Origin of the sequence: Fundidesulfovibrio agrisoli (genome assembly GCF_022808715.1) — a bacterium.
GTDB classification, from domain to species: domain Bacteria; phylum Desulfobacterota; class Desulfovibrionia; order Desulfovibrionales; family Desulfovibrionaceae; genus Fundidesulfovibrio; species Fundidesulfovibrio agrisoli.
In genome coordinates this window covers 57672-114711 of the sequence record NZ_JAKZKX010000009.1, presented here as the reverse complement: position 1 = coordinate 114711, position 57040 = coordinate 57672, and the positions used below count along the sequence as shown (strand labels likewise).

Annotated in this window: 48 protein-coding genes and 2 tRNA genes (2 of these 50 only partly in view); 17 read left to right on the top strand and 33 right to left on the bottom strand. The window is 66.7% G+C overall.

Features of this window, described 5'->3' with window-relative positions; translation table 11 throughout:
• Positions 1-773: the 3' portion of a hypothetical protein gene (locus MLE27_RS08960; protein ID WP_243311723.1), read on the top strand. It extends 7 nt beyond the left edge of the window; only the last 773 of its 780 coding nucleotides appear in the window; its start codon lies off the left edge, out of view; its stop codon occupies positions 771-773.
• A gap of 142 nt (positions 774-915) precedes the next feature.
• Here MLE27_RS08960 and MLE27_RS08955 read toward each other — a convergent pair whose 3' ends face one another.
• Both MLE27_RS08955 and MLE27_RS08950 read right to left on the bottom strand, forming a co-directional pair.
• Positions 916-1290, bottom strand: coding sequence for a hypothetical protein (locus MLE27_RS08955; RefSeq protein WP_243311722.1), 375 nt, complete (start codon positions 1288-1290; stop codon positions 916-918).
• Between the two features lie 165 nt (positions 1291-1455).
• Positions 1456-2991 (bottom strand): S8 family peptidase, encoded by a 1536-nt coding sequence (locus MLE27_RS08950; protein ID WP_243311721.1) that lies wholly within the window; start codon positions 2989-2991, stop codon positions 1456-1458.
• A gap of 188 nt (positions 2992-3179) precedes the next feature.
• Here MLE27_RS08950 and MLE27_RS08945 point away from each other — a divergent pair, with 188 nt between their 5' ends.
• From MLE27_RS08945 to MLE27_RS08935, 3 genes are all read left to right on the top strand, one after another.
• Positions 3180-4988: an ABC-F family ATP-binding cassette domain-containing protein gene (locus MLE27_RS08945; protein ID WP_243311720.1), complete on the top strand. Its 1809-nt coding sequence runs from the start codon at positions 3180-3182 to the stop codon at positions 4986-4988.
• 144 nt (positions 4989-5132) lie between these two features.
• Positions 5133-7361, top strand: a complete 2229-nt coding sequence (locus MLE27_RS08940) for a PAS domain-containing sensor histidine kinase (RefSeq protein ID WP_243311719.1) — start codon at positions 5133-5135, stop codon at positions 7359-7361.
• Positions 7362-7579: 218 nt separating this feature from the next.
• Positions 7580-9694, top strand: coding sequence for a PAS domain-containing hybrid sensor histidine kinase/response regulator (locus tag MLE27_RS08935; protein ID WP_243311718.1), 2115 nt, complete (start codon positions 7580-7582; stop codon positions 9692-9694).
• On the opposite strand, the gene MLE27_RS08930 is transcribed toward MLE27_RS08935, so the two are convergent.
• Positions 9684-10586: a hypothetical protein gene (locus MLE27_RS08930; protein WP_243311717.1), complete on the bottom strand. Its 903-nt coding sequence runs from the start codon at positions 10584-10586 to the stop codon at positions 9684-9686. The two genes, MLE27_RS08935 and MLE27_RS08930, sit on opposite strands and share 11 nt — an antisense overlap.
• A 173-nt stretch (positions 10587-10759) precedes the next feature.
• On the opposite strand from MLE27_RS08930, the gene MLE27_RS08925 reads away from it, so the two are divergent.
• Genes MLE27_RS08925 through MLE27_RS08915 form a run of 3 tightly spaced genes read left to right on the top strand, consistent with a single transcriptional unit; the run spans position 10760 to position 15529 of the window.
• Positions 10760-11950, top strand: a complete 1191-nt coding sequence (locus MLE27_RS08925; RefSeq protein ID WP_243311716.1) for an efflux RND transporter periplasmic adaptor subunit — start codon at positions 10760-10762, stop codon at positions 11948-11950.
• Positions 11947-15078, top strand: a complete 3132-nt coding sequence (locus MLE27_RS08920) for an efflux RND transporter permease subunit (RefSeq protein WP_243311715.1) — start codon at positions 11947-11949, stop codon at positions 15076-15078. The genes MLE27_RS08925 and MLE27_RS08920 overlap by 4 nt, the downstream gene beginning before the upstream one ends.
• Positions 15068-15529, top strand: coding sequence for a MarR family winged helix-turn-helix transcriptional regulator (locus MLE27_RS08915; protein ID WP_243311714.1), 462 nt, complete (start codon positions 15068-15070; stop codon positions 15527-15529). The genes MLE27_RS08920 and MLE27_RS08915 overlap by 11 nt, the downstream gene beginning before the upstream one ends.
• A gap of 87 nt (positions 15530-15616) precedes the next feature.
• On the opposite strand, the gene MLE27_RS08910 is transcribed toward MLE27_RS08915, so the two are convergent.
• From MLE27_RS08910 to MLE27_RS08890, 5 genes are all read right to left on the bottom strand, one after another.
• Positions 15617-16654, bottom strand: a complete 1038-nt coding sequence (locus MLE27_RS08910) for an acyltransferase (protein ID WP_243311713.1) — start codon at positions 16652-16654, stop codon at positions 15617-15619.
• A gap of 248 nt (positions 16655-16902) precedes the next feature.
• Positions 16903-18060 (bottom strand): MFS transporter, encoded by a 1158-nt coding sequence (locus MLE27_RS08905; RefSeq protein WP_243311712.1) that lies wholly within the window; start codon positions 18058-18060, stop codon positions 16903-16905.
• Entirely contained in the window at positions 18057-19250 is a 1194-nt protein-coding gene (locus tag MLE27_RS08900; protein WP_243311711.1) for an MFS transporter, read from the bottom strand. Before MLE27_RS08900 ends, MLE27_RS08905 begins: the two co-directional genes overlap by 4 nt.
• Before the next feature lie 21 nt (positions 19251-19271).
• Positions 19272-19823 (bottom strand): ferredoxin domain-containing protein, encoded by a 552-nt coding sequence (locus MLE27_RS08895; protein WP_243311710.1) that lies wholly within the window; start codon positions 19821-19823, stop codon positions 19272-19274.
• Positions 19820-20815, bottom strand: a complete 996-nt coding sequence (locus tag MLE27_RS08890) for a chromate resistance protein ChrB domain-containing protein (protein ID WP_243311709.1) — start codon at positions 20813-20815, stop codon at positions 19820-19822. The genes MLE27_RS08895 and MLE27_RS08890 overlap by 4 nt, the downstream gene beginning before the upstream one ends.
• 398 nt (positions 20816-21213) lie before the next feature.
• Between MLE27_RS08890 and MLE27_RS08885 the strand changes: the two genes are divergently transcribed.
• Positions 21214-21522 carry an HdeA/HdeB family chaperone gene (locus tag MLE27_RS08885; protein WP_243311708.1) on the top strand — a complete coding sequence of 103 codons (309 nt, stop codon included), beginning with the start codon at positions 21214-21216 and terminating at the stop codon, positions 21520-21522.
• A gap of 85 nt (positions 21523-21607) precedes the next feature.
• On the opposite strand, the gene MLE27_RS08880 is transcribed toward MLE27_RS08885, so the two are convergent.
• The 5 genes from MLE27_RS08880 to MLE27_RS08860 all read right to left on the bottom strand — a co-directional run bounded on the left by MLE27_RS08880 (position 21608) and on the right by MLE27_RS08860 (position 26791).
• Entirely contained in the window at positions 21608-23059 is a 1452-nt protein-coding gene (locus MLE27_RS08880; protein ID WP_243311707.1) for an outer membrane homotrimeric porin, read from the bottom strand.
• Between the two features lie 77 nt (positions 23060-23136).
• Positions 23137-23964 carry a menaquinone biosynthetic enzyme MqnA/MqnD family protein gene (locus MLE27_RS08875; protein ID WP_341482517.1) on the bottom strand — a complete coding sequence of 276 codons (828 nt, stop codon included), beginning with the start codon at positions 23962-23964 and terminating at the stop codon, positions 23137-23139.
• Positions 23955-25055 (bottom strand): cyclic dehypoxanthinyl futalosine synthase, encoded by a 1101-nt coding sequence (mqnC, locus tag MLE27_RS08870; protein WP_243311706.1) that lies wholly within the window; start codon positions 25053-25055, stop codon positions 23955-23957. The genes MLE27_RS08875 and mqnC overlap by 10 nt, the downstream gene beginning before the upstream one ends.
• The gene (mqnE, locus tag MLE27_RS08865; protein ID WP_243311705.1) at positions 25048-26142 is read right to left on the bottom strand and encodes an aminofutalosine synthase MqnE; all 1095 of its coding nucleotides are present in this window, start codon (positions 26140-26142) and stop codon (positions 25048-25050) included. Before mqnE ends, mqnC begins: the two co-directional genes overlap by 8 nt.
• Positions 26135-26791 (bottom strand): TetR/AcrR family transcriptional regulator, encoded by a 657-nt coding sequence (locus tag MLE27_RS08860; RefSeq protein WP_243311704.1) that lies wholly within the window; start codon positions 26789-26791, stop codon positions 26135-26137. Before MLE27_RS08860 ends, mqnE begins: the two co-directional genes overlap by 8 nt.
• On the opposite strand from MLE27_RS08860, the gene MLE27_RS08855 reads away from it, so the two are divergent.
• On the top strand, positions 26790-27686 hold the full coding sequence (locus MLE27_RS08855) for a 1,4-dihydroxy-6-naphtoate synthase (protein ID WP_243311703.1): 897 nt from the start codon (positions 26790-26792) through the stop codon (positions 27684-27686). The two genes, MLE27_RS08860 and MLE27_RS08855, sit on opposite strands and share 2 nt — an antisense overlap.
• A 7-nt stretch (positions 27687-27693) precedes the next feature.
• On the opposite strand, the gene MLE27_RS08850 is transcribed toward MLE27_RS08855, so the two are convergent.
• Together MLE27_RS08850 and MLE27_RS08845 are read right to left on the bottom strand one after the other, a co-directional pair.
• Positions 27694-28062, bottom strand: a complete 369-nt coding sequence (locus MLE27_RS08850; RefSeq protein ID WP_243311702.1) for a hypothetical protein — start codon at positions 28060-28062, stop codon at positions 27694-27696.
• Complete coding sequence (locus tag MLE27_RS08845; protein WP_243311701.1) at positions 28059-28856, bottom strand: bestrophin-like domain; 798 nt, start codon at positions 28854-28856, stop codon at positions 28059-28061. Before MLE27_RS08845 ends, MLE27_RS08850 begins: the two co-directional genes overlap by 4 nt.
• Before the next feature lie 78 nt (positions 28857-28934).
• Between MLE27_RS08845 and MLE27_RS08840 the strand changes: the two genes are divergently transcribed.
• Positions 28935-29423 carry a peroxiredoxin gene (locus MLE27_RS08840; RefSeq protein WP_243311700.1) on the top strand — a complete coding sequence of 163 codons (489 nt, stop codon included), beginning with the start codon at positions 28935-28937 and terminating at the stop codon, positions 29421-29423.
• A 356-nt stretch (positions 29424-29779) separates the two neighbouring features.
• Here MLE27_RS08840 and MLE27_RS08835 read toward each other — a convergent pair whose 3' ends face one another.
• The 12 genes from MLE27_RS08835 to MLE27_RS08780 all read right to left on the bottom strand — a co-directional run bounded on the left by MLE27_RS08835 (position 29780) and on the right by MLE27_RS08780 (position 45160).
• Positions 29780-30526 (bottom strand): ATP-binding cassette domain-containing protein, encoded by a 747-nt coding sequence (locus MLE27_RS08835; RefSeq protein WP_243311699.1) that lies wholly within the window; start codon positions 30524-30526, stop codon positions 29780-29782.
• Positions 30523-31191, bottom strand: coding sequence for a molybdate ABC transporter permease subunit (gene modB / locus MLE27_RS08830; protein WP_243311698.1), 669 nt, complete (start codon positions 31189-31191; stop codon positions 30523-30525). Before modB ends, MLE27_RS08835 begins: the two co-directional genes overlap by 4 nt.
• Positions 31188-31343, bottom strand: a complete 156-nt coding sequence (locus MLE27_RS08825) for a hypothetical protein (protein WP_243311697.1) — start codon at positions 31341-31343, stop codon at positions 31188-31190. The genes modB and MLE27_RS08825 overlap by 4 nt, the downstream gene beginning before the upstream one ends.
• 186 nt (positions 31344-31529) lie before the next feature.
• Positions 31530-32846, bottom strand: coding sequence for a PP2C family protein-serine/threonine phosphatase (locus MLE27_RS08820; protein WP_243311696.1), 1317 nt, complete (start codon positions 32844-32846; stop codon positions 31530-31532).
• A gap of 86 nt (positions 32847-32932) precedes the next feature.
• Positions 32933-34147: an RCC1 domain-containing protein gene (locus MLE27_RS08815; RefSeq protein ID WP_243311695.1), complete on the bottom strand. Its 1215-nt coding sequence runs from the start codon at positions 34145-34147 to the stop codon at positions 32933-32935.
• 183 nt (positions 34148-34330) lie between these two features.
• On the bottom strand, positions 34331-36625 hold the full coding sequence (locus MLE27_RS08810) for an ATP-binding protein (protein ID WP_243311694.1): 2295 nt from the start codon (positions 36623-36625) through the stop codon (positions 34331-34333).
• Positions 36626-36856: 231 nt separating this feature from the next.
• Entirely contained in the window at positions 36857-37141 is a 285-nt protein-coding gene (locus MLE27_RS08805) for a hypothetical protein (RefSeq protein ID WP_243311693.1), read from the bottom strand.
• Positions 37138-39165 (bottom strand): portal protein, encoded by a 2028-nt coding sequence (locus MLE27_RS08800; RefSeq protein WP_243311739.1) that lies wholly within the window; start codon positions 39163-39165, stop codon positions 37138-37140. Before MLE27_RS08800 ends, MLE27_RS08805 begins: the two co-directional genes overlap by 4 nt.
• A gap of 8 nt (positions 39166-39173) precedes the next feature.
• Complete coding sequence (locus tag MLE27_RS08795) at positions 39174-40484, bottom strand: terminase large subunit domain-containing protein (RefSeq protein WP_243311692.1); 1311 nt, start codon at positions 40482-40484, stop codon at positions 39174-39176.
• A gap of 270 nt (positions 40485-40754) precedes the next feature.
• Positions 40755-41210: a hypothetical protein gene (locus tag MLE27_RS08790; RefSeq protein ID WP_243311691.1), complete on the bottom strand. Its 456-nt coding sequence runs from the start codon at positions 41208-41210 to the stop codon at positions 40755-40757.
• Between the two features lie 335 nt (positions 41211-41545).
• Complete coding sequence (locus MLE27_RS08785; RefSeq protein WP_243311690.1) at positions 41546-43873, bottom strand: lactate permease LctP family transporter; 2328 nt, start codon at positions 43871-43873, stop codon at positions 41546-41548.
• Positions 43874-44548: 675 nt separating this feature from the next.
• Positions 44549-45160: a phage adaptor protein gene (locus MLE27_RS08780; RefSeq protein WP_243311689.1), complete on the bottom strand. Its 612-nt coding sequence runs from the start codon at positions 45158-45160 to the stop codon at positions 44549-44551.
• A 173-nt stretch (positions 45161-45333) separates the two neighbouring features.
• On the opposite strand from MLE27_RS08780, the gene MLE27_RS08775 reads away from it, so the two are divergent.
• The 7 genes from MLE27_RS08775 (at position 45334) to MLE27_RS08745 (ending at position 51569) form a co-directional block, all read left to right on the top strand.
• Positions 45334-46119, top strand: coding sequence for an NYN domain-containing protein (locus tag MLE27_RS08775; protein WP_243311688.1), 786 nt, complete (start codon positions 45334-45336; stop codon positions 46117-46119).
• 104 nt (positions 46120-46223) lie between these two features.
• Positions 46224-47327 carry a radical SAM protein gene (locus MLE27_RS08770; protein WP_243311687.1) on the top strand — a complete coding sequence of 368 codons (1104 nt, stop codon included), beginning with the start codon at positions 46224-46226 and terminating at the stop codon, positions 47325-47327.
• Positions 47324-48727: a GNAT family N-acetyltransferase gene (locus MLE27_RS08765; RefSeq protein WP_243311686.1), complete on the top strand. Its 1404-nt coding sequence runs from the start codon at positions 47324-47326 to the stop codon at positions 48725-48727. Before MLE27_RS08770 ends, MLE27_RS08765 begins: the two co-directional genes overlap by 4 nt.
• Positions 48724-50307, top strand: coding sequence for an SIS domain-containing protein (locus tag MLE27_RS08760; protein WP_243311685.1), 1584 nt, complete (start codon positions 48724-48726; stop codon positions 50305-50307). The genes MLE27_RS08765 and MLE27_RS08760 overlap by 4 nt, the downstream gene beginning before the upstream one ends.
• Before the next feature lie 73 nt (positions 50308-50380).
• Positions 50381-51343, top strand: a complete 963-nt coding sequence (locus MLE27_RS08755; protein WP_243311684.1) for an Lcl C-terminal domain-containing protein — start codon at positions 50381-50383, stop codon at positions 51341-51343.
• A 68-nt stretch (positions 51344-51411) separates the two neighbouring features.
• Positions 51412-51487 (top strand) — tRNA-Lys (locus MLE27_RS08750).
• A 6-nt stretch (positions 51488-51493) separates the two neighbouring features.
• A tRNA-Glu gene (locus tag MLE27_RS08745) sits at positions 51494-51569 on the top strand.
• A 94-nt stretch (positions 51570-51663) separates the two neighbouring features.
• On the opposite strand, the gene MLE27_RS08740 is transcribed toward MLE27_RS08745, so the two are convergent.
• The 6 genes from MLE27_RS08740 to MLE27_RS08715 all read right to left on the bottom strand — a co-directional run.
• Positions 51664-52626: a tyrosine-type recombinase/integrase gene (locus MLE27_RS08740; protein WP_243311683.1), complete on the bottom strand. Its 963-nt coding sequence runs from the start codon at positions 52624-52626 to the stop codon at positions 51664-51666.
• Positions 52580-52954, bottom strand: a complete 375-nt coding sequence (locus MLE27_RS08735; RefSeq protein WP_243311682.1) for a helix-turn-helix domain-containing protein — start codon at positions 52952-52954, stop codon at positions 52580-52582. The genes MLE27_RS08740 and MLE27_RS08735 overlap by 47 nt, the downstream gene beginning before the upstream one ends.
• Before the next feature lie 174 nt (positions 52955-53128).
• On the bottom strand, positions 53129-53689 hold the full coding sequence (locus tag MLE27_RS08730) for a tyrosine-type recombinase/integrase (protein ID WP_243311681.1): 561 nt from the start codon (positions 53687-53689) through the stop codon (positions 53129-53131).
• Positions 53690-54560: 871 nt separating this feature from the next.
• Positions 54561-55661 carry a replication initiation protein gene (locus MLE27_RS08725; RefSeq protein ID WP_243311680.1) on the bottom strand — a complete coding sequence of 367 codons (1101 nt, stop codon included), beginning with the start codon at positions 55659-55661 and terminating at the stop codon, positions 54561-54563.
• 274 nt (positions 55662-55935) lie between these two features.
• Positions 55936-56343 carry a hypothetical protein gene (locus tag MLE27_RS08720; protein ID WP_243311679.1) on the bottom strand — a complete coding sequence of 136 codons (408 nt, stop codon included), beginning with the start codon at positions 56341-56343 and terminating at the stop codon, positions 55936-55938.
• A gap of 172 nt (positions 56344-56515) precedes the next feature.
• A protein-coding gene (locus MLE27_RS08715) for a hypothetical protein (protein WP_243311678.1) crosses the window boundary here: on the bottom strand, positions 56516-57040 show its 3' portion. 399 nt of this gene lie beyond the right edge of the window; only the last 525 of its 924 coding nucleotides appear in the window; its start codon lies beyond the right edge, outside the window; it ends in the stop codon at positions 56516-56518.

Sequence of the window (57040 nt, the reverse complement as noted above, 5' to 3'; positions counted from 1 at the left end):
AGGCCTTCGCCAGGAACGCGGACCATCTGGTGCGGCTGTGGCTGCGCGCCGGGAGCCTGGAGCGGGCGGGGCGGGCGGACGCGGCCGCCGAGGCCTGGAGGTGCCTGGCCCTGGCCGCCAGGGACCTGCTGGCGGGCGGCCCGCAGACGCCGCCGGTGCGCAGGGCGCGCGCCCTGGCCGAGGAGCTTCTGGAGGAGCCCGGGCGGGCCGTGGAGGCCTCGGCGCGGCTGATCGAGGCCGTGGCGGGCCTGGATTCCGCCGGGGACGAAGACTCGGGCCGGGACGAGGCCCGGGCGCGCGGCGCGGCCGTGCGCCTGCTGCTGGGGGTGTTGTGCGCGCTGGTGCTCGGGGGCTCCGTGCTCTTGTTCTCCCGGTTCTACGAACCGAGGCGCATCGCGTACACCCGCGCGGACATGGACGGCTTGGCGGCCTTCCTCGTCAAGGCGGGGCAGGGCATGGGCAGCCTGGAGCAGCTCACCGCCAACGGCTGCAGCGAGTGCCCCTGCCGCGACCGGGGCCCGGTCGGGGCCATGCCCCGGGGCGACGTCTGCCGCGCCAACTGGGACAAGGCCCTGCGCGCGGCCTATCGCGCAGTGCACGGCGGCGAGCCCGCCGGGCCGAACGGGCAGGACCTGATCCCGAGCGCCTGGAAACGCGACGCCTGGGGCGGCCCCTACCTGCTGGACGAGAACGCCTGGACCCTGCGCTCGGCCGGGCCTGACGGCATACCCGGCAACGCCGACGACATCGTGCTCCCGCTGCGGCCGCAATAACAGGCTGGCCGGGGCTTATCCCCTCGGGAAGTCACTCTCTCCCCGCACAACCCGGCGCGGCGTCCGCCCCGCAGGGCGCAAAAAAGGGCCGGACCCATCGGCCCGGCCCATTTGCGTGCCGTCATCGTGCTGTCCGCCCGGTTCAGCCCCGCTGCGGGTTGCGGATCTTCTGGTCCGCGCCGGAATCCTTCTTGAGCATGTGCAGGTAGTCGTTGTGGGCCTTCTGCGCGAAGCGCCCAAGGATGCTGGAGAGGTCCGAGCTGGAGTTGACGTCAATGAAGCCCGGGTCGCCCAGCAGCCTGGGGCTCAGTACGAAGTAGGGCTCCTCCTGGTGCGTCAGGAGGATGTCCTCGTCTTCCACCTCCACAAGGCCGCCCATGGCCTGGCGCATGAACTCCGCCACCACCCGTGAGAACCGCAACTCCAGATCGTAGGTGTCTTCGCATTTCTCCAGCTTGTCCCGCAGTTCGTGGCGGAAGGCGTGTTCGAGAGAAGTGAAGGACATCTGTTTGTTCATGGCCCCTCCTGGAGTTTGTTGCCGCCACGCCCGTTGGGGTGGCGGGGTTTATCACCAGTATCAGGCTTACGGCCGGGCCGGGGCCATGTCAACAGGGGCCGGAAAACGGCGGAAGCCCCCTCCGCTTTGGGGCAGGGGGGCTTCCCGGAAACAGCGCGGCCGGCGTCAGTTGCCTTGCAGGAGCAGCAGCTGGCTCGCCGCGTTGGACATGCGCAGGGGCCACGTCTGGGAGGTGAAAATGCTGATGCGCGGGCGGTAGCCCCCATCGGAACAGGCGGTCTGCACGGAGACGCCCCCATTGGTCAGCCGCGTCTGGATGGTGGATACGCTCTCGGAGGGGGCGCGCTGGCGCATGAGCGTCCAGGTGCCGGTCACGTGGGGGGTGGCCATGGAGGTGCCGTCCCAGGCCTCGTAGCTGGTGTCCGTGTCACCCGTCGAGGAGGTGATGGAGCTGCCGGGCGCCCAGAAATCCACCATGTTGGGGGCCCAGTTGTTGTAGTAGGCCTCCTCGTCGCTTTTGGTCACGGCGCCCACGGTGACGGCCGTGGAGACGCAGCCCGGCGCCCCCACGCTGTCGCAATAGCCATTGTTGCCCGAGGCGATGCAGGTGGCGATGTTCACGGAGGCCAGGTTGTCGATGGCGGCCTTGCGCGTGTCGGTGTCGCAGGCCGCGAAGTACTGCCCGCCGCCCAGGCTCATGTTCACCGCTCCGATCTTGTAGGTGTTGCGCAAGGAGTAGACGTATTCCAGGCCCAGGATCTGGTCGGAAGTGTAGGACCGGACGTCCGACGTGGCCGTGAAGATCGAGAACACGTTCACCGCGATGATGTTGGCGCCCTTGGCGATGCCGGAGAGCGTGCCGTCGGGCTTCTTGCCCGCCGCGATGCCCGCGACGTGGGTGCCGTGGTCCCAGCCGGCGTAGGCGTTGCTGTAGTGGGCGGCCGCCCCTGTGCCGAACATGGAGGTCTGGCCGTTGGGGCAGTTGGCCGAGGCGGAGTAGCAACCCTCCCGGATGGTCTTGCCGGTGAACATCTCGTGGGTGCGGCGGATGCCCGTATCCAGGATGGCCACGTACCAGCCCTGGCCCCGCCAGCCCTTGGCCCAGACCTTGTCCGCGCCGATCATGGGCGCGGACTGGGCCAGTTGCGTCGTGTCGGGCGGCAGGTCGGCGGCGGGGGCGTCCATGGCCCCGGCCTTGCTGCCGCCGCCCTTGGCGGGCTGGATCAGGGGGACTGCCTCGTCCACCTGGATGTTCAGCACGCGCGGGTCCGCCTTGAGGGCTTCCAGGCCGCTTTGGCTGACGGCCAGGGCCATGCCGGGCACGGTCTTGAACACGCGCGGGCCTCCGGCGGCGGCCCCCTTGGCCAGGGAGGACGGGTCGGCGCTCTGGGCCACGGCCTGGGCCACGGAGGCTATGCCCCGCTCCAGGGCGGCGTCCGCGGTGCGGGCGGCCTCGGCCAGGGCCGCGTCGGCCTTCGCGCCGGGGTCCTTGGAGGGGTCCAGGGTGGCTGCGCGGGAGGCCCCGGTTAGTTCGGAGATGCCCGGCACATCCAGCGTGACGATCACCCGGGCCTGGCCGGACGACGTGACGCTGGCTTGAGGGATGTCGACCCAACGCAGGCTCTTGTCGCCGGCCTGGGCCAGGGCAGGCACTGTAAGCAACAGAAAAGCAACGAAAATTTTTCGCAAGAAGTAAGTCATGGACGCCTCCGGTGGATGTGAGACGGTTATTTACAACACTCCAGTTCAATAAATTTATATCTGAATTACGAGCGAGTCCAGCGCCAGGTTCGGCTCATTGCATTGGCGGGAATGCCACGCCCGTCCCCATTGGCGGCTCCCCCTCCCGCTTTGACGCGGCCCCCGGGATGCACTATTGCCAGAGCTCCATGAGCACCCTGATCTCCATCCGCGACATCGCCAAGGCCTACGGGGCGCGCACCCTGTTCTCCAACATCACCCTGACCCTGCACCAGGGCGAGCGCGTGGGCCTCATCGGGGCCAACGGCTCGGGCAAGTCCACGCTGCTGCGCATCCTGGCCGGGCTGGAAAAGCCCGACTCCGGCGAGCGCATCCCGCGCAGGCAGGTGCGGCTGGCCCACCTGGCCCAGAAGGACGAATTCCCGGAGGACGCCACCGTCGCCGAGGTTGTGGCCGCGCCTCTGGCAGGGGAGGGCCTGGCCGAGGCCGAGCTGCACGCGAGGGTGGGGGCGGCGCTCTCGCGCACGGGGTTCACTGACCACGCCGTAAGCGCCGGGAGCCTCTCCGGCGGCTGGCGCAAGCGCCTGGCCCTGGCCCGGGCCTTGGCCCAGGAGCCGGACCTGCTCCTGCTGGACGAGCCCACCAACCACCTGGACCTGGAGTCCGTCATCTGGCTGGAGAAGATGCTGCGCGGGGCGCGCTTCGCCTACGTGGTCATCAGCCACGACCGCTGCTTCCTGGAGAACACCACCACCCGCACCATCGAGCTGGCCCGCTCCTACCCCGAAGGCTTTTTGAGCGTGGACGGCCCCTACAGCACCTTCCTGGAAAAGCGCGCCGATTTCCTGGCGGCCCAGGCCGGGCTGGAAGAAACCCTGGCCAACAAGGTGCGCCGCGAGGTGGAGTGGCTGCGGCGCGGCCCCAAGGCCCGCACCACCAAGGCCAAGGCCCGGATAGACGAGGCGGGCAGGCTCATGGGCGAGCTGGCCGAGACGCGCGAGCGCAACACCCAGGCCGGGCGGGCGGGCATAGAGTTCGGGGGCACCTCCCGCCAGACCAGGCGGCTCATGGTGGCCGAGGGCGTCTCCAAGACGCTGGGCGGGCGCGAGCTGTTCAGCGGGCTGGACATCGTGCTCTCCCCCGGCGTGCGCCTGGGCCTGGTGGGTGCCAACGGCAGCGGCAAGTCCACGCTGCTGCGCATCCTGGCCGGGGAGGACGTTCCGGACCAGGGCGAGGTGCGCCGCGCTCCGGCCCTGGAGGTGGCCTACTTCGACCAGAACCGCGCCCGGCTGGACCAGAGCTTGAGCCTCAAGGCCACCCTGGCCCCCCACGGGGACGCCGTGGTCTACCTGGGGCGCTCCGTGCATGTGGTCACCTGGGCCAAGCGCTTCCTGTTCCGGCCCGAACAATTGGACCTGCCCGTGAGCCTGCTCTCCGGCGGGGAGCAGGCCCGGCTGCTCATCGCGCAGCTCATGCTGCGCCCGGCGGACGTGCTCCTGCTGGACGAGCCCACCAACGACCTGGACATCCCCACCCTGGAGATACTGGAGGAGAGCCTCCAGGACTTCCCCGGCGCCGTGGTGCTGATTTCCCACGACCGCTACCTGCTGGACACCGTTTCCACGGGCATGTTGGGCCTGGACGGACGCGGCGGGGCCGTGCCCCTGGCCGACCTGGAGCAGTGGGAGCGCGTGCGGGATGAGGCGGAGCGGGCCGAAGCCCGAGGTCAGGCCCCGGCCCAGCCCAAGGCCCGCCAGGCCAAACAGCCCGCCAAGAAGCTCACCTACAAGGAGCAGAAGGAATTCGACGGCATGGAGCAGGCCATCGCCGAGGCCGAAGAGGCCCTGGCCACGCGCGAAGCCGAACTGGCCGACCCGGCGGTTGCCCACGACCCCACGGAGTTGCAGGCGCGCATGGCCCGGCAGGAGGCAGCCCAGGCCGAGGTGGACAGGCTCTACGCCCGCTGGGCCGAGCTGGAGGACAAGCTGGCGGATTGAAGCGTGCGCACCCGATTTCTTATTAATTTCTTGTCTTCATAGCGGGTTCGGGTATATGCATTTTTCGTTTGACCGCGACCGCCGCACACCGGGACGGGCGGCTGCGCCATTTCGGCAACAGTCCAGGCGTATTCATGGGCGAAAATGAACAACCCGCTTGTCTTCTCCCTGCTCGCAGGAATCATCTCCTTCTCCCTGTTCGTTCTGGTCAACGCGTTCCTCTATTTCAAGCACCGCGACAAGGCGCTGCTGTTTTGGGCTTTCGCCTGGAGCGCCCTCGTGCTGCGCAACATCACCGTCCTGTGCGGGGTGTACTGGGGCAAGAGCGGTGGACTGCTTCTGCTGGAGCAGATGCTGGTCCTCGGCACGTCGGCCATGTTGCTGCTGGGTGTCCACGAGCTCATGGGTAAGAGGGCCGGGCGCTGGTTTCACGGCCTCTTCGCGGCCGCGGCGGCCTGGGTGTGCGCGGGGGCGGTGGTCCACATCCCCGTTCCCTGGTTCTATGTGCCGACCTACGGCATATTCGGGGCCGCGAAGATCATCGTCGGGCGCATGATGCTCAAGAACGCGCCCCCCGGCGGCGTGGGGGGGCGGCTGTCCGGCTGGCTGCTCATCCTTTGGGGGCTGCACACCCTCGACTACCCCTTCCTGCGGCCCCTCGGCATCTTCGCCCCCTGGGGCTTCATCATCGGCGGGGTCCTGGGGCTGCTCACGGCCCTGGGGCTCATCCTGGCCTATTTCGAGCGGGTCACGCATGACCTGGACGTCGAAAAGGACCGCTTCCACAGCCTGTTCCGCTCTCAGGCGGCGCCCATCCTGCTGCTCGACGCCGGAACCCTGGAGATACTGGACGCCAACGATGGCGCGGCGCGAGTCTACGGTTTCCGCCCGGCCGAGTTGCGCGGGATGGACTTCGGCCTGATGAGCGCCCTGCCCCGGGGCGACTTCGTCACGGGCCTCAAGGTGGCGTTGGACGCGGGGGACGGCGGGTTCTTGGCCCCGCAAAGGCTCAGGAGCGGCGAACTGCGCTTCGTGGAGGTCTTCTGCTCGCCCGCGCGGGTGGACGGCCGCGCCGTGCTGTTCTCGCTGGTTCACGACGTCACCGAGCGCATCCTGGCCCAGGACGCCCTGCGCGAGAGCGAGGCCAGGTACCGCGCCGTGGTGGATCAGGCCGGGGTCGGCATCGTGCTCATGGACGCCTCGGGCGTGGTCCGCACCTGGAATCCCAAGGCGGAGGAGATCCTCGGCGTCACGGCGGACGCGGCGCTGGGTCACCCCATCCAGGAGAGGGACTGGAAGGTCACCTGGGAGGACGGCAAACCCATGGCGGTGGAGGACTTCCCCTCCATGCGCACCCTGCGCACGGGCAAGCCGGTGGTCGACGCCGTGCTGGGCGTCCGCTTCCTTTCGGGCGAGTTGCGCTGGATCACGGTGAACACCACGCCCATACTGATGGAGGGCGAGCGGACCCTGCGCGCCGTCTCCATCACCTTCAGCGACGACACCCTCCGCAGGCGGCAGGAGGCGGAGCTGCGGGCGGCCCGCCGCGCCGCCGAAGCCTCCAGCGAGGCCAAGTCGGTGTTCCTGGCCAACATGAGCCACGAGCTGCGCACGCCCCTCAACGGCATCATCGGCATGCTGGAGATTCTGGAATCCGGCACGCTCGACCCGGAACGGCGGCGGCACCTGACCGTGGTCCTCAAGTCGTCCCGGAGGCTGGCGAACCTGCTCGGCGACATCCTGGACCTCTCCAGCCTGGAGGAAGGGCGGCTGGGGCTGGCCCCTGCGCCCTTCGCCCCCGCGTCGCTGGCGGCCGCCCTGGAAGAACTGTTCGCCCCGGCCGCGCGCGAGGGAGGCATCACCCTGGAGTGCGCGGTGGCCCCGGATGTTCCCCCGATGCTGGCGGGCGACGAACCCCGCATGCGCCAGATCCTGTTCAACCTCGTGGGCAACGCGGTGAAGTTCACGGCGCGAGGGCGCGTGCGGGTGGAGATCAGCCGCCTGCCGGGGGCCGGGCCGGAGGCCCAACGCCTGCTGTTCCTGGTGGAGGACACGGGCCCGGGCATATCCGACGCCCAGCTCAAGCAGATCTTCGAGCCGTTCGTCCAGGGCGAGGGCAGCTACATCCGCCAGTACCAGGGGGCGGGGTTGGGCCTTTCCATCGTGCGCCGCCTGGTGGGCCTCATGGGCGGGTCGCTGGATGTGGAAAGCGAAGAGGGCCGGGGCACGCGCGTCTACCTTGTGCTGCCCTTCGGCTCCTGCGGGGGGCAAGGCGCTGCGCCGCACACGGCGGCCCTCCCTCCGCCGTCCCTCCCCCGCGCGCGTGACCGCGGCGGCCCATGGCCCGCCAGGCGGCATGGGGCTTCCCCATGAGGCGCAAATCGATGATCTTTCCTGCAAGCCTATGGACACGCAGCGGAAGTTGTGTCTTATTGGCGCAGAGCTTTCAACGCGGGGATGCCGTGATGCGGCATCCGAAGCGGCAGTCATTTATTCCGGCGGCGTATCCCCCGTAGACCGGCCAACGGACAGCACCCACAGCTGGCCCGTTGGCTGGAGGCGTCAACCAGTCGTGCCCAGCGAGGAAGACGATGCCACATGCCGACCCCGAACGAGAAGAACTGCTCGCTGAAATCGAGGCCTTGCGCGCGAGCAACGCCCGGCTGGAAAGCGAGCTGCGTTCAATCCGCTCCTGCGGGCCACCCCCCCTCGGCACCTCCGCGAACCACTCCCCCTCCGGTACGCCCGAAAGCAGGGAGGCCCTGTACCGGGCCATGCTGCGCAATCTCCCGGTCGATTTCTGGGCGCGCGACCTGAGCCAGCGCATCATCATGCAGAGCCAGGAGTCCCTGCGGCTCTGGGGCGACCTCAGCGAAGCCTCTCCCGCGGACCTGAGGGTCGATCCCGCCGTGAGGGAGGCCTGGCGGGATAACAACCGCAGGGTCTTCGCCGGGGAGACGGTCACGTCGAGGAAGGAATACGCGCTCCCCCTGGGAGGGCGGCGCACCTTCCACGAGGTGGCCACCCCCATCGTGGACCAGGGCAGGATGCTCGGCATCATGGGGCTCAACATCGACGTCACGGCGGCCCGCCTGGCCCAGGAGGCCCTGCGCGTCAGCGAGACCCGCTTCCGCAACATCGTGGAGAGCGTGCGCCGTATCGCCATCCAGGGTTACGACGAGCAGCGGCGCGTCATCCTCTGGAACGAGGCCAGCGAGGAGATCTACGGCTACACCAAGGATGAGGCCCTGGGCCGCCGCCTGGAGGACCTGATAATACCCGGGCCCATGCGGGAGGGCGTGGTCCAGGCCGTCACGGACTGGGTGGAGCGGGGCGTGCCCATACCGCCGGGCGAGCTGGTGCTCAGGCACAAGGACGGCCACGCCGTGCCCGTCTACTCCTCCCACGTTATGCAGCGGGGCCCGGAAGGCTCCAAGGAGATGTACTGCATCGACGTGGACCTCTCGGAGATCCATCGCATGAACCTGGAGCTCAAGGAGGCCAAGGAGCAGGCCGAAGCCGCCAGCAGGAGCAAGTCGGAGTTCCTGGCCAACATGAGCCACGAGGTGCGCACCCCGCTCAACGGCATCCTGGGCATGCTCCAGTTGCTCCAGACCACCGCGCTGGACGGCGAACAGGCCGATTACGTGCGCACGGGCATCGCGGCGTCCGAGAGGCTGGCCCGGCTGCTCACGGACATCCTGGACCTGTCGCGAATCGAATCCAACCGGTTGAACCTGGAGATGACCAACTTCCGCATGGGGGGCGTGACCGAGCCCATCCGCGACCTCTTCCGTCACGAGGCCCGGCGCAAGGGGCTGGAGCTGCGCATCGAGGTGTCCGAGAATCTGCCCGCGTGGCTCACGGGCGACGAGCACCGGCTGCGGCAGGTGCTCTTCAACCTGGTGGGCAACGCCCTGAAGTTTACGGAGAGCGGCCACGTGGTGGTGGAGGTCTACCCCGGGGCCTCCTGGCGCGACGGTTGCGGCCATGAAAGCTCGCGGGTGGTGTTCACCGTGCGCGATACGGGCATCGGCATGCCGGAGGAGAAGATTTCCTCCCTGTTCCAGCCTTTCACCCAGGTCAGCCAGTCCTACGTGCGCGCCCACCAGGGCGCGGGCCTGGGGTTGGCCATCGTCAAGCGGCTGGTTTCCATGATGAGCGGCAACGTCGCCATAGAAAGCGAGCAGGGCCGGGGCACGGCGGTGCACGTCAGCCTGCCGCTCAGGGCGGGAGTCCCCCAGGCCGGGGAGGCCCGGCTCACATCCATCCACGACGCCGCGCCCCGTCTGCCAGAGGGGCTGCGCGTGCTGCTGGTGGAGGACGAGCGGGTCAACCGCGTGGCCATGCGGCGGATGCTTGAGAAGGAAGGCTGCCTGGTGCTCGAGGCGCGGAACGGGGCCGAGGCGCTCTCGGCCCTCACAGCCGGGGGGTGCCAACTGGTGCTCATGGACATCCAGATGCCCGTTATGGACGGCCTGGAGGCCACGCGGGCCATCCGGGGGGGCGAAACCTTCAAGACCCAGGCCAGGGTGCCCATCGTGGCGCTCACGGCCTACGCCATGACCGGCGACAGGGAGAAGTTCCTGGACGCGGGCATGGACGCCTACCTGAGCAAGCCCGTGCGGATGGAGGAGCTGCGCCGGGTGGTTGCCAAAGTGCTGGAGGGTCGCGGGGCCGTGGAGGGGTTGGGCATCAGCGGGTGAATTTCTCGGTCAGGATGTCCACGGCGCGCTCCTCGCAGGCCACGTAACGCTCCTCGTCGAAGAGGGCCTTGTGCCCCACGCCCTCGTGCAGCACGCACTCCTTCAGCTCCACGTGCCTGAAGGCGTGGCCCATGTGCACCAGGTCGCCGAACCAGGCCACCCCGATATCCAGAATGCCGTTGCCCGTGTAGGGGTCGCCCACGTCCACGTAGGCCCCGAAGGGCCTGGCCGGTCCCTGGGGGCAGGTGGCCGGGCGGGCCTTCCCCATGTCTATCAGGCAGCAGAACTCGTTTACGCGGCACTCCGGCAGGGGCCAGGGGCGGCGCTTGAGCTCCTCCGTGGGGGCCTCGGTGTACTTGCGGCGGTACACGGCAGGGTCGATGGAGGCGTAGAGCGCCTCCAACTCCGGGTAATCCGGCCGGTACTCCAGATAGCGCCCGGGGCCGCACAGCCCGCGCATCGCCGCCGGGCACAGCCAGCACTGCCCTATCTCCCCCGCGCCGGTGGCCTCCCCGATGTTCTCAAGCAGGAGGCCCACGGCGTCGCCCACGAACTCACAGTCGTTGTGGATCAGGAGCAGGTAGGGCTTGTCCGTGGCTTCGAAGGCGTACTGGTAGCGCAGCATGTGGCGGTAGGCCGGGTCGGCGAGGCGCGCGGGGTCAACGGCGTAGCGCCAGTTGGTGGCCTCGGGCCGGAAGCGCCTGACGCGCCCGCCGAGCGCGGCCAGCAGCTCCGCCTGGCTGTAGTTGCTGTTGAGGGGGCCGGGCTCCTCGATGAAATAGATGGTCCCGATGTGGCCGCCGCTGTGGCGCAGCAGGGAAAACAGCGCCAGGGCGGTCTGGGCTGGCTTGCCCAGCACGTTGATGGCCACGTCCACGATTGCTTTCGGCATGCCCCCCAATAACCACGCGCAGCCCTCCCCACAACCCCCCGTTCGATCGCTCGTGCACCAAAATATTGACATGCGCGTGTTCTTCGGAGATTGACTCGGTGCGTGTAGTGCTAATAGTTAGCGTTCTAACAAAGCCGGCCGGGCCGAAGCCGCCCGGCATTCCCGGAGGGCATATGTTCCCGAATGTTTACAGGCAGCCCGCATCCGCCATGTGGGTGCTGCTGGCCCTGGTTTCCGTCCTGTCCCTGGCTGGCTGCGGCAAGGATTCCCCCGCCCAGGCCCCGGGCGGCATGCCTCCGCCGGAAGTCGTGGTGGCAACCGTGACCCGGGCGGACCTGCCCCTGCACATCGAGTACATGGCCCAGACCGCGGGCTCCCGCGAGGTGCAGGTGCGCGCCCGCGTGGGCGGCATCCTGCTCAAGCGCGCCTATGAGGAGGGCAAGCGCGTCAAGGAGGGCGACCTGATGTTCGTCATAGACCCCGCGCCCTTCCAGGCCGCGCTGACCCAGGCCAAGGGCGCGCTGGCCCAGGCCGAGGCCAAGCTGGCCAAGGCCCGGCGCGACCAGGAGCGCATGGCCAAGCTCTTCAAGGAGGGCGTGGTCAGCCAGAAGGACCGCGACGACGCCCAGACCGACCTGCAGACCTCCGCCGCCGAGGTGGACGCCGCCAAGGGCAAGCTGCGCGAGGCCGCGCTGAACCTCGAATACACCAAGGTCACCGCGCCCATCACCGGCATCACCAGCAAGGAGACCCGCTCCGAGGGCAGCCTGGTGGTGGCCAACTCCGAGACCAGCCTGCTCACCACCATGACGCGGCTCGACCCCCTCTACGTGAACTTCTCCATCCCGGGCTCCGAGTTCTCCCGCATGCGCAAGCTGCGCGCCGAGAACAGGATCGCCTTCGACAACGGCGACTTCCTGGTGACCATCGCCCTGCCCGACGGCGGGCAGTACTCCCGCTCCGGGCGCATCAACTTCACCGACACCAGCGTGGACACCAACACCGGCGTGGTCAAGCTGCGCGCCGAGTTCGCCAACCCCGAGGCCGAGGTGCTGCCCGGCCAGTTCGTGCGCGTGCGCTTAAACGGCGCCCGCCTCAAGGACGTGATCGCCATCCCGCAGGCCGCCGTGCTCCAGACGCAGCAGGGCGCGCTGGCGTGGGTCGTTGGCCAGGACAACGTGGTGCAGCCCAGGCCCGTGGCCCTGGGCGAGCTGATGGGCAATTCCTACCTGGTGGAGAGCGGGCTGGAGCCCGGCGAGCGCATCATCACCGAGGGCGTCATCAAGGTGCGCCCCGGCGCGCAGGTGGCCGTGCGCGGCGAGGCCGCCGCCGCTCAGGGGGCCGCGCCGCAGGGGGCCAAATGATCTCGCGTTTCTTCCTTTCGCGCCCGGTATTCTCTACGGTCATCTCCCTGGTCATCATATTGGCCGGCTTGGTGTCCCTGAGGGTGCTGCCCATCGCCCAATACCCGGACATCATCCCGCCCGAGGTCCTGGTGGCCACGGCCTATCCGGGCGCAAGCCCCGAGGTCATCGCGCAGACGGTGGCCGCGCCCCTGGAGCAGCAGATCAACGGCGTGGAGAACATGCTCTACATGCGCTCCACCAGCGCGGGCGACGGCTCCGTCTCCATCTCCGTGGTCTTCACCGTGGGCACCGATCCGAACCAGGCCACCATCAACGTCAACAACCGCGTGCAGGCGGCCCAGCCCTTCCTGCCCGACGACGTGCGCCGCCAGGGCGTCACGGTGACCAAGAAGTCCTCCAACATGCTCCTGGTGCTCTCCATGGACTCGCCGGAGGGCCGCTACGACACCATCTTCGTCAGCAACTACGCCCTGGTGAACGTCATCGACGAGCTCAAGCGCGTGCCCGGCGTGGGCGACGCCATGATCTTCGGCGCCAAGGACTACTCCATGCGCATCTGGCTGCGCCCGGACAAGCTGGCCCAGCTCAAGCTGACCCCGGCCGACGTGGCCGCCGCCGTGCGGGAGCAGAACTCCCAGTACGCGGCGGGGCGCATCGGCGAGGAGCCGCAGCCCACGCCCGTGGACGTCAACTACATGGTCATCACCCAGGGCCGCCTGGCCACGGCCGAGGAGTTCGAGAACATCATCCTGCGGGCCGACCCCGACGGCTCCACCCTGCGCCTCAAGGACGTGGCCCGCGTGGAGCTCGGCTCCAAGGACTACAGCTTCGTGGGCACGCGCATGGGCCACCCCACGGTGCCCATGGGCATCTTCCTGGCTTCGGGCGCCAACGCCCTGGACACGGCCGACCGGGTGAAGGCCAAGATGGATGAGCTCTCCAAGCGCTTCCCCGAGGGCGTGGGCTACGCCATCCCCTACGACACCACCACCTTCGTGCGCGTCTCCATCCAGGAGGTGGTCAAGACCCTGGGCGAGGCCATGGTCCTGGTGTTCCTGGTGGTCTACCTGTTCCTGCAGAGCTTCCGGGCCACGCTCATCCCCTGCCTGGCCGTGCCGGTGTCCATCATCGGCACGTTCGCGGGCATGTACGCCCTGGGCTTCACCATCAACACGCTCACGCTCTTCGGCATGGTGCTGGCCATCGGCATCGTGGTGGACGACGCCATCGTGGTGCTGGAGAACGTGGAGCGCATCATGCGAACGCAGGGCCTCGGGCCCAAGGAGGCCACGGCCAAGGCCATGGAGGAGGTGACCGGCCCGGTCATCGCCATCGTGCTGGTGCTCTGCGCCGTGTTCGTGCCCGTGGCCTTCCTGGGCGGGCTCACCGGCCAGATGTACAAGCAGTTCGCCATCACCATCGCGGTGTCGGTGGTCATCTCCGGCCTGGTGGCGCTCACGCTCACGCCGAGCCTCTGCGCCCTGCTGCTGCGGCCCGTGCACAAGGAGCCGGGGCGATTCTTCAGCGCCTTCAACGCCTGGTTCGACAGGATCACCGCCGGCTACTCCTCCGGGGTGGCCTTCCTGCTCAAGCGGGCCGGGGTCGCGGTGGTGCTGTTCGCGGTGCTGTGCGCCGGGGCCCTGGCCCTGTTCCGCATGACGCCCTCGGGCATGCTCCCCGACGAGGACCAGGGCTACGCCCTGGCCGTGAACATCCTGCCCGACGGCGCGGCCCTGCACCACACCCTGGAGCTGAGCTCCCAGCTGGACAAGATGAACCTGCAGGACCCCATCGTGCGCAGCAACATCACCTTCTCCGGCTACGACTTCCTCACCGGGGCTTCGCGTTCCAACTACTCCACCTCGTTCCTGGACCTCAAACCCTGGGACGAGCGCACCAAGCCGGGCGAGAGCTCCTTCGACCTGGTGGGCCGCATCTTCGGGCGCGGCATGGCCCTGCCGCGCGGCCTGACCCTGGCCTTCAACCCGCCGCCCATCCAGGGCATGAGCAACACCGGCGGCTTCGAGGTGTACATCCAGAGCCGCGGCGAGGGCGACAGCAAGGCCCTGGCCGCCATGCTGGACAAGGTCATGGCCGAGGGCGCCAAGCACCCCGAGCTGGGCAGGCTCTCCACCACCTTCGGGGCCAACGTGCCGCAGCTGCGCGTCAACCTGGACCGCAACAAGGCCAAGGCCCTGGGCGTGCCGGTGAACGCGGTGTTCGAGGCCATGCAGGCCACCTTCGGGGCCTACTACATCAACGACTTCAACAAGTACGGGCGCACCTTCCGGGTCATGCTCCAGTCCGAGGCCAACTTCCGCGACCGCCCCGAGGGCCTGCGCGACGTGTACGTGCGCTCCCAGCGCGGGGAGATGATCCCCCTGACCGCCCTGGTGGACGTGCAGCTCACCAGCGGCCCCGAGGTGGTGGAGCGCTTCAACGTGTTCCCGGCGGCCAAGATCATGGGCGGCCCGGCCCCGGGCTACAGCTCGGGCCAGGCCATCGCGGCCATGGAGAAGGCGGCAGCCGACGTGCTGCCCCCGGAATACACCCTGGCCTGGACCGGCTCCGCCTATCAGGAGAAGCTCACGGGCGGCACCTCCAGCCTGGTGTTCGTGCTGGCCATCGTCATGGTCTTCCTGATCCTGGCGGCCCAGTACGAGCGGTGGTCCCTGCCGGTGGCGGTGGTCCTGGCGGTGCCCTTCGCCATGTTCGGGGCCATCCTGGCCACCTGGGGGCGCGGCCTCATGAACGACCTCTACTTCCAGATCGCCCTGGTGACCCTGGTGGGCCTGGCGGCCAAGAACGCCATCCTCATCGTGGAGTTCGCCACGGCCCGCCAGAAGAAGGGCATGGACGCGGCCCAGGCCGCCCTGGAGGCCTCCAAGCTGCGCTTCCGCCCCATCATCATGACCTCCCTGGCCTTCGTGCTGGGCTGCCTGCCCCTGGCCATAAGCTCGGGCGCGGGCGCGGCCAGCCGCCACGCCATCGGCACCGGCGTGGTGGGCGGCATGCTCGGGGCCACCATCATCGCGCCGTTCTTCATCCCGGTGTTCTACAAGATCATCGTCAACCTGGGCGCGCGCCTGCGCTCCCGGGCCACGGAGGGAAGCAATGGTCACTAGCTGCCGCTGGCGTGACGAGCACCGCGACCCCAGGCACATCGGCCTGACCATCTACGAGGTGTCGCGGGCCTGGAAGGCGCGCCTGGACGAGCTGTTCAAGCCCCTGGGCCTCTCCAGCGCCACCTGGACCGTGATCTGGGCCCTGGCCCTCAACGAGGAGGCCATGACCCAGCGCGAGCTGGCCCAGGCCGTGTTCGTGGAGTGCTCCTCCCTGGTGCGGCTGCTGGACCGGCTGGAGAAGGACGGCTGGGTGCGCCGCGTGAGCGACGCGGCGGACAGGCGCGTGAAGCGCGTGGTGCTCACCGAGAAGGCGGAGCCCGTGCTGGAGGAGTTCGGCGAGGTGGCCCACGGCTTCAGCGACTACGTGCTGGACGGCATCGCCCAGGACAGGCTGGAGACCGCCCACGGCGTGCTCATGGAGCTCAAGCGCAAGCTGGACCGCAACGCCTGAGCGCATTGCGGCCGCATGAATGCGAAGCCCCCGCGCCGGTATACGGCGCGGGGGCTTTTTTGTGGCGTCGTCAGGGGTGAAGGCGGCTCAGGGAACGGCGCGGCGCAGCCAGGGCGTGCGCTGCAGGCCCCAGGTCAGCAGCGCGGAGAGGGTGAACACCACCAGGGCCGTGAGCGGCGGCCCAACCCAGGGGTTCATGCCGGAGACAATCAGCCCTTGGCCGGGCTGCACCAGCAGGGGCAGCTGGCCCGTAACCAGGAACAGGATCAGGGTATGGGCCAGGAAAATGCCGAAGGAGAGCCTGCTCACTGTCTGGATGGTCTTGCTGGCGAAGCCCAGCCCGGCGCAGCCGTCCTGCTTGAAGAGCAGGAAGGCCGCCACGGCCGCCAGCATGGAGAAGGGCTGATGGTAGTTGAAGAAGCTGTTGGGCAGCATGTCCGGGCTGTGGTCGCAGGCGTATTCGCCCAGGGCGTTCACCCCCGTGCAGAGCAGGAAGGCCAGGACCAGGGTGACGCGGCCGCCCGGCACCCGCACCGTGCGCTGGTGCAGCACGTGCCCGAGCACGAAATAGCCCAGGTAGTGGGGCAGCACGGCGCTGGTCAGGAAGGTGTTCAGTTCGTGCTGCCAGAGCAGGCGGGTGGCCAGGTTCAGTGTCATGATCGCGAAGGTGATGCCTATGAACAGCGGCCCCAGGGGTGTGCGCGGGTCCGAGAAGGCGGGCTTGATGAAGGGGACCATCAAGTACACTCCGGCGATCATGTACAGAAACCACAGCGGCCCGGCCCAGAGCCCGGTGAGCAGGCGCTTGCCGAAGGATATCAGGTTGGGCGCGCTGGGCTCGGCGAGGCAGTAGGCCAGATAGTAGACCGCGGACCAGAGCACCAGGGGCCAGGCGATCTTGGCGAAGCGCTTGCCGAAGAACTTTCCCAGGCGCAGCGGGCGCGGGTCGCCCAGGATCAACGCTCCGCTGATCATGATCAGGGTCGGCACGCAGAACATGCACAGGGCCGAATAGACCAGCCCAGGCAGGAGTTCGGTCATATCGGCGGACCCGAGCAAAGGCATGGCGCTGTGCAGCAGGACGACGCCCACGATGCTGACGCAGCGCAGCGTGTCGAGATACAATACACGTTGGGGTACTTGATTCGAACTACAGGAAGTCATTTCGGTCATGGGCAGGGGGTATGAAAAATGTTTGAGGAATGCAAGCTGTATACGCACCGATAGAGACGCCGGTGGATCTGCTTCGGTTTCACTGCGGCAGGAATGAATCGGAGATTGCCGGGGCAACGTTCAGGCGGGCGGCCCGGCCAGGAAGACACCCAGGCCGGGCCGCCCGCGCACAGGCAGGAAACTTTCGGCGTCATGAAGGCCTACGGTGCGGGCCGCGGATTGCGCGTGGCCCGGAAGACCCCGGCGGCGCAGGCCGCCAGCACGGCCCCGCCCAGGGCGAAGGCCCCGGCGCTCCCGGCCAGGGCGGCGGCCATGCCGCCCAGCAGGGGGCCGGTGCTGTGCCCGATGTCCATTATGGAGCCCAGAAGGCCCATGGCCGCGCCCCGGTGCTCGCGCTTGCTGGCGTCGGCCACGAAGGCCTGGCTGGCTGCGGTGGCCACCGAGAGGGCCAGGCCCAGGCCCACGGCCAGCACCGCCAGCCCGGTAAGTCCTTTGACCCAGGGCACGGCGGCGCAGCACGCGGCCAACAGCGCGGCCCCGGTGAGCATCTGCCCGGTGCGTCCCGCGCGGTCGGAGAGGCGGCCGAAGAAGGGCTTGGTCAGGGCCACGGCCAGCACCTGGGCCGAGAACAGCGCCCCCGTGACCCAGGCCGGGTTGCCCCGCTCCAGGCTGACCAGGGGCAGGAAGGTCTCGAAAATGCCGTAGGCGAAGAGGATGCCCGCCTCCAGCGCGCACCCGGCCAGGATGGAGCGGCTGGCCAGGGTCTCGCGCAGGCTCTGGAGCAGGGGCGGGCGCTCCTTGTGCGGGGTTTTCTCCTCCAGGGCGGGCAGCCGCCAGGAGATCAGGAACACGCCGACGCCGGCCAGCCCGCAGAGCACGTACACCGCGTCGAAGCCCAGGCCCAGGGCCAGGCCGCCCAGCAGCGGAGCGACGAAGCGCCCCGCCAGCGTGGCCGAGGAGAACGCGCCCATCTTCTCGCCCCGGTCCGACTGATGGGCGTCGGCCACGGCGGCCATGGCCACGGGCAGGAAGATGCCGGTGGCCAGCCCGTGGTAGAAGCGGGCCAGGGCCAGGCCCCACACGCCGTCCACCAGCAGGTAGGCGAAGGGCGCGCTTGCGAACACCAGGGCCGAGGCCGCCAGCATGCGCCGCCGCCCGAAGGCGTCGGAGAGCAGCCCGCCCGGGATGCTGATGAGCACCCCGGCCAGCGGGGACACGGCCCCCACCAGCCCTATGCCCTGCGGCCCGGCCCCCAGGTGAGCCGCGAAAAGGGGCAGCACCGGGTTCTTGGACATGGTGCTGGAGAGAATGGCCAGCAGCCCGGCGGCGCAGAGCATCCTGAAGGGCGAGAGTTTCATTGCGGGGCCTCCTCCGGCACCCTTGCCAGAAACAGGGGGATGGCGGCCAGCAGCACGCAGGCCATCAGCGGGAATGTGGCCTTGTAACCCAGCCAGGCCACCAGCAGGCCGGAGAGGATGGGGCCTGCGGCGTGGCCCACGTCGAAGATGGTGCCGAAGGCGCCCATGGCCGAGCCGAAATGGCGTTGGCGGCACATGTCCGCCACCAGGGCCGCCGAGGAGGAGGCCACCAGAGCCTCGCCCAGGCCGAAGGCCATGCAGGCGCAGGCCAGGCCCCAGAATCCGCCCTGGAAGGGGATCGCCGCGAAGGAGAGCGCGCACAGGCCGAGCCCGGTGGCGATGAGCGGCCTGCGGCCGCGCGAGTCCGAGAAGCGGCCCATGAGCGGCTTGGAGAGCATGGTGGTGACGATCTGCACGCCCCAGAGCAGGCCCGCCTGGAACTCGGAGAGCCCGGCCACGGTGACGGCGTACACCGGCAGGAAGGCCTCCAGCGCGCCCATGGCCATGTTCTGCGCGGCCTCCACGCAGGAGGTGGTGACGATGCGCCCGTCCGAGAGCACTTCCCGTATGCCTTCGGCGAAGCGGCCCAGGCGCTCGCGGAAGCCCAGGCCCTGCTCCACGTTTTCATGGATGCCCAGGGCGCGCAGGCCCAGGATCAGCGCGGCCATGCCCGTGAGCGCGCTCAGGGCGAACACGGCCCGGAACTGCCAGAGCACGGGGCCGCCGGAGTGGCCCACGTCCAGGAGCAGGCCGCCGATGGGTGCGCCCAGCAGCCCGCCCACGATGCCCACGGAGCTGAACCAGGAGAGCATCTCGCCCTTGCGGGCCCCGGCCGCGTCGGCCACCACGGCCATGGCCACGGGGCCGTAGACCGCCGTGGCCAGACCGTGCAGGAAGCGCACGATGAGAAGCGCGCCGTAGCTGTCGATGAACAGGTAGCTGAAGGGCATCACCCCGAACACGGCCAGCCCGGCCAGCATGGTGCGCCTGCGGCCCACAACGTCGGAGAGCGCGCCCGAGGGCAGCTTGAAGAAGATCCCCGTCACGGTGGAGACGCCCACGGCCAGGCCGATGGCCTCCGGCCCCGCGCCCAGGAACAGGGCGAAGAGCGGCAGCACGGGGTTGCGCGCCAGCGCGTAGGAGAAGCGCGCCAGGAAGCCCACGGCGCAGAGGTTGCGGAAGGTATTCATGGGTGTGCCTTGTGGCCGCTCCTAGTGTTTGGGCGCGGAGCGGTCGAAGTAGATGGACTTGCCGTGGAAGCCAACGGGGATGCCCATGACGACGCTGGCCTCGATGAAGCCCAGGGCCCGGGCCGCCGCGCCCACGCGCTGCTGCACGCGGTTGTCCAGGTTGAGCAGGGAGGCGGTCTTGGCGGCGGAGGCCAGGGCGCAGCCGATGTCCATCATGCGCATGACGCAGTGCGGGCCGGAGTAGCCCATGGGCGTCTCCGAGGTGGCGCGGGTCTGGGCGAAATCCTTGCAGGTGGCGTGGCCGCAGGCCCCGCAGTCGTATCCGGCGGTGGGGGAGCCCGCCAGCCCCACCAGCACCAGGGCCTGGCAGTTGGCGATGTTCCCGGCGTCGCGCAGCCAGTAGGCCTCGTTGCTGCTCTTGGGGGCGTAGTCGCGCATGGCCTGGGCGATGCGCTGCAGGTCCTCCTCGCGGCTTATCACGGCGATCTCCAGGAAGTCCTTGCCGCCCGCCTTGGGGGCGGTGCGGGCCGAGGCGGCCATCAGGTTGGCGACTTGGATGGCGGTATCTTTCATGATGTTTCTCCATTTGGGGTTTTGCAGGCCGCCAGCAGGGCGTCGAAGAACAGCATGGCCTGTTCCGTGCGTCGCAGGCTGTCCGGGTGGAGGCTCACGATGCCGTCCAGGGCGAGCTTCACTCCGGGGGCCTCGGGCGGTCCCGCGTCTGTTTCGTCCATGTCGATGGCGTGGATGATGTCGCGCAGCCGCAAGGGCAGCGCGCGCTCCAGCCGGAAGGAGGCGCAGAGCACTTCGAAAGTCGTCATGCGGCCCACGTGGGTGAACTCGGCCTCGGCCATGTCGAAGCGGACCACGCCGGGCTTGGCCTCGGGGGCCGAATCGGCAGGCGCGAACTCGATGGCGGCCTCGGGGTCGACGAAGCGGCGGACCAGCCAGAAGGAGGCCAGGCGGTCGATGTAGGGGTCCTCCCGGGTCAGCCAGGTCTTGCCGCCCCAGTCGGCAGGGTCGAGAACGGGAATGATGCACGCCTCGCCTCCCGAGCGCTTGCCCGAGCACAGGGCTTCGCCTTCGGCGGCCAGAGCGCGCACGCGCTCCCCGCGCCCGCCCGGGAAGAAGTCGATGCCCGCGAGGGCCTCGATGCGTTTCTCGATGCGCTTGAGCCCGGCCTTGCAGGCCTCCCTGCCAGATCCCGGCTCGGCGTCGGGCGTGTCGTCGCGGGCCGAGTCCAGCAGGGCCGTCAGTTCGCGCTCCAGGGCGGCCCAGTCCGCGTCGCGGGCCTGGGTGAACAGCCGGGCAAGCTGCGCACCCGTCATGTTGGAGGGCGGGGCCGTTTCCAGGAAGAGGGCTTCGCCGCCCAGGCCCTCCACCTCCTTGACCAGCCAGGTCAGCTGCTCGTGGTGCCTGGGGCTGGCGGGCAGGGCGTAGAAGGCGTTCTTGACCAGAACCGCCCCCATTGAGTTGAGACGCCGCCAGACGCGCATTCGGGCGGTCTGGCTGCGGGCCGAGAGCGTGAAGGAGAAAAAGTACCAGCGGAAGTTTACGTAGCTCATGTGACGTAAAATGTCACAGGTATAACAAATGTCAAGCTGCGGGCGTGAAAAAATATCTGGCCGGGATTTCTGGCGGCGGGGGGGGGGCCCGCCCCCCCCCCCCCCCCGGGGGGGGGGGGGGGGGGGGGGGGGCCGCCCCCGCCCCGCCAGGCCGAGGCTGGGCGGCGGCCCTGGGCGCGGCCGCGCCTCGTCCCGAGGGATCGCCGGATACGGGCTGGCGTTGGCCAAGGTGTGCAAGGAAGTTTCACGCCCCGGGGGGCGCATGTGGACGGCCCCGTGGTAATGCCGTAGCGGATATTGGGTAGGGCGGCTCGCCAATTGTTTGCCGCGGGGCTCACATGCCCTTCGTCTGCATGGAACAACCGGAAACCAAAGGGAAGGTGGTCATGAGGTCATTTTTGTTCGGTGCCGTTGTGATCTGTCTGATGGCCGTGCCGGTCATGGCCAAGAAGGGCGCGCAGCCGCAGAATATCGACTTCGGGAGCTACACCTGCTCGGAGTTTCTGCAGGAGGTCTCCACATCCGACGCCGAGACGGCCGGCTTCATCCTCATGTGGTTGGACGGCTACCTGAGCGGCGTCAGCGGGGACAACGTGCTCAACTGGAAGAATTTGGACATATTCACGGACAAGTTCCTGAACTACTGCACCGCACACCCCAAGGCCAACATGCTCGAAGCGGCCAAGAAGGTGGGCATTGCGCGCTGACCCCCTTGCGGTCGGATGACAACGCAAAAAGGGCCTCCGGATCGCTCCGGAGGCCCTTTCTGATGTGCGGCTCGCGGCGCTGCCGCTAGAACTTGTATTTGAGCCCGGTCATGAGCTTAAAAGCGTCGCCTTGCCGGGCCGCCTCGGTGAAGCGGTGGCCCCAGACCGAGGTCTGGAAGCTCCCGTGGGACCAGCCCATGTCCAGGATCAGGGCCAGGTTCTGGTAGATGTCGTACTGGTTGTCCAAACTCACGCCCACCGCGTACTCTTTGTCGCTCAGGTCGCGGCCCATCTGCACGTAGTTGCCCGTGCCCTGGGTGGCGTTGGCGGCGCGCAGGGCTGCCGGGCTGTTTGTGCCGTGGGCGTAGCTCACGGTGATCCTGTGGGTGAGGCTCTGCATGAAGGAGATCTTGTCCAGGGCGGCCACGAAGCCGTACGCCCCCACCGGGTTGATGTTCATGAACTCGTTGTTGAAGGGCTGGTCGCCGTCGAACAGGAAGGAGTTGGACGGGCACCAGTAGTCCACGATGGAGGGCAGCCTTTCCGAGCCGTTGCGCGCGGAAGAGTCTTCGCCAGGGGAGTACCAGAGGGTGAGCTGCGGGGTCAGGCTCTCGAACCCGGTGTACTCGGCGGCCACGTCCACGAACCACCCGTGGCGCTTGAACCGGGCGCGGTCGGTGTCGTTGCCGGAGCCGTAGATCACGTCGGCGTAGAACTTGAACGGGTCCAGCGCGGTGAGCGCGAAGGTGGAGCCCACCCACCAGTAGGCGTTTTGCGAGTTGCGCCAGGTGGCCGCCGTGCCCATGGACGCGGCTGAGAGCAGGTTGGTGGCCAGGGTCTCGTTGGAGTAGCCGCCGTTGCCCACTTGCACGGAGCCGTAGCCCGCGTTGCGCCCGGCCACGGCCAGCATGGCCCAGGGCGTGGTCTGGAAGCCCTCCAGGGTGACGGGCAGGGTCAGGATGTAGCCGTCAAGCTCGTCGGGCACCTGGGTGGTGGTGAGGTCGAAATCCTTGTTGGCGTCCAGCAGCCGGGTGAAGCCGCCAACCACGGAGAACTGCTCCGATACGGGGATCCTGACCATGGCCGCCGTGGTGCGGGTGCCGCCGAACACGGGGTTGGCGTCCAGCCAGCCCGCCGAGGTGGGCAGCTCCATGTCCTGCTGGCCGATGGTGAACTCGACGTTGGAGCCGGGCCAGCGGAACTGCAGGTAGGCCTGGTAGATCTTGAAGACGCTGGTGGGGTTGTCCACCGTGAAGGTGCTCGCGCCCCAGGGGATGTCGCCGCTCTTCCAGGAGAGGCGGAACTTCAGGCCCTCGTTGGCGATGAAGTCCGTGCGCACGCGCACGCGCTCGAACACGGTGAAGGGGTCCTGGGTGCGGGTGCCGTTGTAGTTCCAGCCGGTGTACTGGGGGTGGCTCCAGAACGCGCCGTAGGTGCGCACGTCGCCGCTCATGACCACTTCAGTGGCCAGGGCGGCGGACGCCAGTGCGGGAACGAGGCAGAGGGCCAGGGCGAGGCTGCGGAGGAAGCGGTGCATTTCCGGGGGCTCCTGGGAATTCGGATGGCCTTCGGTGTACGTTCCTTCGCCGGACGAAGCAAGCCCGCAGGTCGCCGTCAGCCCAGGATTTCCAGCCTGGGAGCCTTGGGAATGACCCCATGCTCGGCCATGCTGGCGAAGAAACGGCTCAGGCCCTCCTGCTCGGGCGCGCCCAGCTCGTAGCTCAGGTGGTCGAAGTAGTTGCGCAGCTGGGGCCGGGTCATGCGGGTGTGGGCCAGCCCGGCCAGCTCCACCACCTTGTCGATGGCGGCCACCCCGGCCTCCTTGGAGCGGCGCAGCAGGCCGGCGGCGGCCAGCATCCCGGCGCGGTCCGCATTCCAGGATTCGCGCCTGGCCACCCAGACCCCGAACACGAAGGGCAGGCCGGTCCAGTCGCGCCAGAGCTCGCCCAGGTCGATCTGGTGGGGGAAGCGCTCGTCGGAGCGCAGGCTGAGCGCCTCGTCCCCGATGGCCAGCACCGCCTGCGGCGTCGCGCCCGCGTCCAGCGACTCCCGGATGGAGCCGGGCGCGGCCACGAACTCCGGGCGGATGCCGTACACGTCGCTGAGCGCGATGCGCAGGAGCACCGCCGAGGTGTGCGTCTCCGCCGTGACCAGCACGGATGTGTCCCCCAGGGCCTCCGGGGCCACGCGGGAGAGCAGCAGCACGCTCTTCACCGGCCCCTTGCTGCCGATGGCCAGGTCCGGCAGGAGCAGGTAGCGCTCCGGGTTGCGGGCGTACTCCACCGAGGAGCAGGAGGAGATGTCCAGCCCGCCCGCCCGGGCCAGCTCGTTCAGCGTGGCGGGGGGGCCTTGCACGAACTCGAAGCCGTGCTCCATCCAGCCCGCCTCCAGGGGCAGGTAGATGGGCAGCACGTTCAGGTAGCTGATGCGGCCTACGCGCACGATGCTTGATCCTCGAAGGGGGAGTAGTCCATGGACCGGCGCAGCGGCGCGAACCCGGCGGCCGCGATGGCCTCGCGCACCCCGGCCTCGTCCATGCGGAAGCGCACCCCGGCGGCGGCCACCACGTTCTCTTCGATCATGGTGGAGCCGAAGTCGTTGGCGCCGTGCCAGAGCGAGGCCTGGGCGATCTCGCGGCCCATGGTCACCCAGGAGGCCTGGAGGTTCGGGATGTTGTCCAGCACCAGGCGCGAGATGGTCAGCACGCGCAGGTATTCCTGCGGGGAGCACTTCCTGCCGCCCAGGGCCGTGTTGTCGGGCTGGAAGCCCCAGGGGATGAAGGCCGTGAAGCCGCGCGTCTCGTCCTGCAGTTCGCGCAGGGCGGTCATGTGGCCGATGCGCTCCTCCCAGGTCTCCACGTGGCCGAACATCATGGTGGCCGTGGTGCGCAGCCCCTGCAGGTGGGCCTGGCGCATGACGTCGAGCCACTGGGCCGTGGAGCACTTGGCCGGGGCCACCAGGGAGCGCACGCGGTCCGAGAGGATCTCCGCGCCGCCGCCGGGGATGGAGGCCAGCCCGGCCTCGCGCAGCCGGGAGATGACCTCGGCCGCGGAGATGTCGGACATGTAGGCGAAGTAGACGATCTCCGGGGGCGAGAAGGCGTGGATGTGGATCTGCGGGTACTTGGCGCGGATGAAGCGCAGCAGGGATTCGTAGTAGACCAGGCCCATCTCCGGGTTGTGGCCGCCCTGCAGGAGGATCTGCCTGCCGCCCAGGGCCAGGGTCTGCTCGATCTTCTCGGACAGCTCGTCGCGGGTCAGCACGTAGCCGCCGGGCACGCCCGGGGCCTTGAAGAAGGCGCAGAAGCGGCAGCCGCACTGGCAGATGTTGGTGGAGTTGATGTTGCGGTCCACCACGTAGGTCACCACGGGCTCGGGGTGCAGGCGCAGGCGCACGGCGTGGGCCAGGCTGCCGAGTGTGGGCAGGGTGGCCTCCCGGGCCAGAAGCAGGGCCTGGTCGGCGCTCAGGCGCTCGCCTGCGCGCACGGCCTCGGCAACGGCCAGGACATTCTCGGAATCAAACATCTCAGACATTGCTCTGCTCCCTGAAGAGGCCGTCGCGGCGCATGGGTGTGAAGCCGCTTTGGCGGATGGCCTCCTCCAGTTCGGCGGTGGTCAGGGCCTGGGCGGAGTCGCTGCCCGCGTCGTGGCCGATGCGTTCCTCCACCACGGTGCCGTCCAGGTCGTCCGCGCCCCAGGAGAGGCACAGCTGCGAGAGCTTGAGCCCGAGCATGACCCAGTAGGCCTTGATGTGGGCGAAGTTGTCCAGCATGAGCCGGGCTACGGCCATGGTGCGCAGCACGTCCATGGCCGAGGGGCCGCTGGCTTCGGCGCCCAGGGGGTTGTTGCCGGGCAGGTAGGGCAGGGGGATGAAGCAGACGAAGCCGCCAGAGGCGTCCTGCTGGCGGCGCAGGGCGTCCATGTGCTCGAGGCGGTCCCGGGTGGACTCCAGGTGCCCGAAGAGCATGGTGGCGTTGGAGCGCAGCCCGGCCTTGTGGGCCAGGCCCATGACCGCAAGCCAGCGCTCGCCCCCGATCTTCTCGGGGCAGAGCGCCTTGCGCGGGCCGCTGGCGAAAATCTCCGCGCCGCCGCCGGGGAGCATGTCCACCCCCGCGGCTTTCAGGCGCACGAGCACCTCGGAGGCGTCAAGCCCGGCCATGGTGGCGATGTGGTCGATCTCCACGGCGGTGAGGGCCTTGATGGAAGCTTTCGGATAAGCGGCGCGCACGCGGGCCGCAAGGTCCTCGTAGTAGGGCAGGCCCAGCTCCGGGTGGCAGCCGCCCACGATGTGGATCTCGTCCAGCGGGCCGGCCGCGGCCAGCTTGGCCAGGGCGTCGTCCGCCGTGAGCACGTAGGCACCCTCCTGCCCGGGGTCGCGCCGGTAGGCGCAGAAACGGCAGCGGTTCACGCAGACGTTGGTGGGGTTCACGTGGCGGTTTATCACGTAGCGCGCCGTGTCGCCGTGCAGGCGGGTGCGCACGTGCATGGCCAGGGCGGCCAATACATGCGGGTCGGGGCAGTCGTAGAGGGCCTGGCCCTCGTCCAGGCTCAGGCGCTTCGCGGCGAGCACCTTGTCAAGCACCGGGCCGAGCCCGAGCGATTCGATGTGGCGTCTATCCAACGGTGAAACCTCCAGCCAGCATCCTGGCCAGCCTCGCGGCTGTCAGGCGCGACGTTTCAGGGTCGTCCAGCCCGAAGGTCGGGCCGATCTGCGGTCCGGCGTCCATGGCGGGCGCGGCCTGGAGCTGCACGAAGCGCTCCAGCACGGCGTCGGCCATGAACACGGCCAGGGGCACGTCCAGGCTTTGGGGCAGCTCGCCCGAGGCCTTGGCCTGCTCGATGATGGGGGTGAGGAAGCGCGCCGAGAGGGCGCGCACCTGCGCCAGCAGGCGCTCGCGCAGGGGGAAGTCCTCATTGAAGAGCATTTTCAGGTAGATGCGGTAGATATTGGGGTGGCTTCGGGCAAATTGCGCGCCCACCAGCAGCACGCGCTCCAGCCGTTCGGCCAGGGGGAGCCCGGCGGTCTCGTCGCGGGCTTGGCGCAGGGAGCCGGAGAGCAGATCCACCGAGCCGGTGAACACCTGGGCGAACAGCCCTTCCTTGTTGCCGAAATACTTGAATATTGAGCCCTTGGCGATGCCCAGCCGGGCCGCCAGGCGGTTCATGCTGGCCCCCAGGAAGCCGTGGCGGGCGAACTCGCTGGAGGCCTCCTCCAGCACGCGCCGCTGTTTGTCGGGGGGGATGTTGCGGAAGGTGTCGCTTGCGTCCATGGGTGTTCCGATCTATGATGACCAGGTGGTCACCGATACCCCCCAAGCCCCCCTTCGTCAACTGAGTCTGGGCATCTCGCCGTGCCCCAACGACACGTTCATCTTCCATGCGCTCATCCACGGCCTCGCACCCAGAGAGCCGGGGTTTCGCCTCTCGCGGCTGGTCATGGCCGACGTGGAGGAATTGAACGGCCTGGCCGCGCGCGGCGAGCTGGACGTGGTGAAGATCTCGCTGGCGGCCATCCCTGACGCGGCCCCGCACTACCGGCTGCTGCCCTGCGGCGGCGCGCTGGGGCGCGGCTGCGGCCCCCTGCTGGTGGCGCGCGCGGACCGCGATCCTGACCAGCCGTTCACGACGCTGGCCCTGCCCGGGGCGCGGACCACGGCGGCGCTCTTGGCCTCGCTGGCCGGGGTGCCGGGCCGGCGCGCGCAGCTGCGCTACGACGAGGTGATGCCCGCCGTGGCCCGGGGCGAGGTGGACGCGGGCGTGGTAATCCACGAGGGCCGCTTCACCTACGCGGACCTGGGGCTCAAGCTGGTGATGGATTTCGGCGAGTGGTGGGAGAAGGCTTACGGCCTGCCGCTGCCCCTGGGCGTCATCGCCGTGCGGCGCGACCTGGAGCCACAGGCCGTGGCCCTGGTGGAGGCCGCCATCAAGGCCAGCCTGGCCCACGCCTGGGAGAATCCGAAGGACTGCGCGGCCTTCGTGGCCGAGAACGCGCAGGAGCTCTCGCCGGAGGTCACCGCGGCGCACATCGCCACCTTCGTCACGCCCTTCAGCATGGATGTGGGGCAGGAGGGCCGCAAGGCCATCGAGGCCCTGGCCGCCGAGGCCATGCGCCAGGCCGGAAAGCCCATGCCCGAGGGCGGGCTGTTCACGCCTTCAGCGGGCTAGACCTCCGTCAGGCCCTTTCCGAGACCACGCGCCCGCCGTTCTGCTCAGGGGCGGCCTGTCGGCCCCGGGCCAGGATGGCGTCGGGGTTGTCCGCGCCGCTGGCGGCCGCCTGCCTGCCCCGCTCCAGTACGGCGTCGGGAGCGTCCGTGCCTGCGGCGGCGGCCTGTCTGCCTCTCTCCAGGACGGCGTCGGGCAGGTCCGTCCCCAATACTCCTGACATATCGCTTGTTCGCATGGACGTAAGCATGTTGTCCGGCATTTCGGCCTGTTTTTCGGTGGGGATGTCCTGGTGTCTGGCCAGGCGCTGCATCTTGAACATGTCGTACGCTGGCATGGCTCCGGCGTGGCGCAGGAAACTGCGGTCGAGGCTCCTCACGGCGCGGCCCCCGCGAGGGTGAGCATGGCGGCGTGGGCATCCGTGAAGGATCTGGAGGAGATGGTGATGATCCCGGAGAAGGGCGTGTCGATATCCTGAATGAAAAACAGGCAGGAGAGGATCAGGAAGACCACGATCACCTCCATGCACACCTGGGACTTGGTCTGTTCCGGGTTGCTCAGGAACAGGCCCAGGAGCACGGCCAGCGCCCCGAAAATCAGGATCACCCAGATGGGCGCGTACAGGTTGCCCTGCAGGGCCTGTTCGCGCAGCTGCCGGTTGCGGCTGACCTCGGTCAGGGAGGTGCCCACGGAGGTGTAGAGGGACATGTCCCCCTTGTCCGCGGGTTTCATGGCGATGAACTCCCTCCAGGACTCGGAAAGCTGTTCGGATGCGTGCAGGCTCATGTTGTCGGTGGCGTTCATGGTCTTCCATTCGTCGTCCACCACGCTCCTGGCGTAGGCCATCAGCCGGGACTGGAACGCGCCGGAGCCGTCCAGCGTCTGGGAGAGGCGGTAGGTGGTGAGCAGGGCCCCGGCCTCCTGCACCACGCAGCTTTTGGTCGCGGTGTAGTTCGACCAGAGCGTCACGATGGAGAAACCGAGGAAGAACGCGTACATGGAGGCGAAGAGGGAGAAGATTTCCGGGGCGAAACGGTGGTCCTTGCGCGGGGAGCGGGCCAGGGTCCTGCCGCGCAGCAGGTACAGCAGGGCGGACATCGCCAGCGACGTAGCCAGGATGAGCCCGAATACGACCTTGTACTGGTCGCCGAAATTTTGGAGACTCTCAAACATCTCAGCCATCATAGCGTCAGGCCGCGCGGAATGGAAGACCCAGCCGGCGCGGCCGCGCAACCACGAGGAGAAAACGTCATGAGCAGTCTGGAAGCGGGCGCGCCTGCGCCGAAGATCGAGCTGGACGCGCTGCTGCCCACCCAGGACGAGATGCGCCTGAGCCTGGCCGACATGGCCGGGAAGTGGGTGGTGGCCTACATCTACCCCAAGGACTCCACCCCCGGTTGCACCGTGGAGGCTCAGGAGTTCACGGCCCTGGCGGGCGAGTTCGAAAAGCTCGGCGCCGTGGTCTGGGGCATCTCGCGCGATTCCATCAAGGCCCACCGCAACTTCATGGGCAAGAACGGGCTGGGCGTGCCCCTGCTCTCCGACCCGTCGCTTGAGGCCATCAAGGCCCTGGGCGGCTGGGGCGCCAAGAAGGTCTGCGGCAAGGAGTGCGAGGGGGTGATCCGCTCCACGGTGCTCGTCGGGCCGGACGGAAAGGTGGCCCGGCGCTGGCCCAAGGCCTCCAGCAAGGGGCACGCCAAGGAAGTGCTGGACGCCCTGCGGGAGCTGGCCGGGAAATAGTCCGTCTCTGCCGGAAGATCGCTCTCTTCACGCAGGGTCCGAGCCCTCCCGGGCGGGAAACCGGGGATGTATTTGAAGAACATCCTCCGGCTTCCCGCCCGGGAGGGCTCGGACCCTGCCGACGTTTCGCGGCTTGCGGATGCTTGCGTCCGGGGCGCGAAGCGGAAAGGGAGTCCAGAGGGCCGAAGGCCCTTTGGCGGGAGAGTGCGGAGAGGGCGGAGCCCTCTTTGCCCGCCGGAGGCATCTTCAAACCCGGCAGGCCAGGAGGAGAAAAAGCCTCCGGCGGCCAAAGGGAGTTCCTCCCTTTGGAATCCCTTCTTGCTTCGCGTCTGTCGTGAGGGGAGTGGGGGCCGAGGCTAGCAGCCGTCGAGCGATTCCAGCAGGGCGATGACTTCGGGCAGGCGGCGCTTGCGCTCATCCTCGTCGCCCAGCTCCAGTTGTTCCACCACCTGACCCTGGTGGTAGACCACCAGCGTCTTGGCGAAGGCGGCCACGTCGTCGGGGTCGTGGGTGATGAGCAGGGCAGGGATGCCGAAACGCTCCAACGTGTCCGCCAGCTCGCGGCGCATACGCACGCGCAGCAGCGGGTCCAGGGCGGAGAAGGGTTCGTCCAGCAGCAGGGCCTGGGGCCGGGCCATCATGGCCCTGGCCAGGGCCGCGCGCTGGCGCTGCCCGCCGGAGAGCCGGGCTGGGCGCTCGTCCGCCAGGTGGCCGATGCCGAAATTCTCCAGCATGTCGCGCACGCCCTGCCTGCTGGCGGCGTCCAGCCTCCCGGGCCAGCCCGGGTTCAGGGCGAAGCCCACGTTCTCGGCCACGGTCATGTGCGGGAAGAGCGCGTAATCCTGAAAGAGGTAGCCCAGGCCGCGCTCGCGGGGGGAGAGGTCCGCCCCGGCGCGGCTGTCGAAAAGGGTGCGCCCGCCAAGTTGAATGCGCCCGCCCGTGGGGCGCATCAGCCCGGCGATGGCTTGCAGGGTGAGCGTCTTGCCCGAGCCGGAGGGGCCGAACAGCACCACGGCGTTGGCCTCGGACTCGAAGCTGGCCCGCAGGTGGAAGCTGCGGCCCTTGGCCCGCATGACGGCCTCGATGTCCACCCGGACGTTCATCGGGCGGGCCTGAGCAGCGTTCCCGAAAACATGAGGATGGAGAGGCTGGCCGCGGAGACCACCGCCACCAGGATGGCGGCCTGTTCGTCGCGCCCGGCCATCACGGCGTCGTACACGGCCAGGGAGAGGGTCTGCGTCTTGCCGGGGATGTTGCCCGCGATCATGAGCGTGGCCCCGAACTCGCCCATGGCCCGGGCGAAGGCCAGCATGGCCCCTGCCAGGATGCCCCGCCAGGCCAGGGGCAGCACCACGCGGCAGAACAGCGAGAGGCGCGTGGCCCCCAGGGTGCGCGCGGCGTTGACCAGGTTGGGGTCCACGGAGTCGAAGGCGGCCCGCGCCGTGGTGAACACCAGGGGGAAGGCCACAATGCAGGAGGCCACCACCGCCCCCTGCCAGGTGAAGAGCAGGGTGAGGCCGAACACGTCGATGAGCAGCCTGCCCAGAATCCCCTGCCGGCCGAAGAGCACCAGCATGTAATAGCCCAGCACGGTGGGCGGCAGCACCATGGGCAGGGTGGCCAGGGCGTCGGCCAAGGGGCGGGCGGGGAAGCGCTCCCGCCCCACCAGGTATGCCGTGGTCACCCCCAGCACGAGGGCCCCCAAGGTGGCCAGCACGGCCACCTTGAGGGTCAGAAGGAGGGGAGTGAACACAAGGCTTGCGGTCATCTGTGGCGGGTTCGTCCGGGCCGTTGCGCGTGGACCGGGTCGAGTGAGAGTTCGGAGCACCACATGGCGTGGTCCTTGCCGGGAAGAAGTTCGAACAGCCAATGCAGGGCCACTGCGGCCGTGAGGGTTCCGATGAGAATCCAGTCGATCATGATGCGTACCTCCTTGTGGAGATGTGGACCGTCGCCGGTCTCGCCAGGGAGGTAGCAACCGGCGTGCCAGATGCGGGATGAGCGCAACATGCCGGAAACATTGGGTCGTTTGCTGGATGGCGTGCCATGGGTGCTTTCAAAATTGTACGACAGGGAGGAATGACGACAATTATGTAGTGATTTGGTTCAGGCCAGGGCCTTGAGCACCACTAATGTCATGTCGTCGTTGGGGGGGCGCTTGCCCCGGAATTCGGCCACGGAAGCCAGCACGGCTTCCAGAATTGCTTTCGCGCCCAGGCTCGCGCTCGCCGCTATGGCCTGGCGCAGCCTCTGCTTGCCGTACATGTCGTCGTTTTCGCCTCGGCACTCCCAGATGCCGTCGGTGGCCAGCACCAGCACCTCGCCGGGGGCCATGCCCGCGCGGGCGGCAGCCTCGTAGCGCCAGCCCGGGGCCACGCCCAGGGGCACGCCCCGCGCGTTCAGCTCCTCGAAGCTTTGATCGGCCGGATTATAGAGCAGGGCCGGGTCGTGCCCGGCCTTGGCGTAGCTGAGCGCGCCGCCCCTGTTGTCCCCATCGCCTCCGGCGGGCTCCACGGCCAGCCAGAACAGGGTCATGAAGCGGCCGGAGTCGCCCGTGTCGCGGCAGAGCAGGTCGTTGACGTTCTCCAGCATGGAGGCCAGCCCGCCTTCCCCCCGCTCGGCCCGGCCCCGGATGAAGGCCCGGGCGCTGGCCATGAGCAGGGCCGCGCCGATGCCGTGGCCGGTCACGTCGCCCACGGCCAGGGAGAAGCCCGTCGAGCCCGGGTCGGGGTGCGGCAGGTAGTCGTAGTAGTCGCCGCCGGTGGAGTCGCAGGAGATGGACGCCCCGGCCAGGTCGAACCCGGGGGTGGGGGGCGGGGCGTGGGGCATGAGGTCGTTGTGCACGCTGGCCGCGATGGCCATGTCGAACTCCAGGCGCTGCTTCTCCAGCAGGTGGTGGTGCAGCCGGGCGTTCTCGATGGCTATGGCGGCCTGGGCCGCGATGAGCTGGAAGACCTCCTGGTCGTCAAGGTCGAAGGGCTGGCCGTCGGTCCTGTTGATGAGGGCGGCCACGCCGATGACGCGCTCCTTCACGGCCAGGGGCACGGCCAGGATGGAGCGGGTGTGGTAGCCGGTGCGGCGGTCCACCTCGGGGTTGAAGCGGGCGTCGGCGTAGGCGTCCGGCACCAGGGCGGGGACGCCGTTCACCTGCACCCACCCGGCCACGCCCTGCCCGCGCTTGAGTACGTGCCCCCTGGGCAGCTTGTCCGCCACGGGGCCCTGGGCCACGGTGAACACCAGGTCGCCGGTGTCGGCGTCGGTGAGCAGCAGGCTGCATGTTTCGGCGGCCAAGGCCTGGCGCGAGGTGGTCATGATGCGCGTAAGCACCTCGTCCACGTCCAGGGAGGAGGTGATGAGCGCGCAAAGCTCGAAGCAGCGCTTCAGGTTGTCCGCGCGGCAGGCTGGCGTATCCGGTGGGGCCATGCTGGTTACATGCCCGCAAAGCCGCACTGTGTCCAGGCTGCGGGGTAAAGATCACGTATCATGTGGGCTTGCGTGACGCACGCGCCTCAGTTGCCCAGAAGCAGCATGGACGCCGCCGTCGAGCCGGGCGAGGGCAGGCGAAGCGTCGAGAGTGTGCGCACGGGCGACGGGCTCGAATTTGTGCCACCGTCGCCGAAGCAGCCGTGGGCGTTCGTGCCCCAGGCCCACACGCCTCCCGCGTTGTCCACGGCCAAGGAGTGGCCCACCCCGGCCGTCAGAGTGGCATACCCGGACTTGCCCGGGGGCGACTGCACCGGCACCGTCCGGTTGTTGTAGTCGCCCGTGCCCAACTGGCCCCCGCTGTTGCCGCCCCAGGCCCAGGGCACGCCCCCGGCCGCCAGGGCCATGGAGTGGTAGTTGCCCGTGGCCACGGCCTGCATGGGGGGCAGGCCGTTCAGCTTGACCGGCGAATACCGGGGCGACGTGTCGCCCGTGCCGAGTTGTCCGTTGTCGTTCAGGCCCCAGGCCCAGACCGCGCCCTGGTTGTCCAGGGCCAGGCAGTGCGAACCGATGGCGCTGATGGCCACGACGCCCGAAAGGCCGGGAATCTGGATCGGGGACCAGCGGTCGCCTGTATCGCCCAGGCCCAGCTGGCCCGCGAAGTTGTAGCCCCAGGCCCAGACCGTGCCGTCGGTCTTGAGCGCCAGGGAGAAGCCTATCCCCGCCTCCACGGCCTGCACGCCCGAGAGGCCGGGGATCTGCGCGGGGGTGCTGCGGCTATCCGTGGTGCCGAGGCCCAACTGCCCGTTGCCGTTGGCCCCGCTGACCCAGACCGTGCCGTCTTTGGCCAGGGCCAGGGTGTGGGTGTACATGGAAACGGCTTTGATGTTGGTGAACCCGGTGGGCACGGGCGACCAGTGGCTGCCGGTCTCGCCGGTGCCGAGCTGACCGCTGCCGTTGAGGCCCCAGCCGAAGACCGAGCCGCCGGAGGTGACTGCCATGGAGGCGCTGTAACCGGCCGCGACGGCGACAACGCCGGAGAGGCCCGGAATCTTGTAGGGGACGAGCTGGTCGGGATTCACGCCTCTGCCGATCTGTCCGGAGTTGTTCCAGCCCCAGGTCCAGGCGGCGCCGGTGGTGTCGCAGGCCAGGGAGAAGGCGTTCTCGGCGGCGATGAAGCGTTTGTAAGCCGACGCCAGGGGAGCGCCGGACGCATTGGAAGTGCTGCAGAAGCAGAGCAGGAGGCCAAGAAGTGCGATAGCTCGGATTGCAAAGCGAGGGGTTGTGCCGGTGCGCAGCATGAGACTCTCCCTTCAAGCCGTTTTCCTGTACGGACATTGCCTGAAGAGGCACTCCTGACCAACACCGTGGTCGCATGTGTGCATATCTCTTACATCAAGTCAACCGTGGGGCGGCGATTCACGGCCGGGCGGCACGCGTCACGCTGGCGAGGGGGGACGCGGCTGGCACCCCGAGCGGGCCGTTCAGCGCCGCCGGGTCCAGGCCGTGGCCCTGTGCAGTACGCCCTGCAATTCCTCGTGGGTGAAAGGTTTGGACATGTAGTCGTTCATGCCCGCGCCCAGGAACCGCTCCCTGTCCCCCTGAAGGGCGTAGGCGGTGACGGCGACGATGAAGACGTCCCGGTCGCCCGCGTGCCCGGAGCGGATGAGCCGCGTGGCCTGTTCGCCGTCCAGCTCGGGCATGAGCGCGTCCATGAGCACCAGGTCGAAGCTCGCGGCCCGCAGCGCCTCGAGGGCCTGTTGTCCGTTCTCTACCGCCTCGACATGGTGCCCCCAGAGCTGCAGGGTTTTCGTCGCGTAGAGGCGGTTTATGGGGTCGTCTTCGGCCAGAAGCACCCTCAGGCCGGGTTTGGGCCCCCTGGCCTGCGCAGCCTTGCCGCCGACGGCCGCGGCTTCCTCGATCCGGTCCAGCTCGATCAGGAAGGAGAACGTGCTGCCCTTGCCCAACTCGCTCTCGACCCAGATGACGCCGCCCATCATCTCCACGAGGCCCTTGGAGATGGCCAGCCCGAGCCCGGTGCCCCCGTATTTGACGTGAAGCGGGGAGTCGATTTGCTCGAAATTTTCGAAGATGGAGCAGAGGCAGTCCTGGGGGATGCCGATGCCGTCGTCCCGGACGGCGAACAGCAGCCCGGTCCTCTGCGGGTTCATGGCCTTGCCGGGGGCGACCGAAACGGCCACGCATCCGCGCTCGGTGAACTTCACGGCGTTGCCCGCAACGTTGGTCAGTACCTGCCGGAGCCGACCCCCGTCCCCCATCTGCAGGTCCGGCAAGGCTGGATCGACGGTGCACCGGAACTCGAGCCCTTTCTCCCTCGCCGCGATCTCCAGGGGCTTGAGCGTGGCTTCGACCAACTCGCGCAGGCTGAAGGGGCGGTTCTCGAGGATGACCTTGCCCGCCTCGATCCTTGAGATGTCCAAGATGTCGTTGATGATTTCCAGCAGGGACCGGCCCGAGCGCTGGACCAGGAGCAGGAACTCCCGCACTTCCTCCGGCAGCTCCTGCTTCAGGGCCAGTTGGGTCATGCCGAGGATGCCGTTCATGGGCGTGCGTATCTCGTGGCTCATGTTGGCCAGGAACGCGCTCTTGGCCCTGTTGGCGGCTGTTGCGGCCTCCATGGCGGCCCTGAGCTCCCTGGTCTGCTCCTGGACACGCAGTTCCAGGGTTTCGTTCAAGCTCTTCAGCTCCTCCTCGGCCATTTTTCGTTTGGAGATGTCGTTGAAGAGCACGGCCACCTGGCCCCTTTGGGGGGAGAAGGCCGATATTCTGAAGTGCTGGTCCAGCGGGGGGAAATAGGTCTCGAAGTAAACGGGTTCACCGGTTTCGGCCACCCGGGCGTAGATGTCGAGGTACGGGGGCTCCCCCGCGCCGTACAGGGCCTTGGCCGAAGCCCCCGCCGCAGCCTTGCGGGTGATTCCGAGAATCTTCTCGTACTTGGGATTGACGTCGATGATGGTGTAGTCGCACGGGCGGCCTGCATCGTCGTAGACGATCTCGTGCAGGCACAAGCCTTCCTCCAGCGACTCGTACAGGGCCCGCAGCTTGCGCTCGTTGTCGAGCAGGGCCTGTTCGGCGTTCCTGCGGGCGACGCGGGCGCGCAGGGAGTCGATGCCGAAGGCCAGGGTGCCGGCCAACTCCACCAGCAGGTCGAATTCGTCGTGCTCGAACGCGTCGGGTTCGTCCGCATAGACTGTGAGCACTCCGACAAGCCCGTCCTTGAGCAGCAGGGGCAGCGCGATGGAGGACGCATACCCGCGCCGGGCGGCCTCGTCCCTCCAAGGGAGCAGGTTGGGGTCCGTCTGGATGTCTTGGCAGACGATGGGCTTGCCCGTACGTGCGGCCGTGCCGGTGGGGCCGCGCCCGAATTCGTTGTCGCCCCAGGAGATTCTGGCCTTTTGCAGATAGCCGTCCTCGATGCCGACCTGGGCGATGGGGACCAAGCTCCGCTGTTGATCGTTGAGAGGGACTCCAACCCAGGCCATCCGGTATCCTGCGGTCTCGACCATGAGACGGCAGATGTCGCGCAGCAGCCGGGTCTCGTCCGAGGCCTTGACGATCAGGCGGGAGCAGGCGCTGTAGGCGCGAACTGCCCTGTTCGAGCGACGCAGGAGCCCGTCCAGACGGTCTCTTTCAGCGGCGAGGAGTTCGGCCGGGTCAGGACAGGCGATTCCGGCGAGAGCCGATTCATGCGCCGCGGGATCCCCGGCTGGAGTGTGGGGCGAGGAGAGGGGAGTGCGGATTTCGTCCTGATCGCTCATGCGTCCTCTCGTTCGTGTTCTGAAGAGGAGAACCGGTTGTCAAAGCGCTGTGATGTACACGGAGCTATCCTAACGGGTTATGTGTGTTTAGTCATCGGCGAATTGGGGGAATGTCCGGGCGGGGTTTGCCGCCAGGCCCGTCAGCGCCGAGGGCCGGACGGCGTCCGGATGGAGAAGCCGCGCAATGGCCGGGGCGGCCCCCGGCCATTGCCTGGGCAATCCGTGCCCCCCCTACAGCACCCTCCCTCTCCCGGCGTTGGCCTCCGAAGCGAGCCGTTCCCTGGCCTGCTCCCCGGCGGCGGCCAGGCTGTGCAGCCCGGCCAGGAACTCCTCCAGGGCGGCCAGCCCGGCTTTGAGCCGGGTGAAGCCCGGGGCGTCGCCGGGGTCCAGGGCCAGGATGGCCTCCCGGCGGGCCGAGAGCTGCCCTTCCAGCAGCACGCGCACGGCGTCGCATTCCAGCAGGCGGGCCACCTCCTCGCCTTGGAGGGCCTGGCGCTCCAGGTCCTCCCGGTTCACTGGGGGCCTCCCATGGGGCCGGAGGGCATGTCGGGGGGCAGGGGGGCGCCGGGAGGCGTCAGGCCGGGGCTGGGGAAGGAACCGGGCATGGGGCCGACTCCGGGGCCGGAAACGGGGCCGGGAGCAGGCCCGGCTCCGAGGGGCGACCCGGGAGCGGGGCCGCCCTTGCCCAGAGCCCTGGCCATGACCTGGTTGTCGCGCAGCAGCCCGTCGGCCCGGCGCTTGAGGCCCTCCACCATGTCCATGGAGGCCTCGTCGCGCAGGTACTCCGAAACGTCGATGTCCAGGTACTCGTACTTGGCCTTGATGGCCTTGATGAGCCCCCTGGCGTCGCACACGCCCAGTTGCAGCCCGGCCTTGAGCATCATCTGCACCAGCTCGTCCATGAGCCGGGCGCTGTCCTGCCGCTCCTGCGGGCCCACGCCCACGTCGATGGCCACGCTGTACTCCCCGGTCAGGTCCCCGGGCTCGACGAACACGTCCGCGCCCACCACGCGCCGGTCGTCCTCGGGCGGGTAGAGCCGGATCACGTCCAGCACGCGCGCAAGGATGCGCCGGAAGGACCGGGCGATGCGCCTGGCGTAGAGCTTCTGGCGCTGCATGCCGGCGCTTAAGCGCATCTGCATGCCCAGGGCGGTGTGGTTCAGGGAGTTGCTGTCCAGGCCCTGCATGTCCGCGCTGACCCCGGACTCCTTGGCCACCTCCTCCAGGGTGAGCTGGAAGGCGTCCAGGATGAACTTGTCCGTGGGCGAGGGGGCCAGCTCCTGCACGGTGCCCAGGGAGGGCACCAGGGAGACGTCGCCCGGCCCCATGCCGGAGAGGATCTTGCGGGCGCGGGCGTCCGTGGTCAGGAAGCCCCGGTAGGTGCTCATGGCGGCCTGGTCCTGGATGTTGCGCAGCAGGTTGGAGAGCACCCGCTGGCGGTGGTCCAGCACGGCGGCAACGGGCCGCCCCAGCAGCTTGTGCGGCTCCTTGTAGACGTAGCCCAGCTCGAAGGGCGGGCCTCCGTAGGGGTTCTCCACTGGTCCGCGCAGGATCACGTCCTCGCAGACGGTGACGATGCAGGGCTTGAGCAGCCCGGTCTCATCCACGGGCAGGCGCAGGTAGCACTCCCAGACGAACACCTCGGGCGTCCCCAGGCGCGTCGCCGCGTCCGGGCCGCCCTGGGCCGTCATGCCGTCCGCCTCGTGCAGGGTGGCGTACTCCCCGGCGGTCTCGGTCATGCTGCGGCGCTGGTCCGCCCGGGCGCGCAGGGCCTCGGCGCTGCCCTTGCGGTAGACCCCGGCCAGCTCCTGGCGGCGGATGGAGTCAAGGTCGCGCCTGACCACGTGGGCCACGAAGGGGTTCTTGGCCAGGTCGGCGTAGCCGGGCAGCATGTACAGCTCGCGCGGGGGCACCACCTCCAGGTGGAAGCCCTGGTAGAGGCTCTTGCGGCGCACGGCCTTGGCCCCGCGCAGGCCGGGCCTCTCCCCGCCGGTGGCCGGGTCGCGCAGGGTGACGGACTTGCCGCCCCGGATGTCCACGATGCTCGTGTCTTGTTGGGCCAGGGCCTCCAGCTCCTCCAGGCCCATCTCGGGCAGCAGCTCGGTGGTCAGGTCGTAGTCGTCGCGCTGGGTGACCTTCATCACGCCGTAGTGGTTCACCAGGCAGTCGTGGATGAAGTCCTCGATGAGCTGCTCCCCTTCCAGGGGTCCGAAGAGCTTGTGGCGCACGTAGCGGCGCAGGCGGTCGGCCCGGTCGCGGGCCTGTTTGGCCTCCTCGGGGTTGTCGCCGCGCACCACGGGGTTGAAGGTGAAGAACTCGCCGGTGAACACGTCCACCAGGCCGGGCTTCATCCACTCCACCACCGAGAAGATGGTGGGGTGCACGGTCTGGGACCAGCCGGGGCGTTCGTTGCCGTAGGGTTCGGCGCGGTACCAGCGGTAGTGCTTCTCGCGCTCGGCCGAAAGCTCGGCCTGGTAGGCGCGGGCCGCGTCCATGTCGGGCTGGATCAGGGCCAGCAGATCGTTGTCGGTCATGGGCATGGGGTCTCCTAGATGAAGCGGGAAGGCTCCGGGCCTTCCGCGTGGTTGCAGGTTTCTTCCGCCGCCTGGAAGCGGTCGGCGTGGGCCATGGTCAGCACGAAGGCGTCGGCCAGGTTGGGGGAGGGCACGCCGCGCCGCTTCAGCTCGTCCTTGCCCTCCACCTTGATCCTGCCGTTGGGCAGGTAGGCGTAGCGCGGGGCCGAGAGTTCGGCGGCCAGCTTGTGGGCCAGGGGAACGGTGTCGTCGATGGCGGCGGCGCGGCTGGCGAAGAATTCGCGGGCCTTCCACCACAGCTCGTCGCGGCGGCGGTTGAAGCGCTCGGAGGAGGCCGCGGCCTCGGCCACGTTCACGGCCACGGCGGGCAGGCCCCAGCCGGAGAGGATGTGCGCCGCGCCCGCGCCCCAGCCCACGCTGTCCACGTAGAGGGCCTCGGGGCGCATCAGCTCGAAGCATTCGCGGGCGCGCCCGGCCACGGCCAGGGAGTCGTCCAGTCGGAACTCGTCGATGTGCAGGACCTTGCCGCCCTGGCGCACCACGATGGCCGAGGGGTCGCCGCCCAGCGACAGCCCCACGTCCAGGCCCATGACCAGCCCGCTCTGCCGGTAGCCCACGTTGCGGCCCACGGCGTCCAGCACGCAGGCCAGGGGGATGAGGCAATCCTCCCCGGTGACGTCGAAGTCGCACTCGTACTCCTGGCGGAACTGGGCCTGGCTCATCTGGGAGCGGGCGGAATCCAGCTCCTCCTCTGGGATCAGGCCCGTGGCGCTGGCCGGGAAGCGGGCCGCGTACCAGGCCGGGTCGCGCAGGGCGTTATGGTAGAGCTGGTGGAAGTGGTTGTGGCCGCGCGGGGTGCCGATGAACACGGCGAAGCCGCGCCTGTCCGAGAGGGCGGGCCGGATGACCATGGAGTAGGCCTCGGGCCGGAAGTCGGCGTATTCGTCCAGGACCGCGCCGTCGAGGTAGATTCCGCGCAGGCTGTCGGGCTGGTCCGCCCCGTAGAGGCTGATGCGCGCGCCGTTCTCGAAGTCCACGCAGAGGCCCGCCTCGCTGGCCTTGGCCCCGGGCACGGCCAGGGCGTAGCGCTTGAGGTAGTCCCAGGCCACGCGCTTGGCCTGCACCAGGGTGGGGGCCACGTAGGCCAGGCGCTGGGCGGGCTGGCCGTCGCGGTGCGCGGCGTCGATGAGCGCGTTGACGCAGAGCACGGTCTTGCCGAAGCGCCGGTGGCAGACCAGCACGGAGAAACGCCGGAGCCCGGCGTGGATCTCGCGCTGGAAGCGGTGCGGCGCGTAGCCCGTGTGCACGGTGATGTCGGTTTCCATGAACCGGGCAGTGTACTCAGGAAAGCGCCGTCGTCACCCCACATAGGGCTATGTGGGGAGAAAGTTGAAAATTGTCGGCCTGCGGGAGGAGACGGAGGCAGAAACCCGCTCCAGAGGGGGCTGTATCGGCGAGTCTATGCGCGGTGTTCGGAGAGGGCGGCTTGGCGGAGGCCGCTGGGGCCTCCGCCTGGATGCGCTCGCCCCCGGGAGGGGCTGAAGGGGGAATGCTATCGCCGGATCATCCGGCGTCGCCCGTTTCGGGCGGGCACGCTAGCGCGGGAACTGGGCGCTGCACTCGTAGAGGTCGTTGTTGCAGTTGGCCACGCAGGCCGCGCGCTGGTAGGGGTCGCGTATGGTGTTGCAGTAGTTGGCGCAGCGGTTCCACTGGGCGTTGCACTGCTGACGGGCGCGCCTGGAGAAGGACTCGTAGCTCTCGCCGGGGTAGGGCGCGATGGAGCCCCCGAAATAGCGCTGCGTGCGCCAACGCCACTGCTCGTCGTACCAGTTGCGGGCGTCGCGCTCGCGCTCGCGCTCGAGCCTGCGCTCCTCGCGGCGCATCTCTCTCTCTTCGCGCCTGCGCTCCTGTTCGTACCTGTTCTGGTCGTTGTAGTAATTGTTCCCGTTCCGGTAGTAATCATCGTCGCCATAGGCGCTTACGCTCACTGGCTGGGACAGGAAGGCCAGGGCGAGCAGGGGCGCAAACAGCAGCATCACAAGAAATTTCATGAGCGGACTCCTGTACAAAAGGTTCGCCCACCCTTTCACACGGATGCGTGCGAAGGTCAACGCGGATGGCCCGGTATCGGATGGCCATGCTCCAAACGGCATTACGGCAGATACGGACCGGATTTGTCGGGTTGGGTGCTGCGAACCGCATCGTGCCGCCAGACTGTTCGTTGGAAGTTGCTGGATTTGCGAAAACAGTCGGGGCACCGGAGCCACGCGCACCGGAAGAAAAGCAAAGGGGCCGCGCCCGGATGGACGCGGCCCCGATGAGGCTTCCGGAAGTGAGTCCGCTCATCGAGCGGGGCTTCGCGGCCGGTTATTGTCGTTACGGGCTGCTAGCCCTTGAGGAACAGGCTTCCCAGGTAGACGAACACGCCCAGGAACGCCACGTACACGATGCAGTACTTGAGCGTCTGGTTCAGGATCTTGCCTTCCGAGCCCACCAGGCCGGTGGCGGCGGTGGCCACGGCGATGCTCTGGGGCGAGATCATCTTGCCGCCAGTTGCGCCAGCGGTGTTGGCGGCAGCCAGCCAGTAGGGGTCCACGCCGGTCTTGGAGGCGACCTCCACCTGCAGCTTGCCGAAGAGCACGTTGGCCGAGGTGTCGCTGCCGGTGACGAAGGTGCCCAGCGCGCCGATCATGGGGGAGATGATCGGGAAGAACTGCCCCGTCACCTTCACCAGCACCACGGCGATGGCCGAGATCATGCCGCTGTAGGCCATCACCTTGGACATGGACACGATGCACAGCACCGTGAAGGCCGACTTGGAGAGCTTCTTCACGGTCATGAAGAACACCGAGACGATCTCGGCAATCCTCGCGCCCTGGATCAGCCCGGCGATCACCGTGGCGATGATGATGAGCGTGCCCGGGGTGGCGATCCACTTGAACACGAAGGGCGCGGCGCCCTTGCCCTGGTAGATGGTCACCGAGGTCTTCACGGCGGCCAGGGCCTTGTACACAGGCTCCACCACGGGGCTGCTGCCCACGATGAAGGCCAGCACCAGGATGTAGGGCAGCCAGGCCAGGATGCCCTGCTTGAGGGTGATGGATGGCCCGGCCTGCGCCTCGGCGCCCTCCTGCTTGTAGAACTTCTTGGCGATGAAGATGGTCACGGCCATGCTGCACACGCTGCCCGCCAGGGCCGGGAGCTCCGCGCCCAGGAACCTGGCGGCGAGCATCTCGGGGATGGCGAAGGCCGCGCCCGAGGCCAGGGAGATGCCGACCACGCCCTTCAAGCCCTTGAGGCTGCGCGTGGTGAGCACCACCAGCAGCATGGGGATGATGACGATGAACAGGGTGAGCTGCAGGGCGATCTGGTAGCTCAGGATGTTCACGTCCAGGTTGGTGAGCTGGGCCAGGGTCAGCACCGGGATGCCGATGGCCCCGAAGGCGGTGGGCACGGTGTTGGCGGTCAGGCAGATGAGCGCGGCGAACAGCGGGTCGCAGCCAAGGGCCGCCAGGATGGAGGCCGGGATGGCCACCGCCGTGCCGTAGCCCGCCACGGCCTCCAGGAAGCCGCCGAAGCCCCAGGCCAGGATGAGCACCTGGATGCGGCGGTCTGTGGTGATGTTGGCCAGCATGGTCTTGATGGTGTCCATGCTCTTGGTGTGCAGGGCCATGTTGTACGTGAAGATCGCCGCCACGATGACCAGCACTATGGGCCATACGCCCAGCGCCGCGCCTTCGAGCGTGGCCGTGAGCGCCCAGAGCAGGGGCATGTGGAAGGCGGCCAGCGCCAGCGCCACGGTGATGCCCAGCGAGAGCAGGGTGGCCACGTGGGCGGGCATCTTGAGCACGCCCAGCGAGATCATCAGCCAGACGATGGGGATGATGGCCAGCCCGAACAGGCCGTACATCTTGGCCGCCGAGTGGCGGAACTCGCCGCAACCGATCCAGAGGTCGTCATCGACCCGCACCACGTAGGAGGACTTCTCGTAGCCGTCCCACTTGTAGTCCACCCAGCCGCCGCCCTTGCTCACGGTGGCGATCATCTCCCGGATGAAGGGCTTGCCGTCGGGGTCCTTCATGTCCAGGAGCTCCTTGCCGACCAGCTCGTGGTGGGTGGCCAGGGACTTGTTCACGCCGTTGTAGTCGTAGGCGAAGATGTAGAGCCCGCGGTCCACGAACGCGCCGGTGGGCTTGTTGAACTCGGCCAGGGCCTTCTCCTTGCCCACGGCCTTGATGTAGGCCAGGGCCTTCTCCACCAGGGTCACGGCCTCGTTCTTGTACTCGCCGCAGCCGATCCAGAGGTTGTCGTCGGCCTTGACCACGTAGGAGGTCTTCTCGTGGCCCTCCCAGATGTAGTCGTACCAGCCGCCGCCCTTGCGCACGAGGCCGATCATGTCCTTGATGAACTCGCGGCCCTCGGCGTCCTTGGCGTCGATGAGGTTGGTGCCCACCAGGGCGGGGTTTGTGGCCAGGGCCTTGTTCACGCCGTAGAAGTCGTAGGCGAACACGTAGAGGCCGTCCTTCACGAACTCGCCGCCGGGGCTGTTGAAGGCGGCCAGGGCCTTCTCCCGGCCGTTGGCCTTGAGGTAGGCCAGGGCCTTGTCCACCAGGGCCACGCAGTTGCCGCCCTTGTCGGGCAGGGCGGAGGGGTCGCCGGGGGCGCCTTCTTCGGCGGCGCCGGCGGGAGCGGCCAGGCCGAGGGAAACAGCCACGAGCAGGGCGGCGGCCAAAGCGAGGAAGGCGCGCGCGCCCTGAGCGGGCCGATTATTTCCTGTTGTGCGGGGGAGCCCCTTGCGGAGCGGGAAAAGGCCAAAGGCGATTGACTTCAAACTCACAACGTTTCCCTTCTCTATTATGATTTATGCCGCATGCGCGGCCCTGCGCGCCCCGTGGAAAAATCCGCGGGAGAGCGTGGCGCGGGGCCGGGTTGCGGCATGGTGACAAGGAACTCCGTGCCTGCGTCAGGGCATGTCGGGGGAGGGACCAGAGGTTTTGGAGCCCGTGGGGCGCTCCCGGCATGTCGTCTCCGTCCGGCGGGCGCAGTCCGCGAGAGCGGACGGGCGCGACGCCTGGGCCGGTGGCCCGGGCAAGTAGCAACCCATGTGCCAGAGCCGTTACGAAGGGAAATAATCCGTCATTTCCATGCTATAGCAAGCGAATCGGGCCGCGGCGCGCAGAACCCGCAGCCAAGTCCGGTACGGAAAACAAGACGTAGCGTTTCTGTTCAGCCGGCCCGCTGGACAACGGATGTGCTTGTTTTGGCAAAATTGTTATTGCTATGCACCTTGTGGACCGAAGAGGTCCGCTTGTCTGGAAAAGCGGACAGGCCGGGGGATGCGGCCGGCCCCGGAAACGTCCCGGGGCCAGCCTTTTCCATGCCCCCTACATCAGACCAGCCAGCCGCGCCGCTGCACGGTGACGGGCGATATGGCGGAGTAGGTGTTCAGCAGGTTGTTCTCCAGGTCGGCCAGGAGTTGGGTGTCCGCGCCGATGTCCATTTCGTCGATGTTCTTGAGCCGCAGGGCCGCGTACTCGCTGACCAGGTCGTCGAGCTTGCCGCCGAAGGGCGTGGGGGAGTCCATGTCCAGGGTGGCGGTGTCGAAGAGCGGCCAGTAGATCAGGGTCAGCGGCACCGAGCCCGTGGGCGCGCCGCCCACCAGCAGCGTCTCGCCCCGGATCAGCCAGGTGGAGCACTCGGCGGGCGTGCCCTGCTGCTGCCAGGAGTCGTCGCTCTGCTTGGTCAGGCGGGTGGTGGTGTCCTCGCGGTAGAGGCCGTAGTCGGCCATGAAGTCCGCCGGGAGGGGGTAGTCGTCGCGGCCGGGCTCCGTGGTGAAGCGGTACAGGCTGCGCCCCAGCTCGATGTCGTTGCGGTAGAGCACGTGGGAGAGCCTGCGGTAGGCCTTGCCCACCACGCGCAGGAGCTGCGCGTCGCTCCAGCGGGTTTTGAGTTCGTCGCCGAGTTCAAGCCGGGTGTTGTCGATCAGGTCTGCGATGGTCATTGATTCTCCCTGCCAGGGAAGCGCAACCATACCCGATTTCGAGATTCGCGCATCCCACATGGGGCTATGTGGGGAAAAAGTGAACGCGTGATGAATTTTCATGCGATCCCTTTGACGGGGGTCGGGAGAGGTACTAAACGGTAATTCCCAATACCTTTGATGGAGATTGACAAATGAACGTGGCGATACTCATCGATGGAAGCTTTTTCTGGATGAAGCACCTGGAGGCCCGCCTGGGCCAGCCGCCCAGCGCGGATTCGGTCAAGACGGCTTGCGAACTCATCATGCAGGACAAGGAATTCGAATCGGACAGGTTTTTCAGGGCATACTACTATGATTCGCCGCCCTACGGCGGCAAGGCGGTGCACCCCATCTCCCAGAGGGAGATCGAGTTCAGCGCCACCGAACAGTACCGCATCAAGAACGACTACCTCGACCAGCTCTGGCGCATGCCGCGCATGGCCCTGCGCCTGGGCTCCCTGGCCATGCAGGGCTGGAAGCTCAACAAGAAGAACATGCGCGTCATCATGGAGTCCCTGAGCCACAACCGCCCGCTTCAGCCCCAGGACGTGTCCATCAACCTGGTGCAGAAGGAGGTGGACATGCTCATGGGCCTGGACATCGCCTGGATCGCGGCCAGCCGCATGGTGGAGAAGATCGTGCTGCTCACCGGCGACGCGGACATGATCCCGGCCATGAATTTCGCCCGCGAGCACGGCATGTTGGTCTTCGTGGCCAAGTTCGGCTACTATCTTTCGGACAAGCTGCGCGACAACTCCGACGGCGTGGTGGAGTTCAACCTGCCCGCGCCGGAGCGGCCCTACGCCCCCAGCGCCAGGATCGTCTCCATGCCCGCCCCGGCGGCCCCCGAACAGCCCGCGCCCGTGGAGAGCGCCGAGGGCCTCGGCGAGGAGCTCACCGAGGACGCGCCGGAGATGCCCGGCGATCCCATCTATTAGCAGGCCCGCACAGGCCGGGGAGCGCCGGAGCCGCCCGGGCTCCCCGGTCTTGCCTTGAGGGGCAAAAGATGCTTCTATCCCCCTCCCGCCAGGAGGGATCTTCCATGCCGAGCCAATCCGCCATAGACAACAAGGCGTTAAACGACCTCGAACTCGCCCAGGAGCGCACGATTCTGGCCTCCAAGCCGCAGCGCCTTGTCTTTGAGACCACCAACCGCTGCAACCTGCGCTGCGCCATGTGCGGCCAGTCCCACCGGGACTTCGTGGGCCGCGACCTGCAACCCGAAGTCTTCGACAGGACCGAGCCCTACTGGGACACCGTGCACGACGCCTCGCTGTTCGGCTGGGGCGAGCCCCTGATGAACAAGCACCTGGGCAGCTACTTCGACAAGCTGGCCCGGCGCGGGCCGGACATCTTCGTGCTCACCAACGCCATGCTCCTCAAGCAGGAGATGATCGACCGCTTCCTGGCCGGGGGGCTGGCCTACCTGAACTTCTCGGTGGATGGGGCCAAGGCCGCCACCTACAACCGCATCCGGCGCGGCGCGGACTTCGACACCGTCATCGGCAACATCGCCAAGGTGGTGGCCAGCAAGCGCAAACTCGGGGTGAAGCACCCCTATCTGCGCATGGTCTTCGTGGGCATGCGCTCCAACGTGGAGGAGTTCCCCGACTTCGTGGACCTGGCCGCCAATTTGGGCATGGACGAGGCCAAGATGGTGCACATGATCGCCTACGGCCAGGAGATGGTGGACGAGATCCTCTTCGACCACAAGGAGCTCACCAACTCCGTGCTGGACGAGGCCGAGCGCCGCGCCAAGGCCCACGGCATCAAGCTGACCATCCCCGACCGCTTCGACCTCTCCGGCAAGCCGGCGCTTGAGACCGTTGAATCCCTGCACAAGAAGTGCCCCCGCCCCTGGGAGGAGATCTTCGTGCAGTCCGACGGCAAGGTGCGGCTGTGCATGCTCTCCAAGGACGTCATGGGCGACCTCAACGCCGAGTCCGTGGAGGACATCTGGAACAACGAGATGTTCCAGAGGGTGCGCGCCACCATCAATACGCCCAGCGCCATGTCCACCTGCGCCAAGTGCCCCCAGTACAAGGAGATGAACGTCAACGACCGCGCCGCGTTCATCCAGGTGGACACCACCCTGCCCGGCACCAAACCGCAGCCCGACGCTGGCCTGGCGGAGGAGACGGCGTGAAGACCGCCGTCGTCCTGAGCGCGGGCCTGGGCACCAGGCTGCGCCCCCTGACCGACACCTGCCCCAAGCCCATGGTCCCGGTGGCGGGGGTGCCCCTGCTGGAGCGCACCGTGCGCCACCTGGCGGCCCACGGCTTCACGCGGATCTGCGTGAACCTGCACCACCTCTCCCACGTGGTGCGCGAGGCCTTCGGCGACGGCTCGGCCCTTGGTGTGCGGATGGCCTACAGCGAGGAGCCCGAGCTGCTGGGCACCGCCGGGGCATTGAACGCCTTCAGGGTCCACCTGCATGACCCCTTCCTGGTCTGGTACGGGGACGTGCTCTCCGATTTCGACGTCACCGCCATGAAGGCCTTCCACCAGCGCTCGCGCGGCATGGCCACCGTGGGCCTCTACCGGGTGGACAACCCCACCCAGTGCGGCCTGGTGGACATGGACGCCACCGGGCGCATCGGCCGCTTCGTGGAGAAGCCCCCCGTGGCCTTCACGGACCTGGCCAACGCGGGCGTGTACATCTGCGAGCCCGAGGTGCTGGGCTTCGTCCCCGCAACCGGCTTCAGCGACTTCGGGCACGACGTGTTCCCGGCCATGCTCGCGGCCGGAGCGCCCCTGTACGGCTACGCCATCGAGGCCCCGCTCATCGACATCGGCTCCCCCGAGAAGCTGGCCCGGGCCAACGCCATGCTGGCCAAGGCGCCCGACCCCGCGCCCGCCTGCCTGGCCCTCCAGGAGTTCGACAGCGAGGCCTTCCGGCAGGACTACTACCGCGTCACCCGGCAGGACTATCCGGCCCTGGCCCGCCAGCTGGCCCGCCTGCGCGAGGGCGGGAAGCCCTTCCTGGCCGACGCCAAGCTGCCCGCCGCCGACATCGAGGGCGCCAAGGCGCTCATGCGCCTGGGGTTCCTCAAGGTCTGCGCGCAGGTGACCTTCTCGCGCGACCTGACCGGCGTGGCCGCAGTGGCCTCGGGCGAGCCCGCGGGCGCGTCGGAGTTGCCCGAGGATGAGCTGGACGCCCACGCCGCCAACTTTCCCTTCAGCCGCTTCGGGCTGGACCCCAATGTCACCCTCGAGGAGCGCGTGCGCCACCAGCGCAAGTGGATCGCCAACACCATGCGCTCCGCCGAGGTGCTCAAATTCATGGAGCCCGGCGGCTTCGTCAGCTTCCGCAAGCGCGGCGAGGCCGTGGCCATCGACCTAGTCTCCGTGCTGCCCAGGGCCCGGGGGCGCGGCTCCCTGCTGCTGGGCCGCCTTGCGGGCTGGGCCGCGGGCCAGGGCTTCAAGCGCATCGACGTGACCACCGAGGCCGAGAACCTGACCGCCTGCCTGTTCTACGAAAAGAACGGCTACCGACTGTCCGGGGCCGCCGCGGCTTTCCACATGCGAAGAGGTGTAGAAGAATGATCATCGCCAAGTCTCCGGTGCGCCTGAGCTTCGGAGGCGGTGGCACGGACCTGCCCGCCTATTACGAGGCCCACGGCGGGGCCGTGCTCTCCGTGACCATCGACAAGTATTTCTATTCCGTGCTGGAGGAGATCCCGGGCCCCGGCGTGGAGATTTCCTCCTCCGACTACCAGCTGCACCAGCGCATCGCAGACCTGGACAAGGCCAACCTCAAGGATGCCCTGCGCATCCCCAAGGCCGTGCTGCGCCACTTCGGCATCAAGGGCGGGGTGATGCTCTCGCTCAAGTCCGACATTCCGCCGGGTTCGGGCCTGGGCCTCTCGGGCGCGGTGGCCACCAGCCTGGTGCGCTGCGTGGGGGCCTTCGCCGGGCAGGATCTGGACAAGGCCAAGGTGGGCGAACTGGCCACGCACATCGAGCTCAACGTGCTGGGCCGCCCCATCGGCATGCAGGACCAGTACGCCTCGGCCCACGGCGGCCTGAACTTCCTGACCTTCGACGCCTCCGGCACCCGGGTGGAGCCCATCGAGATCAGCCGCTCCCGCCAGCAGGAGCTGCGCCGCCACCTGATGCTCTTCCACACCGGCTCCTCCCGCGACTCGGCCCGCATCCTGGAGGGGCAGCGCCAGGCCACCCAGGAGCGCGACCAGTCCGTGCTGGAGGCCCTGCACCAGGTCAAGCGCACGGCCTACCGCATGCGCGAGATCCTGGAAGGCGGCGACATCCGCGAGATCGGCACCCTGCTGCACGAGTCCTGGCAGCACAAGAAGCGCTTCGCCAAGTCCGTCTCCAACCCGGAGATCGACCTCTATTACGATACGGCCATGCGCAACGGGGCTTTGGGCGGCAAGATCACGGGCGCGGGCGGCGGCGGCTTCCTGCTGGTGTTCTGCGAACCCGGAAAGCAGGCCGCCGTCAGCGAGGAGCTCACCGCGCTGGGCCTGCAGCAGCTGGTTTTCGACTTCGAGTACGGCGGCTCCCAGATCACGCTGGACCAGGCCGGGCGCTTCAAGTCCACCATCACCCCGGAGGGCTACCTGCTGGGCATGCGCGCCGTGGTCAACCGGCTGGACAAGGCCCAGATCGGGCGCATGGCCGACACCCTGCACACGGCCTACATGGCGGACAAGCAGGTGTTCATTATGGGCAACGGCGGTTCGGCCGCCACGGCCTCGCACTTCTGCTCCGACCTGGCCAAGACCGTGGCCGTTAACGGGCGGCGCGGCTTCAGGGCCATCCCCCTCACGGACAACATCCCCCTGATGACCGCCTGGGGCAACGACGTGGGCTTCGAGGACATCTTCTCCGGCCAGCTGCGCAACCTGCTCAACGAGGGCGACGTGGTCATCGGCATCTCGGGGGGCGGCATGAGCCCCAACGTGATCAAGGCCATGGAGCTGGCGCGCGAGCGCGGCGCGCACACCATCGGGCTCACGGGCTTCTCGGGCGGCAGGCTCAAGGATGTGGCCGAGGAGTGCTTCATCGTGCCCTCGGGCAACTACCAGTTCATCGAGGACGTGCACATGATGCTGGTGCACCTGCTCACCAGCCTGATCCGCGAACAGTTGGCCGAGGGCTAGGCCCGCCGAGGGCGGCCCGGGGGGAAGACCATGAACCTTGCGCGAAGCCGCATGAATCCGGGGCGCTGAAGGCATGGCCGCCGCGACCGGCGAACCGCCCATCTACCCCTGGTCCGGCCAGGAAGAGTGCTTCGATTCCGCCGGGGGGGCGGTCCCCTGCGCGGGCACGGGGCAGGACGGCGAGTACAGGCCGGGCCGCCCCTGGCCCGCGCCGCGTTTCGGGATGGTGGATGACGCCCTCGCCCTCGACCGGCTCGTCCTTGACAGACTCATTGGGCTGACCTGGCCCCGCGACGCTTCGGCCGCGCCCTGGCCCATGACCCTTGCGGAGGCACTGGCCTGGGTCGCGGAGCGCAACGCGCAGTCCTGGCTGGGCCACGCGGACTGGCGGCTTCCCACCCGGCGCGAGCTGCTGGCCCTGGTCAGCCTTGCCCACGCCCGCCCGGCCCTGCCTCCGGGGCACCCCTTCACCGGCATCTTCCAGCACTGGCACTGGACATCGACCCCTGCGGCCAATGCGCCGGGGCACTTCTGGCGCGTGCACCTGGAGGGGGGGCGCATGTTCCCCGGCCCGGGCGACGCCCGGCACATGGTTTTGCCCGTGCGCGGGCGCGGTTGGCTCCCGCCGGAAACGCCGGAACTGGCCGCCGCAGCCGGGCGGCCCTGGCCCGAGCCCCGCTTCGAAACGGCGGGGGAGGGCGTGCTGGACCGCCTGACCGGGCTCGTCTGGCGTGGAGCGGCGCAGCCGGAGAACGGCGAGGCCGCCTGGGCCGAGGCCCTGGAGGCGGCCCGTGAAACTCCAGGCTGGCGCATGCCTTCCATCTGGGAGCTGGAGAGCCTTGTGGACGCCTCGCGGGCCTGGGCCGCGCTCCCGCCCGGGCACCCGTTGGGCCAGGGGCTGGACGGAGTGTGGTCCTCCACTTCCAGCGGCTACGACCCGGCCTGGGCCTGGGTGCTCTACTTCGGCAAGGGCGCGGTGGGGGTGGGGCATAAACCTGGGCGACATTTCAAATTTCTGTTGACGGCGGAAGGTTGAACACGTAGAGGACTTTTCCTTGACAGCGCGAGGCCGTGCGGATAAACGGTTTCTCCGCTTGGGCGGAAGGGCCGTTAACTCAGTCGGTAGAGTACCTGCCTTTTAAGCAGAGAGCCGCAGGTTCGAATCCTGCACGGCCCACCATAGCGCGTCCCCATCGTCTAGTGGCCTAGGACGACGGCCTCTCACGCCGCTAACAGGGGTTCAAATCCCCTTGGGGACGCCAAGAAATTCAGCGGGTTAGGACAATTTCCTAACCCGCTTTTTCTTTTGTCCACACGAAGTCCACATTTACGACTTCCCTAGTCGTGTATTGCGGTTCACTCGGTGGCTGCTTTCTGTATGCTGATCACCTTCCCCGGACCTCGCTGCCCCATCACCGCCTCCATCGCTTCGTGAGTTTGTTTAAATCCAAGGGTTTGCAAGTACCTCGTCGTCGTTTGCGGAGATTTATGCCTGAGAACAGCTTGGGCCACTGCAACCGGCTGACCCTCTTGATAAAGAATGCTCGCGGTGAGGTGGCGGATGGAATGAAACCCGAACTCCCTCACGCCGGCTTTCTTGCACAGGCGCTCCATCAAGTGCTGTCGGTTGGTGAAGGGCTGGCCGAGGTATTCCTTGCAGAACGCGTGCTCCTCCACGTTCACGAACACGTACTCGGAGACGATGGGCCTGTGCTCCCACCACGCCATGAGGACCTTCTTCAGCCGCTGCACCATGGGCACCGGATCGGCCTCTAAATCGCCTCCTGCGCGCTTCCGCGTCCAAAGGGTGACAGTGTTCCCGGCGAAGTCGATGTCCGTCCATTTGAGGCGGAAAACTTCGCTCCGCCGAGCAGCCAGGAAGAGAAATACCAGCAGCATGACCCGGTCCTGCCCCGTGGCCACTTCATACACTTTCCAGAAGTCCTCCTCCGAGGGCACATATCTGGGTTGGCGCTTCTCGGGGAAGCGGTCGATTGTTTGAAACGGACACTGGCCTTCGGGGAAGTTCGGCAGGTACCTCCTCCCCCAATTCCAGGCACTTATCAGAACCTTGCGCTCCTTGTTCGCCGCGTATCCCGAGCGCTTCCTGTACTGGTCGGTCAGGAACTTCAGGGCTTCAGGGACGGTGATGTCGTCCAATTCGGCGGCACTCCCGAAACGGCCGAGAGCCCGCTTCAACACCCCCTGCTTTTCAACGTAAGTCTTCCTGCTTTGGCGGGTTTTTACGAAGTCCAGATAGGAGTTTGCCAGGTCAATCAGCTTCGGCGAGCCCGTGGCGGTCGGGGTCGGTTTCTTCATAATGCGGCGCTGCCTGTCCTCCCACTTTTCGGCTGCCCGCTTGCTTTTCTCGGACCCGTCCGGGAACAACTTTTCTTTTCGCTTCCCGTTGAATGTGACGACACCCCGCCATCGCGGCGGATTGAACTTGGTTATCAATGCTGGCATTGAGAGCCTCCCGCACCTTCCGTTCAAAAAACCTTAATTTTCCTGGGGCTACTTCCACACCGCCCCACCGCTCGCGGTATTTGCGAACGGTGTTGACGCTTAACCCGAACATTTTCGCGAGTTCTTGAGGGGTTATTGCTCGGCCGAGCTCGCTGTCCAACGCATCAATGGCATCAAACACGACTCCTCCTTTTTACTTTTCGAGTCCGTGCACAAATTAAAGATCAACTTCTTTTGTAGCACACCGAAAATTATATTTCAACATGCAACTTGAATTTTTCTAGTTGTAGTTTTGCATGATCAATCTACAAAAACTAAATGGTTTTCAATGGGCCTCTTTCGAGGCCCACCTAGTTTATATAGTGTGATGCAGAATCTCTTCCACGCATTCGTCCGTAATGCCGAGGTAGCACCGAGTGATACTGGGCGAGCTGTGGTTGAGACGTCGACTCAGGACTTCCCAGCTGGTTCCGTATTTCATGCGCTGGAACCAGCAGAAGGTCTTTCGAAGCGAGTGCGCTCCGAGGTTCTGCTTCAGACCGATCATCGCTCCCCATTCCTTCACGAGCCGGGTGACTCGGAAAGTCGTCAGGGGATAGTTCTTTCCCTTCCGGCTACGGAAGAGGAAGTGGTTCTCGTCGGGGCTGGCGTCTTTGTAGTATTCATCAAACGCCTTTTTAATCTCCTTGTTGACAACGAAGACGTTGGTCTTCCCCGTCTTTCTTTCCTTGACGGTGATGCTGTCGCCAAGCTTTGCATAAAGCAGGTGCTTTACACAAAGCTCAGTGAGGATCGTTTGAACTCTTAATCCTGAGTTGATCCCAAGGATGAAAAGCAACTTGTCCCTTGGGTTGTCGTTGAGCAATTTCTTGATTGCCTTCACGTGCTGTTCCTCTCGAATAGGTTCAACTCGCATGGTCCCTCCTTGAATGTCCGTTTTCAGTTCCAGGATGGTAGAATCATCCTTTTGAAATGGCACGACGGGGGATGCCCAAGGGGCAATCCCATGTAACCAGACAAAATACTTTGACGTTTTCAGGGTATGGGCCTGAATGTCCGTTTTACGGGAGAAACGGACATTGGGCAGGATACGATTTAATATCTCTGTGAAGGCGGCGAAAATCTCGGAAGGAGACGAAGGATTTTGCCGTTATCTATAGCAGTTAAAAACAAGAAGAAGGCCCCCATAAAGAGCACCTTCTTCACGCGAAATACTCCTCACAGCTTCTTTCGTATTATCACGATGATCGCTGCTTTTAGCACCTCTCTGAAAATCTCGTTTCGTATGATTTGAACAATTATTATTCCTATCGGAACAGGTAAAGCTGGAACCATACTACTCTCCTTTGTTAAGGTTGATCTTCATTGACAGGTAATATCTTTATGAAGAAACCCAAAACATCAGAGAGAATTGCAGACAAAAAACAACTCATGAATTCATTTTGAACGTATATTGCTCAGCACAAGAACTATCCTAAAACCTAAAAAGACGGAGAGCCCCTATATGGAGCCCTCCGCCATTGTCTTCTTGCTCTATCCTGTGTCGCCAGTCGTCATCCCTGGCCCTCTTTATTCGACACCAATTATGAACCAATAAACAAAAGATATAAAATCCATGACGATGATATTGATGTTGCAGAAACAAACAAGAATTATCCATTAGGCTCGTACGGACCAAGGACCCACAAAAAATGCTCGTATGCTATATTAGAAATTATGGGCATTGGCTTCTCGCAGTCTCCAGGGGACAAAGAGATGATTTCTCTATTAATATTATTATATACGAATCATTGCTTATATTCTTTGATAATATCCTTGTATTTCGACATTGAAGAAACTCCAAGTCCTGCCTTCAAAGCAATATTCTTTCGAGTTACCTTCGTATTCGCTGACTTCAATTCTTCACAGGCGATTCGGATACGCTCTTCCGTCTTCTCAGTCCTGATACTATGCGTATGCTTTGCTCCAGCCGACTGGCGACGAGCTATTTCTTGCTTGATGTCGTCGACAGGAACGTCGTCCTTGTCGATGGGATAGTACTGTAAAGCTCCGACATTCCATTTGAATCTTTTCAACCATTCATCATTTCGGTGAAGCCAAACATACTTGGTGACGGAGTTGGCGACGTTTACTGCTTCGCGCTCCTCCAGGGGATGATCCTTCACAATTTGACGAAGGACTTGCCAGTGGTCCATGGCGATGGACAGGACCTTTTCGGTAAACTGCTCCTGAGTCACACAGCCATGAACGGCGCGGTAGGCATCCGTGCGGGTCAGGTGGAACATGGTCATCGCCCTGCCAGCGCCATCAAAGAGCCCATCATGCTTGAAGTCCCTGGGGACAGGCTTGGCAAACTCGGCGAGGTAGTCCAAGTCGTAGGTCCTGTCTGCCCAATGGACTTTCCATTTCCGCTCGACGATGCCGTCCTCAGTGACGAGGATTTCCTTCCGAGGATTTTTGTAGAACGGATTGTTCATGGTCCCGCCGGAGTATCCAGGGTCGCCTCCCATCGCCAACGTCAACCCCGCCTTGACGGACTTAAAGTATTGGTAGGGTTTCAGATTGGCTCTGCCAGCGAAGTTCCCGAACGGCAGCGTCACCGGCGTCGCCAACTCGTAAAAGAGCTTCGAGTGAGAGGTCTCGGGCGAAATGATGGTGATGGTTGGCTCAGGGAAGCCTTCATCAATCCAGATGCTTGCCGAACCTTCCCAATCCAAGTCAATGCCAATGTATCGCAGTTCATTCTTGGGTAGATGTATGAATTGAGCTTCACTCCATGTATCGACATCATTGATGGCATATGCGTACTTCTCATGCTTGTTCTTCGAGTTCATAATCCATTTGCCAAAATGACTGATGAATCGCCTCGCAGGCTCTCTATTGGTCATAAAGCCCTCCTCTGCCCAAAGTATATCTATATTGACTTGGGTGTTTCAGGACAGGGAGCCAGCAAGAGGTCCATTCCATCCCAGGTGATAAGGTGACGGAGCTAGGGCCAAGGACAGCGACGATGGCGCATGGCGTTTGCTCATGAGTGATGGGGTTCGACAGGGACCAGGGTAAATTCCCCGCATCCCACAAAATAAAAGAGAAGCTGGAGGACGCCGATGTCGCAAGAAGAGTGGTCACACCTACCTGTGAAGACAGGTGTGACCGGGCTCCTCACATCTTTTCGATGGGCTCGGGTGAGTCCAGGGGCTGATCCGCCTGCTCGACGATCCTGGTGAGAACGATCTTCTCGTTGTCGATCTCGATCTCGAACTGGTCGTTGGGCTCGTAAGTCGATCCAGGGAAGTCCAGCATGTTCCTTGTGAGGCGGACTTCGCCCTTGAAATTGACCATGGGCCTTTTCAGGTTTCGGACATAGAGTCCCGGCACCTCGTAGACCTTGCGGTCCCGTGTGATGAGCTTCAGGACGTGCTGCCTGAGGCTCTGCTTGCTGACCACGCCGAGGGCTTGCTGAATTTCGTCAGCGGTCCTTCCGGCGTTGATCATCTCCCGGAGGGTCTTTTCGTCGAACTTTGATTCGAAATGCTTCCTCTTGGTGGGGTCGGCAGTTTTCTTTGACATTGAGATAACCTCCTGTGGTTTAAGAGGTAATATCTCTATGAAGGGGTCAAAAATCTCGGAAGCCAATTCCGCCGAAACTCTTTGCGCAGGATCCTGCGCACGCGGTTTTCATGGGCAAAAGAAAAGGACCGGCTCGTCACCGGTCCTTCCATGGTGGATTGGTCCGTAGCTTCTACGGGAAAGTAATGCCCAACAACCTATTTTCCTCCGTAATCCGCTCCTCCAACTCCATGAAGTAGAGAACGTTGACCAAGCTCAGAGACATGGCCTGAGTCTGTGCTGCGATGAGGTCTTCGAGCTCCAGGTCCAGCTTGGATTTGATATGTGCCAGAAAGGCTTCCATGTGTCTGTATTCCTTGTAGTAGACAGCATTCCCAGGGTCACCGAAGTTCTGCTTGTTGGGAAAGTAAATCAGCTCCTCCTTGTCGAGAAAGCCACTTTCAGTGTTGTGATACAGCGCCCGTCCCCGAGTCGCGTAATCCACCCAAGCCTTCGAGTCACTAGAGTAAGCCGGGACGTGGCTGATCAGGCTGGGGGTCGTCATGCCAAACAGGTGAACCCTGATGCCATTGCGGTAGAGCGAGTCCACCGCATTGAAGAGCACCCTGAGGTCATTTCGATTGTCACCCTGGCACTGGCCAATCGCAACGAGCTGATACTTGGGCCTTGATTTGATGAAGAACTCGATCTCATTATT

Coding starts and splice junctions, on each gene's coding strand:
- MLE27_RS08955 (WP_243311722.1), bottom strand. CDS start 1,290: ATGAACAAACAGATGTCCTTCACTTCTCTCGAACACGCCTTCCGCCAC.
- MLE27_RS08950 (WP_243311721.1), bottom strand. CDS start 2,991: ATGACTTACTTCTTGCGAAAAATTTTCGTTGCTTTTCTGTTGCTTACA.
- MLE27_RS08945 (WP_243311720.1), top strand. CDS start 3,180: ATGAGCACCCTGATCTCCATCCGCGACATCGCCAAGGCCTACGGGGCG.
- MLE27_RS08940 (WP_243311719.1), top strand. CDS start 5,133: ATGAACAACCCGCTTGTCTTCTCCCTGCTCGCAGGAATCATCTCCTTC.
- MLE27_RS08935 (WP_243311718.1), top strand. CDS start 7,580: ATGCCACATGCCGACCCCGAACGAGAAGAACTGCTCGCTGAAATCGAG.
- MLE27_RS08930 (WP_243311717.1), bottom strand. CDS start 10,586: ATGCCGAAAGCAATCGTGGACGTGGCCATCAACGTGCTGGGCAAGCCA.
- MLE27_RS08925 (WP_243311716.1), top strand. CDS start 10,760: ATGTTCCCGAATGTTTACAGGCAGCCCGCATCCGCCATGTGGGTGCTG.
- MLE27_RS08920 (WP_243311715.1), top strand. CDS start 11,947: ATGATCTCGCGTTTCTTCCTTTCGCGCCCGGTATTCTCTACGGTCATC.
- MLE27_RS08915 (WP_243311714.1), top strand. CDS start 15,068: ATGGTCACTAGCTGCCGCTGGCGTGACGAGCACCGCGACCCCAGGCAC.
- MLE27_RS08905 (WP_243311712.1), bottom strand. CDS start 18,060: ATGAAACTCTCGCCCTTCAGGATGCTCTGCGCCGCCGGGCTGCTGGCC.
- MLE27_RS08900 (WP_243311711.1), bottom strand. CDS start 19,250: ATGAATACCTTCCGCAACCTCTGCGCCGTGGGCTTCCTGGCGCGCTTC.
- MLE27_RS08895 (WP_243311710.1), bottom strand. CDS start 19,823: ATGAAAGATACCGCCATCCAAGTCGCCAACCTGATGGCCGCCTCGGCC.
- MLE27_RS08890 (WP_243311709.1), bottom strand. CDS start 20,815: ATGAGCTACGTAAACTTCCGCTGGTACTTTTTCTCCTTCACGCTCTCG.
- MLE27_RS08880 (WP_243311707.1), bottom strand. CDS start 23,059: ATGCACCGCTTCCTCCGCAGCCTCGCCCTGGCCCTCTGCCTCGTTCCC.
- mqnC (WP_243311706.1), bottom strand. CDS start 25,055: ATGTCTGAGATGTTTGATTCCGAGAATGTCCTGGCCGTTGCCGAGGCC.
- MLE27_RS08855 (WP_243311703.1), top strand. CDS start 26,790: ATGGGTGTTCCGATCTATGATGACCAGGTGGTCACCGATACCCCCCAA.
- MLE27_RS08860 (WP_243311704.1), bottom strand. CDS start 26,791: ATGGACGCAAGCGACACCTTCCGCAACATCCCCCCCGACAAACAGCGG.
- MLE27_RS08845 (WP_243311701.1), bottom strand. CDS start 28,856: ATGTTTGAGAGTCTCCAAAATTTCGGCGACCAGTACAAGGTCGTATTC.
- MLE27_RS08840 (WP_243311700.1), top strand. CDS start 28,935: ATGAGCAGTCTGGAAGCGGGCGCGCCTGCGCCGAAGATCGAGCTGGAC.
- MLE27_RS08835 (WP_243311699.1), bottom strand. CDS start 30,526: ATGAACGTCCGGGTGGACATCGAGGCCGTCATGCGGGCCAAGGGCCGC.
- modB (WP_243311698.1), bottom strand. CDS start 31,191: ATGACCGCAAGCCTTGTGTTCACTCCCCTCCTTCTGACCCTCAAGGTG.
- MLE27_RS08825 (WP_243311697.1), bottom strand. CDS start 31,343: ATGATCGACTGGATTCTCATCGGAACCCTCACGGCCGCAGTGGCCCTG.
- MLE27_RS08820 (WP_243311696.1), bottom strand. CDS start 32,846: ATGGCCCCACCGGATACGCCAGCCTGCCGCGCGGACAACCTGAAGCGC.
- MLE27_RS08815 (WP_243311695.1), bottom strand. CDS start 34,147: ATGCTGCGCACCGGCACAACCCCTCGCTTTGCAATCCGAGCTATCGCA.
- MLE27_RS08810 (WP_243311694.1), bottom strand. CDS start 36,625: ATGAGCGATCAGGACGAAATCCGCACTCCCCTCTCCTCGCCCCACACT.
- MLE27_RS08800 (WP_243311739.1), bottom strand. CDS start 39,165: ATGCCCATGACCGACAACGATCTGCTGGCCCTGATCCAGCCCGACATG.
- MLE27_RS08795 (WP_243311692.1), bottom strand. CDS start 40,484: ATGGAAACCGACATCACCGTGCACACGGGCTACGCGCCGCACCGCTTC.
- MLE27_RS08790 (WP_243311691.1), bottom strand. CDS start 41,210: ATGAAATTTCTTGTGATGCTGCTGTTTGCGCCCCTGCTCGCCCTGGCC.
- MLE27_RS08780 (WP_243311689.1), bottom strand. CDS start 45,160: ATGACCATCGCAGACCTGATCGACAACACCCGGCTTGAACTCGGCGAC.
- MLE27_RS08775 (WP_243311688.1), top strand. CDS start 45,334: ATGAACGTGGCGATACTCATCGATGGAAGCTTTTTCTGGATGAAGCAC.
- MLE27_RS08770 (WP_243311687.1), top strand. CDS start 46,224: ATGCCGAGCCAATCCGCCATAGACAACAAGGCGTTAAACGACCTCGAA.
- MLE27_RS08760 (WP_243311685.1), top strand. CDS start 48,724: ATGATCATCGCCAAGTCTCCGGTGCGCCTGAGCTTCGGAGGCGGTGGC.
- MLE27_RS08755 (WP_243311684.1), top strand. CDS start 50,381: ATGGCCGCCGCGACCGGCGAACCGCCCATCTACCCCTGGTCCGGCCAG.
- MLE27_RS08740 (WP_243311683.1), bottom strand. CDS start 52,626: ATGAAGAAACCGACCCCGACCGCCACGGGCTCGCCGAAGCTGATTGAC.
- MLE27_RS08730 (WP_243311681.1), bottom strand. CDS start 53,689: ATGCGAGTTGAACCTATTCGAGAGGAACAGCACGTGAAGGCAATCAAG.
- MLE27_RS08725 (WP_243311680.1), bottom strand. CDS start 55,661: ATGACCAATAGAGAGCCTGCGAGGCGATTCATCAGTCATTTTGGCAAA.
- MLE27_RS08720 (WP_243311679.1), bottom strand. CDS start 56,343: ATGTCAAAGAAAACTGCCGACCCCACCAAGAGGAAGCATTTCGAATCA.